Source organism: Methylobacterium aquaticum (assembly GCF_001043915.1).
In the GTDB taxonomy this organism is placed as follows: Bacteria; Pseudomonadota; Alphaproteobacteria; order Rhizobiales; family Beijerinckiaceae; genus Methylobacterium; species Methylobacterium aquaticum.
Window position 1 is genome coordinate 1 of record NZ_LABX01000079.1, and the last position, 41,776, is coordinate 41,776.

The 41,776-nt window shown below is 71.7% G+C and carries 34 protein-coding genes and 1 pseudogene; 19 read left to right on the plus strand and 16 right to left on the minus strand.

Annotated features, from left to right (window positions below; all coding sequences use genetic code 11):
* Window positions 1-181 precede the first annotated feature (181 nt).
* On the minus strand, window positions 182-973 hold the full coding sequence (locus tag VP06_RS10890) for a DsbA family protein (RefSeq protein ID WP_048463790.1): 792 nt from the start codon (window positions 971-973) through the stop codon (window positions 182-184).
* Between the two features lie 200 nt (window positions 974-1,173).
* On the opposite strand from VP06_RS10890, the gene VP06_RS10895 reads away from it, so the two are divergent.
* Complete coding sequence (locus VP06_RS10895; RefSeq protein WP_048463791.1) at window positions 1,174-2,340, plus strand: aminotransferase class I/II-fold pyridoxal phosphate-dependent enzyme; 1,167 nt, start codon at window positions 1,174-1,176, stop codon at window positions 2,338-2,340.
* Window positions 2,341-2,381: 41 nt separating this feature from the next.
* A complete protein-coding gene (locus VP06_RS10900) occupies window positions 2,382-3,152 on the plus strand; it encodes a class I SAM-dependent methyltransferase (RefSeq protein WP_048463792.1) in 771 nt (256 codons plus the stop codon).
* 13 nt (window positions 3,153-3,165) lie between these two features.
* On the opposite strand, the gene VP06_RS10905 is transcribed toward VP06_RS10900, so the two are convergent.
* The 7 genes and pseudogenes from VP06_RS10905 to VP06_RS10930 all read right to left on the minus strand — a co-directional run bounded on the left by VP06_RS10905 (window position 3,166) and on the right by VP06_RS10930 (window position 11,243).
* Window positions 3,166-3,642, minus strand: coding sequence for a VOC family protein (locus tag VP06_RS10905; protein WP_048463793.1), 477 nt, complete (start codon window positions 3,640-3,642; stop codon window positions 3,166-3,168).
* 17 nt (window positions 3,643-3,659) lie between these two features.
* Window positions 3,660-3,833, minus strand: a pseudogene (locus VP06_RS34825) (SRPBCC domain-containing protein); the annotation flags it as partial.
* Between the two features lie 10 nt (window positions 3,834-3,843).
* Window positions 3,844-4,269, minus strand: coding sequence for a VOC family protein (locus VP06_RS10910; protein WP_425350903.1), 426 nt, complete (start codon window positions 4,267-4,269; stop codon window positions 3,844-3,846).
* A gap of 83 nt (window positions 4,270-4,352) precedes the next feature.
* Window positions 4,353-5,678, minus strand: a complete 1,326-nt coding sequence (locus VP06_RS10915) for an RNA polymerase sigma factor (protein ID WP_048463821.1) — start codon at window positions 5,676-5,678, stop codon at window positions 4,353-4,355.
* A gap of 7 nt (window positions 5,679-5,685) precedes the next feature.
* Complete coding sequence (locus VP06_RS10920; protein ID WP_048463795.1) at window positions 5,686-6,078, minus strand: YciI family protein; 393 nt, start codon at window positions 6,076-6,078, stop codon at window positions 5,686-5,688.
* A gap of 91 nt (window positions 6,079-6,169) precedes the next feature.
* Window positions 6,170-7,498 (minus strand): methyl-accepting chemotaxis protein, encoded by a 1,329-nt coding sequence (locus tag VP06_RS10925; RefSeq protein WP_048463796.1) that lies wholly within the window; start codon window positions 7,496-7,498, stop codon window positions 6,170-6,172.
* A 346-nt stretch (window positions 7,499-7,844) separates the two neighbouring features.
* Entirely contained in the window at window positions 7,845-11,243 is a 3,399-nt protein-coding gene (locus VP06_RS10930; RefSeq protein ID WP_048463797.1) for an Rne/Rng family ribonuclease, read from the minus strand.
* Between the two features lie 789 nt (window positions 11,244-12,032).
* On the opposite strand from VP06_RS10930, the gene VP06_RS10935 reads away from it, so the two are divergent.
* The 3 genes from VP06_RS10935 to prfB all read left to right on the plus strand — a co-directional run bounded on the left by VP06_RS10935 (window position 12,033) and on the right by prfB (window position 17,401).
* Entirely contained in the window at window positions 12,033-13,361 is a 1,329-nt protein-coding gene (locus tag VP06_RS10935; RefSeq protein ID WP_048463798.1) for an N-acetylmuramoyl-L-alanine amidase, read from the plus strand.
* 205 nt (window positions 13,362-13,566) lie between these two features.
* Window positions 13,567-15,990: a penicillin-binding protein 1A gene (locus VP06_RS10940; RefSeq protein ID WP_048463799.1), complete on the plus strand. Its 2,424-nt coding sequence runs from the start codon at window positions 13,567-13,569 to the stop codon at window positions 15,988-15,990.
* Between the two features lie 282 nt (window positions 15,991-16,272).
* A protein-coding gene (prfB, locus tag VP06_RS10945; protein ID WP_156295547.1) for a peptide chain release factor 2 occupies window positions 16,273-17,401 on the plus strand; the annotation gives its coding sequence in 2 pieces (ribosomal slippage) (window positions 16,273-16,341 and window positions 16,343-17,401; 1,128 coding nt in all).
* Between the two features lie 124 nt (window positions 17,402-17,525).
* On the opposite strand, the gene VP06_RS10950 is transcribed toward prfB, so the two are convergent.
* The 8 genes from VP06_RS10950 to VP06_RS10985 all read right to left on the minus strand — a co-directional run bounded on the left by VP06_RS10950 (window position 17,526) and on the right by VP06_RS10985 (window position 25,929).
* Window positions 17,526-19,091: a cytochrome c gene (locus VP06_RS10950; RefSeq protein ID WP_048463801.1), complete on the minus strand. Its 1,566-nt coding sequence runs from the start codon at window positions 19,089-19,091 to the stop codon at window positions 17,526-17,528.
* A gap of 18 nt (window positions 19,092-19,109) precedes the next feature.
* Window positions 19,110-19,379, minus strand: a complete 270-nt coding sequence (locus VP06_RS10955; RefSeq protein ID WP_048463802.1) for a hypothetical protein — start codon at window positions 19,377-19,379, stop codon at window positions 19,110-19,112.
* A gap of 247 nt (window positions 19,380-19,626) precedes the next feature.
* Window positions 19,627-20,112 (minus strand): TspO/MBR family protein, encoded by a 486-nt coding sequence (locus VP06_RS10960; protein ID WP_048463803.1) that lies wholly within the window; start codon window positions 20,110-20,112, stop codon window positions 19,627-19,629.
* Entirely contained in the window at window positions 20,112-21,290 is a 1,179-nt protein-coding gene (locus VP06_RS10965; RefSeq protein ID WP_048463804.1) for a geranylgeranyl diphosphate reductase, read from the minus strand. Before VP06_RS10965 ends, VP06_RS10960 begins: the two co-directional genes overlap by 1 nt.
* Window positions 21,291-21,338: 48 nt before the next feature.
* Window positions 21,339-22,679 (minus strand): BCD family MFS transporter, encoded by a 1,341-nt coding sequence (locus tag VP06_RS10970; protein ID WP_048463805.1) that lies wholly within the window; start codon window positions 22,677-22,679, stop codon window positions 21,339-21,341.
* On the minus strand, window positions 22,676-23,590 hold the full coding sequence (gene chlG, locus VP06_RS10975) for a chlorophyll synthase ChlG (protein ID WP_048463806.1): 915 nt from the start codon (window positions 23,588-23,590) through the stop codon (window positions 22,676-22,678). The genes VP06_RS10970 and chlG overlap by 4 nt, the downstream gene beginning before the upstream one ends.
* Before the next feature lie 80 nt (window positions 23,591-23,670).
* Window positions 23,671-25,080, minus strand: a complete 1,410-nt coding sequence (gene ppsR / locus VP06_RS10980) for a transcriptional regulator PpsR (RefSeq protein WP_048463807.1) — start codon at window positions 25,078-25,080, stop codon at window positions 23,671-23,673.
* Window positions 25,081-25,158: 78 nt separating this feature from the next.
* Entirely contained in the window at window positions 25,159-25,929 is a 771-nt protein-coding gene (locus VP06_RS10985; RefSeq protein WP_245291141.1) for a cobalamin B12-binding domain-containing protein, read from the minus strand.
* A gap of 385 nt (window positions 25,930-26,314) precedes the next feature.
* Here VP06_RS10985 and bchF point away from each other — a divergent pair, with 385 nt between their 5' ends.
* The 14 genes from bchF (at window position 26,315) to hemA (ending at window position 41,599) form a co-directional block, all read left to right on the plus strand.
* A complete protein-coding gene (gene bchF / locus VP06_RS10990) occupies window positions 26,315-26,806 on the plus strand; it encodes a 2-vinyl bacteriochlorophyllide hydratase (protein WP_048463808.1) in 492 nt (163 codons plus the stop codon).
* On the plus strand, window positions 26,803-28,077 hold the full coding sequence (locus tag VP06_RS10995) for a ferredoxin:protochlorophyllide reductase (ATP-dependent) subunit N (protein WP_048463809.1): 1,275 nt from the start codon (window positions 26,803-26,805) through the stop codon (window positions 28,075-28,077). Before bchF ends, VP06_RS10995 begins: the two co-directional genes overlap by 4 nt.
* A gap of 4 nt (window positions 28,078-28,081) precedes the next feature.
* Window positions 28,082-29,614: a ferredoxin:protochlorophyllide reductase (ATP-dependent) subunit B gene (gene bchB / locus VP06_RS11000; protein ID WP_048463810.1), complete on the plus strand. Its 1,533-nt coding sequence runs from the start codon at window positions 28,082-28,084 to the stop codon at window positions 29,612-29,614.
* A complete protein-coding gene (locus tag VP06_RS11005; protein ID WP_048463811.1) occupies window positions 29,589-33,296 on the plus strand; it encodes a magnesium chelatase subunit H in 3,708 nt (1,235 codons plus the stop codon). The genes bchB and VP06_RS11005 overlap by 26 nt, the downstream gene beginning before the upstream one ends.
* Window positions 33,293-34,186, plus strand: coding sequence for a ferredoxin:protochlorophyllide reductase (ATP-dependent) iron-sulfur ATP-binding protein (gene bchL, locus VP06_RS11010; RefSeq protein ID WP_048427102.1), 894 nt, complete (start codon window positions 33,293-33,295; stop codon window positions 34,184-34,186). The genes VP06_RS11005 and bchL overlap by 4 nt, the downstream gene beginning before the upstream one ends.
* Window positions 34,186-34,887: a magnesium protoporphyrin IX methyltransferase gene (bchM, locus tag VP06_RS11015; protein ID WP_048463812.1), complete on the plus strand. Its 702-nt coding sequence runs from the start codon at window positions 34,186-34,188 to the stop codon at window positions 34,885-34,887. The genes bchL and bchM overlap by 1 nt, the downstream gene beginning before the upstream one ends.
* Complete coding sequence (locus VP06_RS11020; RefSeq protein ID WP_048463813.1) at window positions 34,884-36,290, plus strand: BCD family MFS transporter; 1,407 nt, start codon at window positions 34,884-34,886, stop codon at window positions 36,288-36,290. Before bchM ends, VP06_RS11020 begins: the two co-directional genes overlap by 4 nt.
* A 14-nt stretch (window positions 36,291-36,304) precedes the next feature.
* A complete protein-coding gene (puhA, locus tag VP06_RS11025; protein ID WP_048463814.1) occupies window positions 36,305-37,096 on the plus strand; it encodes a photosynthetic reaction center subunit H in 792 nt (263 codons plus the stop codon).
* Window positions 37,093-37,716: a photosynthetic complex putative assembly protein PuhB gene (puhB, locus tag VP06_RS11030; RefSeq protein ID WP_048463815.1), complete on the plus strand. Its 624-nt coding sequence runs from the start codon at window positions 37,093-37,095 to the stop codon at window positions 37,714-37,716. Before puhA ends, puhB begins: the two co-directional genes overlap by 4 nt.
* Window positions 37,717-37,726: 10 nt before the next feature.
* Window positions 37,727-38,176, plus strand: a complete 450-nt coding sequence (gene puhC, locus VP06_RS11035) for a photosynthetic complex assembly protein PuhC (protein ID WP_048463816.1) — start codon at window positions 37,727-37,729, stop codon at window positions 38,174-38,176.
* A complete protein-coding gene (locus VP06_RS11040) occupies window positions 38,176-38,475 on the plus strand; it encodes a hypothetical protein (RefSeq protein WP_048463817.1) in 300 nt (99 codons plus the stop codon). The genes puhC and VP06_RS11040 overlap by 1 nt, the downstream gene beginning before the upstream one ends.
* Window positions 38,472-39,533: a magnesium-protoporphyrin IX monomethyl ester (oxidative) cyclase gene (gene acsF, locus VP06_RS11045; protein WP_048463818.1), complete on the plus strand. Its 1,062-nt coding sequence runs from the start codon at window positions 38,472-38,474 to the stop codon at window positions 39,531-39,533. The genes VP06_RS11040 and acsF overlap by 4 nt, the downstream gene beginning before the upstream one ends.
* A gap of 7 nt (window positions 39,534-39,540) precedes the next feature.
* Entirely contained in the window at window positions 39,541-40,323 is a 783-nt protein-coding gene (puhE, locus tag VP06_RS11050; protein ID WP_048463819.1) for a putative photosynthetic complex assembly protein PuhE, read from the plus strand.
* A 64-nt stretch (window positions 40,324-40,387) separates the two neighbouring features.
* Window positions 40,388-41,599 (plus strand): 5-aminolevulinate synthase, encoded by a 1,212-nt coding sequence (gene hemA / locus VP06_RS11055; RefSeq protein WP_048463820.1) that lies wholly within the window; start codon window positions 40,388-40,390, stop codon window positions 41,597-41,599.
* The last annotated feature ends 177 nt before the right edge of the window (window positions 41,600-41,776 follow it).

The following is a 41,776-nucleotide window of genomic DNA, read 5'->3' on the forward strand; positions in this document are numbered from 1 at the left end:
GTGTGGGACGGGCAAGGGCGGGTCTTCGGCAATCATGTTGGGGGGCGGGGGACCCCGCCGGGACCCGCGTCTCGGACGACGCGGGAGCGTCTTGATGTCCGGCGGGCGATCGGCGGGCCTCATAGACCATGCGGCCGGCGCGCGATAGGGGCGCCGGTTCCGGCGAGCCGGGCGGTTAGGCTCAGCAGGTGGCGTGGCCGCACTGGCGCACGCCGGCCACCGTCTTGCGGATCGGCTCGACGCCGACGGCACCCGGGATGATCTCGTCGCCGATGATGAAGGCCGGGGTGCCCGACAGGCCGAGCTTGTCGCCGAGGCCGACATTCTCCTGAAGGGCGGCCTGGATCTCGGGGGCCTGCATGTCCTTCTGAAGCTTGGCGAGGTCGAGGCCCATCTCCTTGGCCACCGCGAGCGCCCGCTCGCCGTTCACCCGGCCGCGGCTCTCCAGCAGGCGGGTGTGGTAGTCGAACAGCTTGTCGCCCTTGAGCTGCTGCTTGACGGCGAGCGCGACCTTGCTGGCCTCGAGCGAATCGGGCCCGAGCACGGGGAAGTCGCGCAGGACAACCTTCAGCTTCGGGTCGCCCTTGATCAGGGTCTGGAGGTCGGTGAGCGCCCGCTTGCAGTAGCCGCAATTGTAATCGAAGAACTCGACCAGGGTGACGTCGCCGGCCGGGTTGCCGGCCACGAAGCCGTGCGGCGAGTTGTGCAGGGTGTCGCGGGTTTCCTTGAGGGCGCTGGCCTGGGCGACCTTCTGGGCCTCTTGCTGGCGCTTCTCCAGCTCGGCCATCGCCTCCTGGAGGATTTCCGGGTTCTTCAGCAGGTAGTCGCGCACGACGCCCTCGATCGCCTGGCGCTGGGCGTCGCTCATCGGGGCCGCCGGGGTGGTGGTCGGCGACTGGGCCTGGGTCGGGACGGAGGCGGCGACGAGGCCCGCGAGGGCGAGAGCGGGCAGAAGGCGGGGCAGGGGCAGCATCGTCGTCCTCATCGGGGGTCGTCCACCGTCGGTGGCGCACAATCCTGGCGCGGTCCTTGGGCCTCCGGTTAGGCGGTTTCGCGGCGGCCTTGTCAAATCACGCCTGCGCTGGCCATGGGGCGCAATGTCGGCGAAATCCCGCTAAGGGCGGGGGCGCACCCGTTCCCAGGTTTCCCGTGCCCCATTTCCCGAGGCCCGCCATGTCCGATCCCGCCTCCCCGGTCTCCCGCCGCGCCGCCCGCGTCGCGCCCTTCCTGGCGATGGACGTGCTCGCCGCCGCGGCCCGGCGCGAGCGGCAGGGCGACAGCGTGGTGCATATGGAAGTGGGCCAGCCCTCGGCCCCGGCCCCGAAGCCCGCCATCGCGGCGGCGCAGAGCGCGCTCGCCTCCGGCCGCATCCCCTATACCGAGGCGCTCGGCATCGCCCCCTTGCGCGAGCGCATCGCGCGCCACTATGCCGACGCCTACGGGGTCTCGGTGGCGCCGGAGCGGGTCGTCGTCACCACCGGCTCCTCGGCGGGCTTCGTCCTCGCTTTCCTCAGCCTGTTCGATGCCGGCGGGCGCGTCGCCATCGCGGCGCCCGGCTATCCGGCCTATCGCTCGGTGCTCCAGGCGGTCGACCTCGAGCCGGTGGGCCTGACCCTGCGCGCCGAGGACGGCTTCGTGCCGACCGCCGCCAGCCTTCGCGCCGCCCATGCCGCCGCGCCGCTCGCCGGCCTGCTGGCGATGAGCCCGGCCAACCCGTCCGGCACCATGATCGACGAGGCGGGCCTGCGCGCGCTGGCGACGGCCTGCCGGGCGATGAACCTGCGCTTCATCTCCGACGAGATCTATCACGGCCTGACCTACGGCGTACCGGCGGCGACGGCGTTGGCGGTCGATCCCGATGCGGTCGTCATCAACTCGTTCTCGAAATATTATTGCATGACCGGCTGGCGCATCGGCTGGATGGTGGTGCCGGATGCCCTGGTGCGGCCGATCGAGCGGCTGGCCCAGAACCTCTACATTTCGGCGCCCTACCTGTCGCAGGTCGCCGCGCTCGCCGCCTTCGACGCCACCGAGGAACTGGAACTGGTGAAGGCCGACTATGCCCGGGCCCGCGCGCTTCTGCTGGCCGAACTGCCGGGCCTCGGCCTCGGCGACGTGCATCCGGCCGACGGCGCCTTCTACCTCTACGCCGACATCGCCCGGCTCACCAACGATTCGATCGGCTTCTGCCGCCGCATGCTCGACGAGGCCGGCGTCGCGGCGACTCCGGGCCTGGATTTCGACCCGGAGGCCGGCGCCCACCACCTGCGCCTCTCCTTCGCCGGCGGCGAGGCCGAGGCGCGGGAGGCGGTGCGGCGGCTCAAGGGCTGGCTTCGCTGATCGGGGGCTGATCGGGGCTTTGGCTGATCGGAGGACCACGCATGAGTGACCTGCACCCTGCCGCCGCGACCGGCTTCGCCTCGGGCGCCGAGACCTATGCCCGCGGCCGGCCCGACTACCCGGCGGCGCTCGGCGCCTGGCTGCGCGATGCCCTCCGGCTCGGGCCCGGTCGCCGGGTCGCCGATCTCGGCGCCGGCACCGGCAAGTTCACCCGCCTTCTCGCCGCCACCGGGGCCGCCGTGACCGCGATCGAGCCGGTCGACGCCATGCGGGCGCAGCTTGCCGCGTCGCTCCCCGACGTGGCGGCGCTGGCCGGCTCGGCCGAGGCGATGCCGTTGCCCGAGGGGCACCTCGACGCTCTGGTCTGCGCCCAGGCGTTCCACTGGTTCTCGACACGAGCGGCGCTCGCCGAGATCCGCCGGGTTCTGACGGTCGGCGGACGGCTCGGCCTCGTCTGGAACGTGCGCGACGATGCGACGCCGTGGGTGGCGGAACTGACCGCGATCATGAACGCCCACGAGGGCGACGCACCGCGCTACCACACGGGCGCGTGGCGGGCGCTGTTTCCCGCCGCAGGTTTCGGGCCGCTGCACGAGGCGTCCTTCCCCCACGGCCATACCGGCGCCCCGGAGCGGGTGATCCTCGACCGTACCCTGTCGGTCAGCTTCATCGCGGCGTTGCCGGAGGCGGAGCGGGCGCGGGTGGCCGAGCAGGTTCGTGCCCTGATCGCCCGGACCCCGGACCTGGCCGGCCGGGCCGAGGTGACGTTTCCGTACCGGACGCATGTGTCTTGGTGCGAGCGGGTCGCCTGAGAAGGATGGTCTCTCAGGCCCGTGCCGCCCGCTCCAGCGCCGCCACGTCGAGCCTGACCATGCCCTGCATCGCGGAAAACACCCGGGCGGCGACGGCCGGGTCCGGGTCGGCCAGCAGGCGCGGCAGGATCTCGGGGACGATCTGCCACGGCACGCCCCAGCGGTCGCGCAGCCAGCCGCACTGGATCTCGCTGCCGCCTCCGGCGAGCAGCCCGTCCCACACACGATCGACCTCGTTCTGGTCCAGGCAGTTCACGGCGATCGAGGCGGCGGTGCCGTACTCGGCGGGACTGCCAGCGTTCAGCGCCTGGAAGCTCTGCCCGCCGAGCGTGAAGTTCACCAGGAGCGCGTCGCCGGGTTCGCCCCCGGGCCAGGGACCCGGGGCGCGCAAGATTGGCCCGAGCTGCGAGCCCGGCACGAGGGAAACATAGGTGCGTGCCGCGTCCTCGGCCTCGCGCGCGAACCACAGGCAGGTGCTGACGGTCGTCATGATGTGTCTCCGGTCGGTCAGAGCCGGGCGACGAGGTCGGCGAGCTGGTCGGCGCAGCGGCCCCAGCCGTCATGGAAGCCCATCGCCTCGTGGGTGGCCCGGTCGTCTTCGGTCCAGTGCCGCGCCAGGGCGGTGTCGCGCGTGGCGCCACCCTCGGGCGTGAAGGTGATGATGCCGGTGAAGAACGGCTTGGCGGCCGGCTCAGCGCTTCTGCTGGTTCATCGCCCAGACCACACCGAAGGGGTCACGCAGCTGGCCGTAGCGGTCGCCCCAGAACATCTCGGCCGGCGGCATCACGGCGGTGGCGCCGGCCGCGACGGCCCGGGCATAGCGGGCGTCGATGTCCTCGACCATCAGCGTCAGGGTGAAAGCCTGCGGAGCTTGCAGCGCACAGCCATGCTCCGGAAAGGCGTCGCTCAGCATCAGCGACGAGCCATTGACGTGAAGATGCACGTGCGGTGTCCGTCCCTGCTCGTCCACCGGCAAGGCGCCGACGATCGCGGCGCCGAAGGCGCGGGTGTAGAAGTCGGCCGCCTTCAGGGCGCCGTCCACCGTCAGGTAGGCAACGAGGCCGCCCTTCACCGGCGCGACCGCGTCGGACAGGTGCATGGGAGTTTCATCGCTCATCGGGTCCTCTCCTCGGTCGAGCCGGTTTCGGCCGCGGCCTCGCTGCAAGGACGGGCGGCCCGGCCGCGCCCCGACAGCCCCCCTCAAATTTTTTCGCTTTCTGCGGCGCCGGTCCCGGCCAGCCGGTCGAGCTGGGAGCGGAGATGCGCAGCCTCGGCCGGGGTGCCGGCCAGCGCGATCGCCCGCCTCATCGCCTCCCGCGCCTCCCCGTTCCGGCCGAGCTGCATCAGCAGCGCGCCGCGCAGGCCGTGGAAGTGGACATAGCTTTGAAGCGGCCCGGCCAGGGGCTCGACGAGGGCGAGCCCGGCCTCCGGTCCGGCGACCTTGGCGGTCGCGACGGCCCGGTTGAGGGTGACGACCGGCGAGGGCTGCATCCGCTCCAGCGCCGCGTAGAGCGCGTCGATCCCGGCCCAGTCGGTCTCCTGGGGCCGGCGCGCGCGGGCATGCAGGGCGGCGATCGCGGCCTGGACCTGGTAGGGGCCGGGCCTGCGGTGGCGCATCGCCTTGTCGACGAGGGCCAGCCCCTCGGCGATCATCGGGCGCCGCCAGAGCCCGCGATCCTGATCCTCCAGCAGGACGATCTCGCCATCGGCGTCGACGCGCGCCGGCGACCGGGCGTGCTGGAGCAGCATCAGGGCGAGGAGCCCCATCACCTCCGGGTCGGTGGAAAACAACCGCAGGAGCAGGCGGCCGAGGCGGATCGCCTCGTCGCAGAGGACGGACCGCTCCGAGCCGGTCGCGGCCGAGTAGCCGGCATTGAAGACGAGGTAGAGCATCGCCGAGACGGCGGCGAGCCGCTCCACCCGCTCCACGGCCCCGGGCGCCCCATACGGCACCGCGCTGCGGGCGATGCGGGCCTTGGCGCGGGTGATCCGCTGCTCCATCGCCGCCTCCGAGACCAGGAAGGCGCGGGCGATGCGCGCGACGGACAGCCCGGCGACGATGCGCAGCGCCAGCGCGATCTGCTGCGTGACGGGCAGGTCCGGATGGCAGCAGATGAACAAGAGCCGCAGGATCTCGTCGCGGTAGACCTGCGCGTCGATCGCCTCGGCGAGCGGCGTCTCCGCATCCTCCAGATCCGACAGCCCCAGGTTTGACAGTCCTGGGTCCGACAGCCCCTGATCGGACACGGCCCGTTCCGGCAGCCCGTCGTCGGCCGGCAACGGCACCTGGCGGGCAAGGCGCCGTCGTCCGTCGAGGGCAGCGTTTCGCCCGACGAGGATCAGCCAGGCCGCCACGTCCCGCGGCGGCCCGGTCCGGGGCCAGGTGCGCAAGGCCCGCAGGCTCGCCTCCTGGAACGCCTCCTCGGCGGTATCGAGATCGCGAAACACCCGCAGCAGGGCGGAGATCACCCGTGGCCGGGCCGCGGCGAGGGATGACGCCAGCCAGACGGCCTCGGGCGAGGTCACGCTCACCTCAGCCCGCCGCCGGTCGGGCGAGGGGCGGGCGCGGGTCGGGATTGTAGAGGAGGACCGGTCGCAGCTCATAGGCCCCGCCCGGATTGGCGGCGGCGAGGTCGCGGGCGATGCCCAGAGCCTCGTCGAGGTCGGCGACGTCGACGACGTAGAACCCGAGCAACTGCTCCTTGGTCTCGGCGAAAGGGCCATCGATGACCAGGGGCGGCTCGCTCGCCTTGCGCAGGGTCGTGGCGGCGGTGGTCGGCAGCAGCCGCAGCGACGGGCCGAGCTTGCCATCCCGCTCCAGCCGCGCATGCACCCGGCCGAGCCGCTCCATCACCGCATCGTCCTCCGCCGCGCTCCAGGCTGCGACGACATCCTCGTCCTTGTAGCACAGGATGGCGTAGAGCATGGTCGATCCCTCCCTCGTCCCAGGACGCGCGACGCGGCCCGGATCCGACCAGGATCGCCGAAAAATCACCCCGCCGCGAGCTGGTCCCGGTTCAGGGCCGGGCCAGGGCGTCGGCCGCGGCCACCATCGTCTTGGCGGCGGCTTCGAAGGACTGGAACGCCGGGATCGCCGTGTCCCAGGCGTTGCGTCCCAGGGCCTCGGCCATGGCGGCGGCATGGCGGTGGGCCTCGGCGCCGGCCGCGACGAGCCGGGCGGCGGCCGGATCGGTGGGGTCGACCCCCATCTCGGTTGCGGCGTCGCGGAAGGGCGGCACCGCCGCACCGACCGGCCCGAGCCCGACCAGCGCCGCCGCCAGGCGACGCTTCCACATCGCCATATCGGCCGGCAGGCGCACCAGCGCATAGGCCGGCAGGCCGCGGGCGGCGCCGTCTTCCAGCGCCTCCTGCGCCGCCGTCTCGGCCCGCAGCAGGATCGCCATCAGCCCGTCGATCTCGGCGCTGGTCTTCTGCGCCTTGCCGGCCACCTGCTGCACGCCCGCGGAGATCTCGGCGGTCGCGGCCTCCTGCTGGCCCAGCACGTCGGCGAGCGCCCGGACGCCTTCCGCCGAGCGCGCCACCGCCTCGCCCTCCTGCACCACCCGGGCCTCGACCCGGGCGACCGCGGCGGTGCCGCCGGCCACGGCGTGTCGGCTCTCGGCCACGGCAGCCTGGATCGCCGCGAGTTCCTGGAGGAGCACCGCCAGCCGGCCGCGGATCTGCTCCGTCGCCCGGGCGGTCTGGCCGGACAGCTGCTTGACCTCCGCCGCGACCACCGCGAAGCCGCGCCCCGCTTCGCCGGCCCGGGCCGCCTCGATGGTGGCGTTGAGGGCGAGCAGGTTGGTCTGGCTCGAGATCGCCTCGATCGTGCCGGCCATCTCCTGGATCTGGAGGGCAGCGCCCTCGAAGCCGGTCAGGCGCTGTTCGATCTGCCCGGCATGGGTCTCGATCGCCGCCATGGTGCGGCTCGCCTCGCGCATGTCCGCCGCGCAGGCGGCGATCCCGCTGGTCGCCTGCTCGGCAACACTGGCGCTGGCCTGCGAGCGGCCGGCCAGCTCCCGGGTCGAGGCCGCCACCTGCTCGACCGCTGCCGCCATGGCGCGGGTCTGCCCGGCAATCTCGTTCGCGTCGTGCGTCATCCAGCCGAGGACGGTGGCGGCCTCCGAGGCTTCAGCCGCGATGCGCGCCGCGCTGCCGAGAGTTGATGCGGCACTTTGTCGCATCTGGCCGAGCAGGCGCCCGAGTGCGCTCGCGAGCCGGCCACTCCCCGGTTCGACTCCCGTCGCTCCGGCCCGGTCGACCAGACCGGCGAGCCGATCCTCCACCATCTCGGGGGTCTCGACGGGAGCCAGCGCGGGGGCGGAGCGGGAGCGGGAGCGGAACATGGCGGCAACTCACAGGAGGTGGCGTTGATTTCCGGCAAGTCCCGTATCCGTTCCGTTAACACGCCGCCTCCACATGACGTGTAGCACGTTACGTTACGGCGTTTTCCGCGTCCGGTTCGATGCCGGGTCCCATAACGCCGTCGTCTAAACCGTTTTCACAGCCTCGGCCGATCGGGGTGTTGCAATGCGGTTGCATCCCGACTTCGCCTCGTCAAGCGGCCAGCCGCGGCGTGCTGGAGCGCGGCTGGCCGCAACGCCTCAAAGACGCGGGACGGGCTGAAGCCCGTCCCGCGAGCGGACATACGACGTCTGCCTGGTCGCGCCCTGATGCCGCACTCGTCGTCGCTCACTCGCCGCCGATTGCCGCCTTGGTGCGCGACCACCAGCCGGCCCGCTTCGGGCGGTCCGGATCCGGCGGGGTGAGCACGATCGCCACCGGCTCGGGCTCCGGGACCAGCACGGGGGCCGGGGCTTCGGCCGCGGGCTCTGACGGCGGCGCGGACTCCGCTGCCTGGGCGGGCTGCGCCTCCCCGATGCGGGCAGGGGCCTCGATCACCTCGGCGGCCAGGGCCTCGCGTTCGACGGGCGGCAGGTCCGGCGCCGCGACCGGGCTGCCGAACGCCTCCGGCGCCGGCCCGGCGATCTCGTCGAGGGCGACGATCTCCTCGGCGAGGGAATCCTGCACCAGGCTGGCGCCGGTCTCGCCTGGCTCGGCCCCGGCCACGACCTCGTCGCCGATCGTGCCGACGCTCTCCTCGAAGCGGTCGCGTCCACGGCCGCCGCGGCGCCCGCGCCGGCGTCGCCGGCTCAGGGCCTCCTCCCGGCTCTCGCGCTCAGGCGCCGCGCCGTCCTCGGTGATCGGGATCGACACCGCCTCCGTGACCGGCTCCGCCGACGCCTCGGCGGCTTCGCCGGGTTCGTCCGCCTCGTGCCTCTCGGTCTCCTGACCCTCGCCCTCGTCGGCGCCGCCGCGCTCGCCCCGGCCCCGCCGACGACGGCGGCGGCGGCGGCGCTTGCCCCCGCCCTCGTCCTCTCCGGCCGCGCCCTCTCCGGCCGCACCCTCGGCGGTCTCCGCCTCGGCGTCGCCCTCGGCCTCAGCCTCGGCCTCCCCCTCGGCCTCCTCGACGATATCCTCGTCCTCGTCCTCGTCCTCCTCCAGCGGCGGCGGCAGCACCGCCTCGGCCCGGATGCTGCTGACGGCGCGCGGCTCGACCCGCTGGGCGAGGTCGCCGCGCTCGAGGTGGAAGGCCGAGGTGGCGGCCAGACGCTCGTCGGCCGCGATGATGATCGCGACGCCGAACCGGGCCTCGAGCTCGTGCAGGTGGGCGCGCTTCTGGTTGAGGATGTAGAGCGCCACCTCGGTCCGGGTGCGCAGGATCAGGTTGTGGCTGTTCGACTTGATCAGCGCCTCCTCGATCGCCCGCAGGATCAGCAGGGCCACGGAGGCGGTCGCCCGCACGAAGCCCGAGCCGCCGCAATGCGGGCAGGGCACCGAGGAGGATTCGAGCACGCCGGTGCGGATGCGCTGGCGCGACATTTCGAGCAGGCCGAAGGGCGAGATCCGGCCGACCTGGATGCGGGCGCGGTCGTTCTTCAGGCACTCGTTCAGCTTCTTCTCGACGGCGCGGTTGTTCCGCTTCTCCTCCATGTCGATGAAGTCGATGACGATGAGGCCGGCGAGATCGCGCAGGCGCAACTGGCGCGCCACCTCCTCGGCGGCTTCCAGGTTCGTCTTGAACGCGGTGTCCTCGATGTCGTGCTCGCGGGTGGCCCGCCCCGAATTCACGTCGATCGAGACCAGGGCTTCGGTCGGGTTGATGACGAGGTAGCCGCCCGAGCGCAGCGAGACGTGGTTGGAGAACATCGCGTCGAGCTGCTGCTCGACCCCGAAGCGGGCAAAGATCGGCGACGGGTCGCGGTAGGGCTTCACCACCTTCGACTGCGTCGGCATCAGCATCCGCATGAAGTCCTTGGCCTCGCGGTAGGCGTCCTCGCCCGAGACCAGAACCTCGTCGATGTCCTTGTTGTAGAGGTCGCGGATGGCGCGCTTGATGAGCGAGCCCTCCTCGTAGACGAGCGCCGGCGCGGCGGACGACAAGGTCAGCTCGCGCACGCTCTCCCACAGGCGCATCAGGTACTCGAAGTCGCGCTTGATCTCCGGCTTGGTGCGCGAAGCGCCGGCCGTGCGCAGGATGACGCCCATCCCCTCGGGCACTTCGAGATCGGTGGCGATCTCCTTCAGGCGCTTGCGGTCGGCCGCGCTGGTGATCTTGCGCGAGATGCCGCCGCCCCGGCCGGTATTGGGCATCAGCACCGAGTAGCGGCCGGCCAGCGACAGGTAGGTGGTGAGCGCCGCGCCCTTGGTGCCGCGCTCCTCCTTGACGACCTGGACCAGGATGACCTGCCGGCGCTTGATCACCTCCTGGATCTTGTAGTGCCGGCGCGGGGTGCGAGGCCGCTCGGGGATCTCGGCCAAAGCGTCACCGCGGCCGCCGACCTGCTCGACCACCGGCTCCTCGTGATCCTCGTCGTCGTCCTCGTCCTCCCCGTCGTCGTCCTCGTGCTCCTCGTCCTCGTCGTCGTGATCCTCGTCGTCGTCCTCGGATTCCTCGTCCGAGCCGTCCTCGTCGTCGTGGTCCTCGTCCTCGTCGGACTCGTCCGCATCCTCGTCGTCCTCGACCTCGGCGGCATCGGCCGGCTGCGAGGCGGCGACGGGCTGGGGCAGGGCGACCTCCTCGGCCGCGGTCTCGACGGACGCGCGCGCGTCCGGGGTCTCGGCCCCGGCCGGCGCCTCGTCGGCGATCGCCGCGACGCGGGCGGGCTCCGCCGACACGGCGGCGGCGATCACCGCCGGGGTCTCGGCGGCCTCGCCCGCAACCGGGTCGGCGGGAGTCTCGGCCGCATGAGTCTCGGTCGCATGAGCCTCGGTCGCATGAGCCTCGGGGGCGGGCGCCTGCGGGGGCGCGCCGTCTCCAGCTGGGCTCCCGGACGTCGCGGCGTCCTGCGCGACGGCGTCGCTGGCCTCCACGGCGACCGGGGCAGGCGCGGCGACGGACGCACCGTGCGGCTCGGCCTCGCCGGCGGCTGTCCCGACGGCCGACACGGTCTCCGGCGCGGGGTGCTCGCCCGCCACGGGCTCGACACCCTCCGGCCGCAGGGACTCCTGCGTGGCGGCCTCGTGCGTGGCCGCCTCCGGCGTGAACGTCTCCTGCGCGAGCGTCTCCTCGGGATGGACGTCCTGGGGATGAGCGTCCTGCCAGCCGGTGGCCGCGGCGCCGGTCTCCGGCGTGTCCTCGGCGGGGGCGCTCACCACGGCGTCGACCGGGCGCGACGACGCCTCGGCCCGGCGGCCGCGGCGGCGGCGGCGGCGGGGCTGGTCGCTGCGCGGCTCGCCACGCTCCGGCCGCTCGCCGCGCTCCTGGCGCTCCGGATGCTCCTCGTGCTCGTGCTCGCGCTCGGCCCGCGCCTCCTCCTCGAGGAGCGCCATCCGGTCGGCGATCGGGATCTGGTAATAATCGGGATGGATCTCGCTGAAGGCGAGGAACCCGTGCCGGTTGCCCCCGTACTCGACGAAGGCGGCCTGCAACGACGGCTCGACCCGCGTGACCTTGGCGAGATAGATGTTGCCCCGCAGCTGGCGGCGGCTAGCCGATTCGAAGTCGAATTCCTCGACCTTCGAACCTTTGACCGTCACCACCCGGGTCTCTTCCGGGTGGGAGGCATCGATGAGCATCTTGTTGGCCATGACGAACTTTCGGCATGGCGATGGACGGCAGAGCCGCCGGACGGGGCCATCCGGGAACGGATCGTGAGGAAGGGAACCTCGGGGATCCTGGCCGGATGCGGGAGGACGGGCCTCCGTAATCCGGGGCCGCCCCGGGCGCGGAAACCTGCGCCGGGAGGGCTCTCCCGTGCCGTGCCCGATCGGGCGCGGCGGATGATGTCGTCGTTCGGATCGTGCCGTCAATCGCCGCTGCGCGCATCCACGCGCGCGAGGGGTTGACGATGGCCGGGGGCAGGGGGCGCGGACGGGCGCGACGCCGGATGCGTGCGCCGGGGACGGCAGCGTCGAGACCCGAGGCTGTGCGTCCGCGCATTCTCCCACCGACCTTTCGAAACGAGGCGCCGGGACGCAAGGGTCCGGCCGCCGGTAAAAACGGGCGACGACGTTCGCGAACGCCGACGCGGATCAGTGACACCTGCCCGGCTCGCGAGATCGTCGGACGATCCGCCGGCGGCCGGCCAGCGCCGAAGCCGCTGCGGGAGCGCCCGGGCGAGCCCGTGGTCCGCGGCGAAAAGCCGGCGGCAACGGGCAGGGGTCATCATCATTACAGAGTGTCCGGCGGAATTTGCAAGCATCATCACGGTTCCCGAACCAACCGGGCCGAAGCACCGGTCGAGCGCGGTGGCCCCGTGCCCTCCCTGTACCCCGGGTGCAACAGCCTCGCGCGAGCGATCCGGAGGGCTTCGCAATGCGTTAACCATGGTCCGGTTATCGCGTAATCGGGATGCCGCCTGAGGTCGCCGCGAGACCATGCCGACACGCGCACGTCCGATCCGCCTTCTCGTCCGCGCTGCCCTCCTGGCCGCGGGCCTTCTCGCGCCGGCCGCCGTCGGGGCCAATCCGGCGGTGCCGGACCGTGCCGCCGTCGAGCGGCCTGCCGCGGATCGCCCGGCGGCGGAGCGGCCGGCCGTCGCGATCGCGGCCGAAATCTCGGCCGCGCCCGAGGGCGGCACCCGCCTGACCGTGGTGCTGTCGCGGCCGGTCGAGGCCCGGGCCTTCGTGATGGAGCGGCCGGACCGGGCGATCGTCGACCTGCCCGAGGTCAACTTCCAATTGCCGCCCGAGGCGGGCCGCAAGCGCGACGGCCTCGTCGCCTCCTACCGCTACGGCCTGTTCGCGCCCGGGCGCTCGCGCATCGTCATCGACCTCGCGCAAACCGCCACGGTGGCGCGGGTCGCGACCTCAACCCGCCCGCGGGACGGGGCGACCCTGCTCACCATCGATCTCGCCCGCAGCGACCGCGAGGTTTTCCGCCGCGCCGCGCAAGCCCCCGAGCCCGCCCGGCCGGCCGGCCCGCCGGCTCGCGAGGGGGTCGATTCGCGCCCCCTCGTCATCGTCGATGCCGGCCATGGCGGCATCGATCCGGGCGCCATCGCGGGCACCGGCGTCTACGAGAAGGACATCGTGTTCGGCGTCGCCCAGCGGCTGGTGCAGCGCCTCGAGGCCGGTGGCCGGATCCGGGTGCAGATGACCCGCGACCGCGACGTGTTCGTGCCGCTCGCCGAGCGGGTCCGCATCGCCCGCGACGCCCGCGCCGATCTGTTCGTGTCGATCCACGCCGATTCCATCTCGGCCGCCCCGCAGGTGCGCGGCGCCACGATCTACACGGGGTCCGAGAAGGCGACCGATGCCGAATCGGCCCGGCTCGCCGACCGCGAGAACAAGGCCGACGCGGCGGCCGGCGCCGACCAGGGCGACGGCCCGGGCGACGTCGCCGACATCCTCCAGGAACTCACCCTGCGGGAGACCCGCGGCTTCTCGGCCCGCTTCGCCAAGGGCCTGCTGACGCGGCTCTCGGGCGTGATGGAGATGAGCGTGAAGCCCCACCGCGAGGCGGGATTCCGGGTGCTGCGCTCGCCCGACGTGCCCTCGGTGCTGGTCGAGCTGGGCTACCTGTCGAGCAAGCGCGACCTCGACCTGCTGCTTTCCGACGAGTGGCGGGCCACCGTCACCGGCCAGATGGCCGAGGCGATCGAGGCGTTCTTTGCCGCCCGCCTGCCGCCGGCGATCGCCCGCGGCACCGAGGCGCCGCGGATCGGCAAGGCCGCCCAGATCGGACCCGCCCCAGTTTCACCATAGATCCCGTGTCGATAGGGCCTCGTCGGCCCCTCGCTGTCCTGGCTTTCGCGAGCCGCTTCCGTTAAGCGCGGGGGCGGCGTCCCGCGCCGCCATGGCTGTCGCGTTTCCGTGAGGAGCCGTGCCCGGGCGTGGCCTCCGCCGCCGGTTCCGGGATACAGGTCAGGGCCCTGCGGGCCGCGCGGCATCATCGACGGGTCGGGTATCGATGCGCTTCATCCTCCGCTTCTTCGGCTTCCTGTTCAGCATTGCGGCGATGCTCTTCGTCGTCGGTGCGGCGGCGGGCGGCTACTTCTACTGGAAGTACTCGCGCGACCTGCCCGACCACGCGGCGCTGGCCAATTACGATCCGCCGGTGATGACCCGCGTCCATGCCGCCGACGGCAGCCTGCTCGCCGAGTATGCCCGCGAGCGCCGGCTCTACCTGCCGATCCAGGCGATGCCGAAGATCGTGATCGCGGCGTTCCTGTCGGCCGAGGACAAGAACTTCTACAAGCATGGCGGCGTCGATCCCGAGGGCATCGTCCGGGCGATCGTCACCAATGCGTCGAGCGGCAAGAAGCAGGGCGCCTCGACCATCACCCAGCAGGTCGCCAAGAACTTCCTGCTCTCCTCCGAGCAGACCTTCGACCGTAAGATCCGCGAGGCGCTGATCGCTTTGCGCATCGAGTCGACCTACTCGAAGGACAAGATCCTCGAACTCTACCTCAACGAGATCTTCCTCGGCACGATCGTGCCGGGCCGCAACCTGCACGGCATCGCGGCCGCCGCGCTCGACTATTTCGGCAAGTCGGTGCACGAGCTGACGATCCACGAGGCGGCCTACCTGGCGGCGTTGCCGAAGGGCCCGAACAATTACCATCCCTATCGCCGCACCCAGCAGGCGCTGGCGCGCCGCAACGAGATCATCGGCCTGATGGCCCAGAACGGGTACATCACCAAGGAGGAGGCCGAATCGGAGCGCAAGCTGCCGCTCGGGGTCAATCCGCGCAGCGTCTCGCCCAACACCGCCAACGCGAACTACTTCGCCGAGGAGGTCCGCCGCGAGATCTCCGAGCGCTACGGCGAGAAGAAGCTCTACGAGGGCGGCCTGTCGGTCCGCACCACCCTCGACCCGAAGATGCAGGCGATGGCCCGCAAGGCCCTGGTCGACGGCCTGGTGCGCTACGACCAGGCCCGCGGCTGGCGCGGTCCCAAGAGCCGGGTGGACCTCGCCGGCCGCGACTGGGGCATGGCGGTGGCCGAGGTGCCGGCGCTCGGCGACGTGCAGCCCTGGCGGCTGGCCGTGGTGCTCGACACCTCGGGCGGGCGCGCCACGATCGGCCTCCAGCCGAAGCGCGAGAGTTCGGGCCAGGTCTCGAAGGACCGCGAGACCGGGATCATCAACGCCGAGGGCGTGCGCTGGACCGGCCGCAGCGTCGCGGCAGCGCTCAACACCGGCGACGTGGTCTATGTCGAGCGCATGGAAGGCGCCGGCAACGCCTACCGCCTGCGCCAGATCCCGGAAGTCTCCGGGGCCATCGTGGCGATGGATCCCTATACGGGCCGCGTCCACGCGATGGTCGGCGGCTTCTCCTACGACGAGAGCGAGTTCAACCGCGCCACCCAGGCGATGCGTCAGCCCGGCTCGTCGTTCAAGCCGATCGTCTACTCGGCGGCCCTCGACAACGGCTACACCCCGTCCTCGATCGTCCTCGACACGCCGATCACCATCGAGGCCGGGCCGGGCCAGGAGGCGTGGTCGCCCTCGAACTATGACGGCAAGTCCGGCGGTCCGCACACCCTGCGCTACGGCATCGAGCACTCGAAGAACCTGATGACGGTGCGGCTCGCCAAGGATGTCGGCATGCCGCTGATCGCCGAATATGCCCGCCGCTTCGGCGTCTACGACGACATGCTGCCCGTCCTGCCGATGTCGCTCGGCGCCGGCGAGACCACCGTGATGCGGATGGTCACCGCCTATTCGATGCTCGACAATGGCGGCCGGCGCATCCGTCCGACCCTGATCGACCGGATCCAGGACCGCAACGGCGAGACGATCTACCGCCACGACACCCGCAAGTGCATCGGCTGCGACGCCGAGAAGTGGTCGGGCCAGGACGAGCCGAAGCTGGTGGACGAGTCCGAGCAGGTGCTCGACCCGCTCACCGCCTACCAGATGGTCTCGATCATGGAGGGCGTGGTCCAGCGCGGCACCGCCACCATCCTGAAGGAGATCGGCAAGCCGCTCGCCGGCAAGACCGGCACCACCAACGACGCCAAGGATGCCTGGTTCGTCGGCTTCTCGCCCGACCTCGCGGTCGGCATCTATATGGGCTACGACAAGCCCCGCTCCCTCGGCGACCGTGCCACCGGCGGCGGCCTGGCCGCCCCGGTCGCCCGCGACTTCCTGAAGGCCGCCCTCAAGGACAAGCCGCCGACGCCGTTCCGCGTGCCTCCGGGCATCAAGCTGATCTCCGTCAACCTCGCCACCGGCACCCGCGCCGGTGGCGCGGGCGGCGTCCTCGAAGCGTTCAAGCCCGGCACCGCCCCGCCCGACAGCTACTCGGCCCCGCCGAGCGCCCAGCCGGCGGCCCCCGCGGCGGTGCCGCCGGACGCGGACCGGGCGGCCCAGGCGGGCGGGCTGTACTGATTCCAACGGCCCAGGACGCCGACGCATCGGGCCGTTGATCCAACTCGAATTTTTGATGTCAAGCCAGAGGCTTGGCAAAAATTCGAGAACGGAACCAACGGTCGTTTTCTGCCGACCGTTGGGATGACGAGGGGTTGAAGGGCGAGGGGCCGGACAGGTGCCTCGCCTTTTGCGCCTCGGACGCTTGTTCCCGAGGCCGGGAGCGCCGGCCCCACCGTTTACACCCGCGCGCGCCGGCGCTATCACCCTGCCTCCCCCCTCACGCGAGTGAATCCACACCAGATGCGCGCCGAGATCGAGCAACTCTCGGATGCCGCCAAGCAGTCGATCGGACTGCTGAGGAGGCATCTTTGACTGGGATACCGTTGACAAGCGCCTCGCGGAGCTGAACGCCCGCTCGGAGGACCCCTCGCTCTGGAACGATCCGGAGGAGGCCCAGAAGGTCATGCGCGAGCGCACGCAGCTCGACGACGCCGTCACGGCGATCCGGCGCCTGGAGCAGGGGCTTGAGGACGGCGCGACGCTGATCGAGCTGGGCGAAATGGAGGGGGATGCCGGCAGCATCCGCGAGGGCGAGGAGCAGATCCGCGCCGTGCAGGTCGAAGCCGCGCGCCGCCAGATCGAGACCCTGCTCTCCGGCGAGGCCGACGGCAACGACACCTATGTCGAAGTGCATGCCGGCGCCGGCGGCACCGAGAGCCAGGACTGGGCCAACATGCTCCAGCGCATGTATGCCCGCTGGGCCGAGCGCCGGAAGTACAAGGTCGACATCGTCGAGTGGTCCGAGGGCGAGGAGGCCGGAATCAAGGGCGCCACGCTGCTGATCAAGGGCCACAACGCCTATGGCTGGCTGAAGACCGAATCGGGCGTGCATCGCCTGGTGCGGATCTCGCCCTACGATTCCAACGCCCGGCGGCATACCAGCTTCGCCAGCGTCTGGGTCTATCCGGTCATCGACGACCGGATCACGATCGAGATCAAGGAATCCGACTGCCGGATCGACACCTACCGCTCGTCGGGGGCCGGCGGCCAGCACGTCAACACCACCGATTCGGCGGTTCGCATCACCCACAACCCGACCGGGATCGTGGTGGCGTGCCAGCAGGAGCGCTCGCAGCACAAGAACCGCGCCACCGCCTGGAACATGCTGCGCGCCCGCCTCTACGAACTCGAGCTGAAGAAGCGCGAGGAGAAGGCCAATGCCGAGGCGGCCTCGAAGACCGATATCGGCTGGGGCCACCAGATCCGCTCCTACGTGCTCCAGCCGTACCAGCTGGTGAAGGACCTGCGCACCGGCGCCCAGTCGACCAGCCCGGACGACGTCCTCGACGGCGACATCGACGACCTGATCGAGGCGTCGCTGGCCCACCGGGTCTATGGCGGGGCCGAGGCGGTCGAGGATATCGACTGACGCTTCGACGGCGTCGCACCACCACAACAGGCGCGGTGCCGTCCCCGGATCGGGGGGCGGCACTGCGCCTGTCTCGTTCTGGCTCCCGGGCGTGACGAGCGACCGGGATAGCCGGGGCTGGTCGCTACTTCTCCGCCCGGTTCGGCGTCTTGATCTGCCCGTAGACCACGCCCGCGAAGGCGCCCAGGGTCGTCGGCCAGTCGAGGCCGGTCGCGCTCCGGTCGGCCGCCTGGCAATAGGTGGCGGTCAGCCCGTTGACCAGATCGGCCGTGCTCACCTGCGGGGCGGCCTGGCGCACGGCCGGCAGCAGGGTGGCGATGCGGGGCAGCATCTGCTCGGCCTTGACGGACTTGAGCTGGCCGGCGGCATCCGCCGCCGTCAGCGCCGCGGCCAGCGTCGGGTTCGAGACGGTCTCGCACGGAGCGTTGCCGGCGAGCATCGTCCGGGTCTCGGCCCGCAACGTCGCCACCTGGCCGGGCTCGGCGGTCGGCGGGGCCTGGTTGCCGAAGGTCTGGCGGACGTAGTTCGTCACCGCCGCCACCTCGGCATCCGTCATTCCGACGCCGACCGCCGGCATCGCCGCGTACTCGCCCTTGGCGTCGAGGCCGCCGAGGATCACCCGGATCACCGTCTCCGGACCCTTGGCCAGCACGGCGCCGTTGCCGGCGAGCGCCGGGATCGCGCCCGGCATGCCCTGGCCGTCCGGCCGGTGGCAGGCGACGCAGCGGTTGAGGTAGGTGTCGGCGCCGGGCGCCGTTGCCGCCTGCTTGAAGTCCGACGTCACGTCAGGCGTGTAGGTGGGCTTGGGCGCCAGGGTCTTGAGATAGGCCGCGATGGCGCGCACGTCGCCGTCGCTCATCTTGCTCAGGCTCTCCTCGATCACCTGGCGCATCGGCCCGGCGACCACGCCGGCGCGGCCCGGCGCGGCGCCGGTCTTCAGATAGGTGAAGAGCTGGTCCTCGCTCCACAGGCCGAGCCCCTCCTTGTCGTCGCCCGACAGGTTGGGGGCGTACCAGCCGTCGATCGTGCCACCCTCGAGGTAGCCGCTCCATTGCGAGGCGCCCACGAGCTTGCTGCCGTTATGGCAGGCGCCGCAATGGCCCGGGCCCTCAACCAGATAGGCGCCGCGGTTCACCTGGTCGCTCGCCTTCGGGTCGGGCTTGAAGCGCCCCTCGGTGAAGAAGGCGAGGCGCCAGGCGAGGAGCCCGTCGCGGATGCTGAAGGGGAAGGCGATGTCGGCGGGTTTGCGCGGCGCGTTCACCGGCTCGAGGGAGAACAGGTAGGCTTTGAGTGCCGTCACGTCCTCGTCGGTGAGGCGGGTGTACCAGGGGAACGGGAAGGCGGGGTAGAGGTAGCTGCCGTTCTTGGTGATGCCCTGGTGCATGGCGCGCTTGAAGTCGTCGTCGCTCCAGCTTCCGATGCCGGTCTCCTTGTCGGGGGTGATGTTCGGCGTCGCGAGCTTGCCGATGCCGCCCGGGAAGTTGATGTACAACCCGCCCGCATAGGGCTTGCCGCCCGGCGCGGTGTGGCAGGCGACGCAATCCCCGGCCGTCGCGAGGTAGCGCCCCTTCTCCACGAGATCGGAGGAGGCCGGCTGCGCCTGTGCCGCACCGGCCGTGAGGGCCAGTGCGCCGGCGCCGAGAGCGAGGGCGTGGACGGGGCGGCGACGGGTGACACGCTGGCGAGGCATGGGGCTTCCTCCGGAGGGTTATGGGGCGGCTGAGCGCAGCCGCAGCCAGAGATCGGCGACATGGGCGGTGCCCGCCCCGGCCAGCGCCGCGGCGAGCCAGTATCCGGGCGCGCCGGCGAGCACGGCCCGCAGGGCCAGCATCAGGCACGCCCCCGAGGCGAGGTTGACGAGGAGCGCACCCCGTCCTGGACCGCGCCGGCGGCGCCACAGCACGAGCAGGACGGCCTCCGCCGCCACGATCAGCAGCGCGACATCGACGATATGGCTGCCAGTGAGGAGATCAGGCATGCGTCAATCCTCCTGACCGCATCGACGATGCGCAGTCGGTCGAGGGACCTCACCTAGGAGACGGGACGGTCCAGGTCTGCAAACTCGGGAGAGCGGCTGGCGTTCGCCGAAATCGCCCGACGGTTCACGATGTCGCATCTGCGTCGATCCGGTCCCGGACAATCCGATCTTTCGCGGCGCAAGATGTCGGGCGCGGGCAGTGGTGGCCAGATCGTCATGCCGGCCGGCCGATGCGTCGCAAGGCCGATCAGAACGGTCCGTTAAGCCGGACGATCGACCAGTTGAGCAGGGCGGCGACGCCGACCCAGGCGAGATAGGGCAGGAGGAACAGGGCCCCGAGGCCGGAATGCCGCGCGACGACCAGGATCAGCAACGCCACCGAGAGCCAGAGCGCCGCCACCTCGACCAGCGCCCAGTCCGGCCGTTGCAGGCGGAAGAACACGCCGCTCCAGGCGATGTTGAGGATCCCGTTCACCACGAAGGCGGTCAGCAGCCAGAACCGCTCGGCCCCCTCCGGCGCTCCGTTCCAGGCCAGCACGCCGGCGATGGCGGTGAGCGTGAAGATGGTGGTCCAGACCGGGCCGAAGGCCCAATCGGGCGGTTTCCAGGAGGGGACGTGCAGGCTCCGGTACCAGGGGCCGAGCGTGGTGAGCCACGCGCCCGCCGCCGCCACGACGATGGCCGAGACGGCCGCCACCAGGATCGGGCCCCAGCGTCCCCCGAGAGACTCCATCACGGCGAGACCCAGCGGAAGAGGTGGGCGAGATCCTTGAAGAAGATCCGCGCATGCGCCGCCGGTTTCGCCCGCACCAGTTCCTTGTTCATGTAGGCGTCCCAGGTGAGCGACTGCACGTCGGGATCGCGGCAGATGCTGACGAAGCGCTCGCGAAGCGAGTCGTTGCGGTACCAGACAGTTTGCATCAGCCGCAGGATCCAGAACACCCGGCCATGCGCCTTGAGGAAGCGGCGTCGCGCCGAGCCTAGGGCCCGGGGATTGCCGGTGGCCAGGAAGTCGTGCGCCGCCTCGGCCGCGAGGCGCCCGCCGAACATCGCGTAGTAGATGCCCTCGCCCGAGGCCGGGGCGACGAGGCCGGCGGCGTCCCCGGTGAGCAGGACGTCGCGGCCGTTGTCAAAGCGCGAGAGGGGTTTCAGCGGCAGCGGCGCGCCTTCGCGCCGGACCGTGTCGCCGAGGTCGAGCCCCGTGGCGGCCCGCAGCCGGCCGACCGCGCCGCGCAGCGAGAACCCCTTGCGGGCGCTGCCGGTCCCGATGCTCAGCGTGTCGCCGTGCGGGAAGATCCAGGCGTAGAAGTCCGGCGAGAGGACGCCCTGGTAATAGACGTCGCAGCGCGTCGCCTCGACGGTGCCGGAATGCGGCGTGCGAACGATCTCGTGATAGGCGAAGACCTGCCGCATCCGGGCATGCGCCGGGATCTCCTGGCGGCCCACCGCCGAGTTGGCGCCGTCGGCCCCGATGACGAGGCGGGTGCGGATCCGCGCCTCGTCGCCCTGCGCGTCCCGGTAATGCACCGTGACCGGGCCGTCCCCGGCGCGGGCGAGGCGCAAGTAGGTGCCGGTCACCCGCGCGGCGCCGGCGAGCGCCGCGCGCACGCGCAGCCATTCGTCGAAGGGCCCGCGATCGACCATGCCGACGAAGCCCTCGCCGACCGGCATGTCGACCGCGCGGTCCCGCGGCGAGACCATGCGGGCGGAGCGGATCTTCGCGACCAGAAGCTCGTCGGGAATCGCGAAGTCGCGGATCAGGCGCGGCGGGATGGCGCCGCCGCAGGGCTTGATGCGTCCGGCCCGGTCGAGCAGCACGACCCGGCGCCCGAGCCGCGCCAGATCGGTCGCCGCCGTCGCGCCGGCCGGTCCCCCTCCCACCACCACCGCGTCGACGATGTCCTCGTCCATGGCCGTGCCTCCGGGTCGTCCGGGCCGGGTTCGGCCGGATCGCTTTTTTCAGATCGCGTGCCGCACCGACAGGCTCTCGATCGCCCGCGCGCTCACGGATGGCCGTCCGATCCGGTACGCCAGCCCGGCCGCGACGAGGAACAAGGCCGCCTCGGTCACGAAGACGGCCGCATAGGCCGGCACCACGGTGCCGACGGCGAGCCGCGCGAGATCGACCCCCGCCGCGCCGAGGAACCCCCCGAGCCCGAAGGCGACGCCCTGCGCCGCGCCCCACACGCCCATCCGGGTGCCGTGGCGGCTCTCGCCGTCGGGGGTACCGCCATGGCCGGCGAGCGCCATCATCTGGCCGATCGCCGCGACCGCGAAGATGCCGTTGAACAGGCCGAGCCCGACGACGCAGGCCCGCAGGGGCGATCCGGGCCCGGCAAAGCCGCAGGCGGCGATCGCCGCGAGCGCGGCGGCCGAGCCGAGGCAGCCGGTGACGGTCCAGAGGCGCAAGGAGGCGAAGGCCCCGCGCCCGTTGGCGGTGACGAGGGCGACGAACACCATGCCGGCGAGCACACCGCTATTCTGGAGGCCGGAGAGCTTGGTGGTGGCGCCCGGCGACAGGGCGAAGACGAGGCCGGCGAAGGGTTCGAGGATCAGTTCCTGCGCGCTGTAGGCGAGCATCGCCAGGAACACGAAGACCGTGAAGCGCCGCGCCTCCGGCTCGGCCCAGACCTCGGCCAGCACCTTGGCGAAGGGCCGCGCCGGTGCCCCCCGGACGGGAGCGGGTGCGGCGGCCCGCGCCGGCTCGACGCCCCACACGGCCGCGAGCGCGACCAGGAAGGCGATCAGCGACACGCCGCCCGACACCGCGACGAGGCGCGCGGGAGAGAACGGATCGAGCAGGTGCCCGGCGGTCGGCGCGGTGACGACGAAGCCGGCGATCATCATGATCCAGACGATCGTCGCGGCCGCACCCCGGCGATGGGGGGCGACGCCGGTAGAGAGCAGCACGAGGAGCGAGGTGCCGGCCGCCCCGACGCCGATGCCGACCGCGAGGAAGGACAGGACGAGGAGCGCGTAAGCCGCCGCCGGATGGGTGGCGACGAGCGCCGTGCCGAGGGCGGCGCCGGCCCCGCCCAGCGCCAGGAGCGCCATGCCGCCGACGATCCAGGGCGTGCGGCGGCGGCCGAGATCCGAGCCGTAGCCCCAGCGCGGGCGCAGCACCTGCACGGCGTAGTGCAGCCCCACCAGCCCGCCGGGGAGCGCCGCCGGCAGGGCCAGCTCCACCACCATCACGCGGTTGAGGGTCGAGGTGATCAGCACCACGATGGCGCCGAGCGCGGTCTGGACGAGGCCGAGGCGGACGATCGTGCCCCAGCCGAAGGAGGCCGGCCCGTTCATGCGAGTCCCCCGTGCAGGGCGAGCGCCGCGGTCAGCATGCCGAGCACGGAGAGGAGCGTCCCGGTGCCGTTGTACCAGGCGGCGCGACCGCGCGGATCGGCGAGGAAGCGGTGCATCAGCACGCCCTGGCCGGCGAGGAGCGCGGCGACGAGGGCGGCGTGCCAGGGCGCGCCCCAGGCGGCGAGCAGAACCACGACCACCGCTTGCGGCACCGCCATGACCCAGCAGGCGAGGCGGGCGGCGCGGGGCGCGCCGAGCTGAACCGGGAGCGAGCGGATGCCGGTGCGCCGGTCGCCCTCGATCGACTTGAAGTCGTTGAGGGTCATGATGCCGTGGGCGCCGAGGCTGTAGAGCGCGGCGAGCCCGATGATCCGCCCGTCCGGCAGGGCGCTCCCCATCACGGCGGCGCCGGTGAACCAGGGCAGGCCCTCGTAGCACAAGCCGCAGGCGGCGTTGCCCCACCAGCCGTCGCGCTTCAGCCGCACCGGCGGCGCGCTGTAGAGCCAGGCCAGCGCCAGCCCGAAGACCGCTGCGCCGAGCACGAAAGGCCCGAGAAGCGCGGCGACCGCGAGCGACAGGAGCGTCCAGGCGATCGCCACGTAGAGGCCCCAGCGGCCCGGGATGCGCCCCGACGGGATCGGCCGGTCCGGCTCGTTGATGGCGTCGACATGCCGGTCGAACCAGTCGTTCGCCGCCTGGCTGGTGGCGCAGACGAGGGGGCCGGCGAGCAGGATGCCGGCGATCGCCAAGGGCCATCGCTCCTGGAGCGCGGCGCCGGAGGAGACCACGCCGCAGGCGAAGGCCCACATCGGCGCGAACCACGTGATCGGCTTGAGCAGCTCCAGGAGCGCCCGGGGCGCCGGAACCGCAGGCGGCGTGATCAGGGGCTTGATCAGAGGCTCGGTCGTCATGCCGCGAGGGTGGGACGGCGATGATCGAGTGTCAAGCGTGCTTTACACTCGCGCGTGCAGCGTCGCGAAGACGTGCACGCTCACTCGGCGCTGTCGTCCGCCTCGTCCCCGTCGAGATCGCCGAGGCCGTAGCGGCGCATCTTGGCGTAGAAACCCTGCCGGCTGAGGCCCAGCATCTCGGCCGCCGAGGCGCGGTTGTCGTTGGTGATGCGCAGGGCCGCCTCGATGCACAGGCGCTCGATCAGGTCGGTGGTCTCGCGCACCAGCGCCTTCATCGAGACGCGGCCGACCAGCTCGGTCATGTGCTCGACCGAGCGCGGCAGCTCGCGCCCGCCCGGCGCCACCGCGGCGACGCGGCGGGGCAGGGTGCGCAGGGTGAAGCCGAAGCAGGGCCGGTCGCCCCCCGGCACCGAGACCGCCGCGACCTCGACCTCGTCGACCGCCCCGAACTCCCCCCGCACGACGGTGGCGAAGTGGCGCACCGAGCCGTGATCGGACAGCGTGGTGAACAGGGCGGCGATCTCGGTCCCCTCGCGCCCGAGCCAGCGTTCGAGCGATTCGCCCTTGGCCTGGTGCTCGGTGGCGAGCTGGGCGAGGTCGAGGAAGGCGGCGTTGGCGCCGATGATGCGCCGGTCGCGGTCGGTGACGACGAAGCCCTCGGGCATCGCCTCGATCACCTCGATGGCGCCCGAGCGCGCCGCCGCCGGGGCCGGGGCCGGGTTGAGGGCGGAGAGGCGCACCAGGATGTTCATCCCGGCCTCCTCGCGGAACAGGGTGGCGGAGACCCGCGCCTCGCCGCGGCGCTGGGCGAGGCGGGCGGTGAGGTCCTCGGCCTGGCCGGTGAGGCGCAGGCCCACCAGCAGCGCCTGGACGGCGCGGGCCCCCTCGGGCTCGAACAGGTCGATGAGGTCGCGCCCGACGATGCGCTTGACCGCCCGGCCGAGGAGCCGGGCGGCGGCCGGGTTGATCTCGGTGACGCGGCGCGTGGCGGCATCGACGATCAGGATCGGCTCGCCGGCGAGCTGGAACAGCACCCGGTAGCGCGTCTCGGCGCTGCGCAGGCGGGCATAGTCGCGCTCCAGCGCCTGCTGCGATTCGGCCAGGCGCTGCTGAAGGGCCGAGAGCGCCCGGAGGTCGCGGCCGATCACGATGATGCGGTCGTCGTCGGGCACCCGGAGCGCCGCGTAGCGGATCGGCACGTCGGCGCCGCCCTGCGCGGAGGGGTGGTTGACCTGGCGCCAGCGGGTGACGGTGCCGGGGGCGGCATCCTCGATCAGGCTCAGCACCTTCGGCCGGCTCTCGACCGTGACGGTGTCGACCCAGCGCCGGCCGAGCCATCGGTCGCCCGTCTCCTCGGACAGCCCGTCGGCCCCGAAGGCGGCGTCGCGGATGACCCCCTCACCGTCGACGACGAGCGACACGTCGCTGACGGCAGCCACGAGGCTGCCCGTCGTCAGGGGATCGAGGCGGGAGACGGCGTCTCGCAGCACCGCGAACGATTCCTTCGCAGCAGGGCTCAGGGGGCTGTTCAAGGGTCACCAACACGCCGACCGCATCGAACAGGTCTTTCAGCAGGCTCTAATCCGCAGATCAAGCAAGCTTTGCACGATTCCCGGTGCGTCGCGCGCGTCATCGACAGCCGCGTCGGCCCCGACGAGCCGAACTCGGTCGGGCCGACCCAGGAAAGCCGGGCCGCCGACCATCACCTGCAGGTCGCGGTTGCGCGAGGCGCGCCGCAGCACCGGGACCGCCGCGACCAGCCGGTCGAGGCAGACGTCGCAGGACAGCGACAGGCCGACGACGTCGAACCACTCGGCCCGGAGGCGCTCGAGAGCATCGGCGAGATGGTGGTCGAAGCTCGTCGTCACCTCCCAGCCGGCCTGGGTGAGGAAATGCGCCGCCAGCGTCAGCCCGAAGGTATGGGTCTCACCCGGAGCGGGCAGCAGCAGGACGCGCCGACTCGCCGGATCGACCGGTTGCGGGTCGAGGCACAGGGTTTCGAGGTCGTGAACGAGGCGGCGCAGCCGCGCCATCGCGGTCGTCACCTGGACGAAGTCGCAGACGTCATCCTCCCACAGCCGGCCGATATGCCGGGCCGTGGGCGCCAGCAGGCCGGTCAGCACCTCCTCGAGGCTCATGCCGTCCTGGATCAGGCCGCGGACCACCCCGAGCACGTCCCGGTCCTCGGGCAGCAGCAGCAGGGCGCCGAGGCGGCCGATATCGTCGCTCCCGCTCAAGCGCGGCGCAACACGGCGCGGCTGCCGGTCGCTGCGATGGGCGAGCATCAGCCGCGGAATGATCTCGGCTTCGACGACCTGCGCGAGATCGTCCCGCCACAAGACCCGCCTTTGTACTCCCCCGGAGTGTCTTTCGAGGGATGACCGATCACGATAACCCCGGTCGCGGGCTGCCGGCCTGTCGCCCGGCAAGGTAACGGATTGTGCTTGATCTCCCACCGGCACCTCCCCGATGCTCAGGAAAATCGAGTTTTCTCGACCTTGTGTCGGGTTTTCTAATTTGGGGCGCCGGTGTGGGACGGCGTCATTCGGATTCATTCCAGGATACAGCTCCCGCGTTCCGCCGCAAGGCGCATTCGCGATCGCCTCCCTGGAATGTCATCGTGACCAACTGTCAACTTAGGTTGACACTCCGGCATCGCCGGTCCTAGGCTTCGTCCATCGGCATCCGCGGCCAACGCGGGTCGGACAGGTGAGGGCAGGCGCGATGGCGACGTCCATGGACCGGCCGTTTCTCTACAGCGAGGCCGAGCGGCGCCGCCGCGACGCCTCGCCCTGGACCCTGGTCCAGGGGGTGCTGGCCCCGCTCCAGTTCGCGGTCTTCCTGGTGAGCCTCGCCCTGGTGCTGCGCACCCTGGCGACCGGGGAGGGGGTGGCGCTCGCCAACGCCTCGGTGGTCGCCAAGACCCTGGCTCTCTACGCGATCATGGTCACCGGCTCCCTGTGGGAGAAGGCGGTGTTCGGGCGCTACCTGTTCGCCCCGGCCTTCTTCTGGGAGGACGCGGTCAGCATGCTGGTGCTGGCGCTCCACACCGCCTACCTGGTGGCGCTCGCCACCGGGGCGCTGGGCACCGCCGGGCTGATGCTGCTGGCGCTGGCCGCTTACGCCGCCTACCTGGTCAATGCCGGCCAATTCCTGCTCAAGCTGCGCGCCGCCCGGTCGCAGGCGCCGGCCTACGCCGTGGGAGTCGTGCCATGACGGCGCTGGCTTCCCCTCTCTCGCCGGCGGTGCCGTGCGGCCCCGAGATCCGTCACGAGCGCGGCCAGCGGGCGGTGTTCTGCGGGCTGACCGGCATCGTCTGGCTGCACCGCAAGATCCAGGACGCCTTCTTCCTGGTGGTCGGCTCCCGCACCTGCGCGCACCTGATCCAGTCGGCCGCCGGCGTGATGATCTTCGCCGAGCCGCGCTTCGCCACCGCGATCATCGAGGAGCGCGACCTTGCCGGCCTCGCCGACGCGCATGAGGAGTTGGACCGGGTGGTCCGCCGCCTGCTGGAGCGCCGGCCGGACATCAAGCTCCTGTTCCTCGTCGGCTCCTGCCCGTCCGAGGTCATCAAGCTCGATCTCGGCCGCGCCGCGGCGCGGCTCTCGGGCAGCTTCGCCCCGGACGTGCGGGTCCTGAGCTATTCGGGCAGCGGCATCGAGACGACCTTCACGCAAGGCGAGGATGCCTGCCTCGCCGCCCTGGTGCCCGATCTGCCTCGGAGCCATGACGAATCCCTCCTCGTCGTCGGCGCGCTCGCCGACGTGGTCGAGGACCAGTTCTCGCGGCTGTTCGCCGATCTCGGCATCGCCAATGTCCGCTTCCTGCCCGGGCGCCGGGCGGCGGACCGGGCGCCGGTCGGCCCGAATACCCGCATCCTCCTCGCCCAGCCTTTCCTCACCGACACCGCCCGGGCGCTCGAAGACCGCGGCGCCACCCGCATCCCGGCGCCGTTCCCCCTCGGCGCCGAGGGCACGACCCTGTGGCTGGCGGCCGCCGCCCGCGCCTTCGGGATCTCGCCCGCCCGCGTCGCCGCGGTGACGGAGGCCGGCCGGGCCCGGGCGGACCGTGCGCTCGCGGCGCACCGCGCCGCGCTCGTGGGCCGGCGGGTGTTCTTCTTCCCCGATTCGCAGCTCGAAGTGCCGCTCGCCCGCTTCCTGTCGCGGGAGATGGGCGCGGACCTCATCGAGGTCGGCACACCCTACCTTCACCGCACCCACCTCGCCGAGGACCTGGCGCTGCTCCCCGACGGCACGGCGGTGACGGAAGGCCAGAGCCTCGACGACCAGCTCGACCGCTGCCGGGCGGCGCGGCCCGACCTGACCATCTGCGGCCTCGGCCTCGCCAACCCGCTGGAGGCGGAGGATCTCGCCACCAAGTGGTCGATCGAGCTCTTGTTCACCCCGATCCAGGGCTACGAGCAGGCCGGCGACCTCGCCGGGCTGTTCACCCGCCCCCTCGCGCGCCGCGCGCGGCTGGAGGGCTAGAGGGATGCAGCTCACGCTCTGGACCTACGAGGGGCCCCCTCACATCGGCGCCATGCGGGTCGCCACCGCGATGCATGGCCTGCACTACGTGCTGCACGCGCCGCAGGGCGACACCTATGCCGACCTGCTCTTCACCATGATCGAGCGGCACGGCGCCCGCCCGCCGGTGACCTACACCACCTTCCAGGCCCGCGACCTCGGCTCCGACACCGCCGAGATCTTCAAGCAGGCGGTGGCCGCCGCCTATGACCGCTTCCGGCCCCAGGCGATGATCGTCGGCGCCTCCTGCACCGCGGAACTCTTGCAGGACGATCCGGCCGGTCTGTCGCGGGCCCTCGGCCTGCCGATCCCGGTGATCCCGCTGGAACTGCCCGCCTACCAGAAGAAGGAGAACTGGGGCGCCTCCGAGACCTTCTACCGCTTGGTGCGCGCGCTTGCCGGCCGGCCCGCCGAAACGCGGGCGAAGGCGTGCTGCAACATCCTCGGGCCGACCTCGCTGGGCTTTCGCCACCGCGACGACCTGCGCGAGGTGCGCGGACTCCTCGGCGACCTCGGCATCGCCGTCAACGTGGTGGCGCCGCTCGGCGCCACGCCGGCCGATCTCGGGCGGCTGGGCGAGGCGGCGTTCAACGTCGTGCTCTACCCGGAAGTGGCCCGGACGGCGGCGCAATGGCTGGAGCGCAGCCACGGCCAGCCCTTCGTCGAGACGACGCCGATCGGCGTGAAGGGCACGACCGCCTTCATCGAGGCGGTGGCGGCGCTCGCCGGACTCGATCCCGCACCGGTCCTCGCACGGGAGGGCTCGCGCCTGCCCTGGTACTCGCGCTCGGTCGATTCGACCTATCTCACCGGCAAGCGCGTCTTCGTCTTCGGCGACGCCACCCATGCGGTCGCGGCGGCCCGGGTCGCGACGCGGGAGATCGGCTTTTCCCTCGTCGGCCTCGGCACCTATGCGCGCGAATTCGCCCGCGAGGTGCGGGCGGAGGCGGCCCATCACGGCATCGAGGCGCTGGTCACCGACGATTACCTCGCGGTCGAGGCGGCGATCGCCGCGGCGCAGCCGGAACTGGTGCTTGGCACCCAGATGGAGCGCCATATCGCCAAAAGGCTCGGCATCCCCTGCGCGGTGATCTCGGCGCCGATGCACGTCCAGGACGTGCCGGCCCGCCATTCGCCCCAGATGGGCTTCGAGGGCGCGAACGTCCTGTTCGATACCTTCGTCCACCCGCTGATGATGGGGCTCGAGGAGCACCTGCTGGCGATGTTCCGGGACGACCCGGAATTCCACGACGGCGTCGCCCCCTCGCATCTCGGCGGCCGGCCGCGCGAGGAGGCCGGAACCGTGGTCGCCCCTGCACCCACCACCGCCGCGACGCCGGTGGTGTGGTCGATCGAGGCCGAGCGCGAGCTGAAGAAGGTGCCGTTCTTCGTCCGCGGCAAGGCCCGCCACAACACCGAACGCTTCGCCCGCGAGCGGGCGCTCCCGCTCATCACCGTCGAGACCCTGTACGATGCCAAAGCGCATTTCAGCCGGTGACGGACCGGGCGCGCTGCCGGAGCTGCGCGTCGTCATCGTCACCCTCGACAACCACCTCGCCGGGGCGGTGGACCGGGCGCGCCGGGAATTGTCGAAGACAGCACCCAGCCTCGTCCTCGGCTTCCACGCCGCCGCCGAGTGGGAGACCGACCCGTCGGCCCTCGAAGCGTGCCGGGCCGACATCGCCCGGGCCGACATCGTGCTCTCGGCGATGCTGTTCATGGACGAGCATGTCCGGGCGGTGCTGCCGGCGCTCCTCGCCCGCCGGCCCGACTGCGACGCGATGGTGGGCTGCCTGTCCGCGGCCGACGTGGTCCGCACCACGCGGATGAACCGCTTCGCCATGGACGGGTCGCAGCGCGGCGCGCTCGACTTCCTCAAGCGGCTGCGCGGCAAGTCGGGATCTGGCGGCGGGCAGGGGAGCGGGGCGCGCCAGATGGCGATGATCCGCCAGATCCCCCGGATCCTGCGCTTCATCCCGGGCTCGGCCCAGGACGTGCGGGCCTACTTCCTGACCCTGCAATACTGGCTCGCCGGCTCGGACGAGAACGTCGTCAACCTCGTGCGCTTCCTCGCAGGCCGCTACGCTGCCGGCCCGCGCGCCGCCTGGCGCCGGCACCTCTCGGCCGCCGAGCCCCTGAGCTACCCGGAGACCGGCCTCTACCACCCTCGCCTGGCCGAGCGGGTGACCGAGCGCCTCGACCGGCTGCCGGCGTCGGGCAGGGCGGGACGGGTCGGCCTCCTGCTGATGCGCTCCTACGTGCTCGCCGGCAACACGGCGCATTACGACGGGGTGATCGCGGCGCTCGAAGCGCGCGGGCTCACCGTCGTCCCGGCCTTCGCCAGCGGGCTCGACAACCGGCCGGCGGTGGAAAAATTCTTCCTGCGCGACGGCCGGCCGGCCATCGACGCGCTCGTCTCGCTCACCGGCTTCTCCCTCGTCGGCGGCCCCGCTTACAACGACGCCGCCGCGGCGAGCGCCATGCTGGCGCGGCTCGACGTGCCGTATCTCGCCGCGCAGGCGGTCGAGTTCCAGAGCCTGGAGCAATGGGAAGCCTCGGCTCGCGGCCTGTCGCCGGTCGAGGCGACCATGATGGTGGCGATCCCCGAACTCGACGGCGCCACCGCCCCGATGGTGTTCGGCGGCCGGGCCGCCGGGGTGGGCGAGTCCCGCGACATGGCGGTGCACCCGGAACGAACGGCTCGCCTCGCCGACCGGGTCGCCCGCCTCGTGGCCTTGCGCGCCCGCGCGCGGTCCGGGCGCCGGATCGCCGTGATCCTGTTCAACTTCCCGCCCAATGCCGGCGCCACCGGCACCGCCGCCTTCCTGTCGGTGTGGGAGTCGCTCCACCGCGTGCTCCGGGGGCTGAAGGCCGACGGCTATTCCGTCGAGGTGCCCGAGACCGTCGAAGCCCTGCGCGCCCGGGTGCTGGAGGGCAATGCCGCCCGCTACGGCACGCCGGCCAACGTCGCCCATCGCATATCGGCCGACGAGCATGTCCGGCGCGAGGCCCATCTCGCCGAGATCGAGGCGCAATGGGGACCGGCTCCGGGCCGGCACCAGAGCGACGGGTCCTCGATCCTGGTGCTCGGCGCGCATCTGGGGAACGTCTTCGTCGGGGTGCAGCCCGCCTTCGGCTACGAGGGCGACCCGATGCGCCTCCTGTTCGAGCAGGGTTTTGCGCCGACCCACGCCTTCTCGGCCTTCTACCGCTACCTGCGCGACGATTTTCGTGCCGACGCCGTCCTGCATTTCGGCACCCACGGGGCGCTGGAATTCATGCCCGGCAAGCAGACCGGGCTCTCGGCCGCCTGCTGGCCCGAGCGGCTGATCGGCGCTTTGCCCAACGTCTACCTCTACGCCGCCAACAACCCCTCGGAAGGCACCCTTGCCAAGCGCCGCGCGGCGGCGACCCTGGTGAGCTACCTGACGCCGAGCCTCGCCCAGGCCGGGCTCTATCGCGGGCTCATCGACCTCAAGGCGTCGCTGGAGCGCCGCCGCGCCCTGCCGCCGGAGGAGGCCGCCGAGCGGTCGAAGCTCGCCGTGTTGATCCACGGCCAGGCTTCCAGCCTCGACCTCGCCGAGGGCGACGGCTGGGGTGAGGACGCGGAAGAGCGCATCGCCGACCTCGCGGTCCGGCTGATCGAACTCGAACACACCCTGATCCCGCACGGGCTGCACGTCGTCGGGCAAGGGACGCCGGCGGAGGAGCGGATCGACCTGCTCCTGGCGCTCGCCGAATCCGTCCACGGCCTCGTGCCGGACCGTGCGGCCATCGCCCGGCTGGTCGGCGGCGCGTGTCCCGAGGGGGTGGCCGGTCCCGGTGCCGACGCCGCCGCGCTCGCCGCCTTCCGGGCGCTCGCCGAGACCGACCGGCTGCTCGCCGAGGATCACGAGATCCCGGCTTTGCTCCGCGCCCTCGACGGCCGCTTCATCGCGCCGGTCGCCGGCGGGGACGTGCTGCGCTCGCCCGCGATCCTGCCAACGGGCCGCAACCTGCACGGCTTCGACCCCTACCGGATCCCGAGCGCCTTCGCCCTCGCGGACGGGCGGGCGCAGGTGGAGAAGCTGCTCGCCCGCCATGCGGCGGATGGCGGCGCCTATCCGGAGAGCATCGCGCTCGTCCTGTGGGGCAGCGACAACCTGAAGAGCGAGGGCGCCCCCGTCGCCCAGGCCCTGGCGCTCATGGGCGCGGCGCCCCGCTTCGACGGTTACGGCCGGCTCTGCGGCGCGGTGCTGATCCCGCTCGCCGATCTCGGGCGCCCGCGCATCGACGTCGTGGCCACGCTCTCGGGCATCTTCCGCGATCTGCTGCCGCTCCAGACCAAGCTTTTGGCCGAGGCCGCCTATCTCGCGGCCAGCGCCGACGAGCCGGAGGCGATGAACTTCGTGCGCAAGCACGCGCTGGCCCATCAGGCGGCGCAGGGCATCGACCTCGAGACGGCAGCGCTCCGGGTCTTCAGCAACGCCGAGGGCGCCTACGGCGCCAACCTCAACCACCTCGTCGAGTCCGGCCGCTGGGAGGACGAGACCGAATTGTGCGAGACCTTCTCGCGGCGCAAGAGCTTCGCGTATGGCCGCACGGGTAAGCCCGAGCCGCGCCGCGCCCTGATGCAGGCGGTGCTCGCAGGGGTCGATCTCGCCTACCAGAACCTCGATTCGGTCGAGGTCGGGGTGACCAGCGTCGATCATTACTTCGACGGGCTCGGCGGCATGGCCCGCGCCGTGGCGAAGGCCCGGGGCACCTCGGTCCCGGTCTATATCAGCGACCAGACCCGCGGCGAGGGCCGGGTCCGCTCCCTCTCCGAGCAGGTGGCGCTGGAGACCCGCACCCGCATGCTCAACCCGAAATGGGTCGAGGGGATGCTGGGCCACGGCTACGAGGGCGTGCGCCAGATCGACCAGCACCTCACCAACACGGTCGGCTGGTCGGCCACCACCGATCAGGTCGCGCCCTGGATCTACCAGCGCATCACCGAGACCTACGTCCTCGACGAGGCGATGCGCGAGCGCATGGCGGCGCTCAACCCCGCCGCCTCGGCCAAGGTCGCCCATCGCCTGATCGAGGCGCATCGGCGCGGCTTCTGGACCCCCGACCCCGAGACCCGGGCCGCCCTCGACCGGGCCGAGGAGGCCCTCGAGGACCGGCTCGAAGGCATCACCGCGGAGGCTGCCGCATGAACATCGCGATCCGAAACCCCGTGCCGGCACGCCGGGAAGAAGGCAGCCTCCAGGTCGCCCTCGATCCCGACATCCGCATCGAGACCGCCAAGGTCTTCGCCGTCTACGGCAAGGGCGGCATCGGCAAGAGCACGACCTCGTCGAACCTGTCGGTCGCCTTCTCGAAGCTCGGCAAGCGCGTCTTGCAGATCGGCTGCGACCCGAAGCACGATTCGACCTTCACGCTGACCAAGCGCCTCGCGCCCACGGTCATCGACGCCCTGGAGGCGGTGCAGTTCCACTCGGAAGAACTGCGCGTCGAGGATTTCGTGGTCGAGGGCTATAACGGCGTGCGCTGCGTCGAGGCCGGCGGCCCGCCCGCCGGCACCGGCTGCGGCGGCTACGTCGTCGGCCAGACGGTGAAGCTCCTCAAGGAGCATCACCTGCTCGAAGACACCGACGTGGTGATCTTCGACGTGCTCGGCGACGTGGTCTGCGGCGGCTTCGCCTCGCCGCTCCAGCATGCCGACCGGGCGCTGATCGTCACGGCGAACGACTTCGACTCGATCTTCGCGATGAACCGGATCGTCGCGGCGATCCACGCCAAGTCGAAGAATTATGGTGTCCGCCTCGGCGGCGTCATCGCCAACCGTTCGGCCAAGACCGACGAGATCGACCGGTTCAACGCCGCGGTCGGCCTCAAGCGCCTGGCGCATTTCCAGGATCTCGACGTGGTGCGCCGCTCGCGCCTGAAGAAGGCGACCCTGTTCGAGATGGATCCTTCGCCGGAGCTTCTGGCGGTGCAGGCCGAGTACCTGCAACTGGCCGAACAACTCTGGGCCGGCGTCGACCCGCTCCCGGCGGTGCCGATGAAGGATCGGGATCTGTTCGAGTTCCTCGGGTTCGACTGATGACCAGCCCCACCTACGCCACCCGTCGGGCCCAGCTCGAAACCTATTTCGACCGCACCGCCGTCGAAGCCTGGGCGCGCCTCACCTCGGACGCGCCGGTGAGCCGCATCCGCGCCACCGTGCGGGCCGGCCGCGACGCGATGCGGGCGGAACTCCTCTCCTGGCTTCCCGCCGACCTCGCTGGGCGGCGCCTGCTCGATGCCGGCTGCGGCACCGGGGCGCTCGCCGTCGAGGCGGCGCGGCGGGGCGCCGACGTGGTGGCGGTCGACGTCTCGCCGAATCTCGTCGCGCTGGCGCGCGAGCGCCATGCCGCTGATCGGCTGCCCGGGCGCCTGCATTTCCAGGTCGGCGACATGCTGGACGACGCGCTCGGGCGCTTCGACCACGTCGTGGCGATGGATTCGCTGATCCATTACCGCACGCCGGACATCGTCCGGGCCCTCGACCGGCTCGCCCGCCGCACCGACGCCTCGGTCCTCTTCACCGTCGCGCCGCGGACCCCGCTGCTGACCGTGATGCATGCCGCCGGGCGCCTCTTCCCCCGCGGCGACCGGGCACCCGCCATCGAGCCGGTCGGCGAGGGGGCGCTGCGCCGCCGCGTCGCCGCCGAGCCGGGGCTGGCGCCCTTCGCCCTCGCCCGCAGCCGCCGGATCACCTCCGGCTTCTACCTCTCCAACGCCCTGGAGCTGGCGCGCCGATGACCCCCGCTCGCCGCCTCGCCCGGGTCCTGGCGGATCTCGGCCCCCGCTACCTGCCCTTCGCGGATGCCGCGACCGCCGAGCTGCCGCTCGGCCGGCTGCTGCGCCTGTCGCTGTTCCAGGTCACGGTCGGGATGGCGGCGGTGCTGCTGATCGGCACCCTCAACCGGGTGATGATCGTCGAACTCGACGTGCCGGCCTGGATCGTGGCCGTGATGCTGGCCCTGCCGCTGCTCGCCGCCCCGTTCCGGGCGCTGGTGGGTTTCCGCTCCGACACCCACCGCTCGGTACTCGGCTGGAAGCGCGTCCCCTATCTGTGGTTCGGCACGCTGCTGCAATTCGGCGGCTTCGCCATCATGCCGTTCGCGCTGCTGATCCTGTCGGGCGACACGACCGGCCCGATCGTGATCGGGCAGGCGGCGGCGGCCCTCGCCTTCGTGCTCGTCGGCGCCGGGCTGCACACCACGCAGACGGTGGGGCTGGCGCTCGCCACCGACCTTGCGCCGGCCCATGCCCGCCCGAAGGTGGTGGCGCTGCTCTGCGCCATGCTGCTCGCCGGCATGATGGCGAGCGCGGTGGTGTTCGGGCTGGCGCTGGCCCATTTCTCGCCCATCCGGCTGATCCAGGTGATCCAGGGCGCGGCGCTGGCCACCCTGATCCTCAACGGCATCGCCCTGTGGAAGCAGGAACCGCGCGACACCTCGCGCAAATCCGCCCCGGCGCGCCGCTTCGGCGAGGCGTGGGGCGCCTACGCGGCCCAGCCGCAGGCGCGGCGGCGCCTCATCGCCACCGGCCTCGGCACGGCGGGGTTCAGCATGCAGGACATCCTGCTTGAACCCTATGGCGGCCAGATCCTGCACCTGCCGGTCGCCGCGACGACCGCGCTCACCGCCGTGCTCGCCGTCGGCGGCGGGCTGGGGCTCCTGACCGCGGCGCGATGGCTCAACCGCGGCGGCGATCCGTTCCGGGTCGCGGCGGCCGGCGCGGTCGTCGGCATCGCGGCCTTCTCGGCGGTGGTGTTCGCGGCGCCGCTGGGCTCCGGCAGCCTGTTTGCCTGCGGCGTCGCGCTGATCGGGCTCGGTGGCGGGCTCTTTGCCCACGGCACCCTCACGGCCTCGATGGCCGGCGCGGCCCCCGAGCAGGCGGGTCTGGCGCTCGGCGCCTGGGGGGCCGTCCAGGCCACCGCCGCCGGCGCCGCCATCGCGGCGAGCGGCATCCTGCGCGATGCCGGCTCGGCGCTGGCGGTCTCGGGCCGCCTCGGCGAGGCGCTCTCCGAGGCGTCCACCGGCTACCTCGTCGTCTACCACATCGAGATCGGGCTGCTCTTCGCCACCCTGGTGGCGATCGGGCCGCTGGTGCGCCGGCCCGCTCTTCCCCCGCTCTCCGCCCGTCCGGCCCTACCGTAGAAGAGGAGGCCACCATGCCCAAGGGTGCCATCACCGGCTACATCGACGTCGCGCAAGTGGTGCTGTACGCCTTCTGGATCTTTTTTGCCGGCCTGGTCTTTTACCTGCGCCGCGAAGACCGCCGCGAAGGCTATCCCCTCGAATCCGAGGTCCATGGCGGCCTCAAAGGCTGGGACTGGCTGTTCGTGCCGTCCCCCAAGACCTTCCTGCTCGCCGACGGCTCGGTCGTGCTGGCGCCCCGTCCGCACGAGGGCCCGGTCGGCGACCTCAAGGCGGTCAAGTTCGAACCCTGGCCCGGCGCTCCGATCGTCCCGACCTCGACCGACGATTCCCGCCTCGCCGATGGCGTCGGCCCCGGCGCCTATGCGCTGCGTGCCGAGCGGCCGGACCTGACCTGGGAGGGCAAGAACCGCATCGTGCCGATGCGCGTCGCCGAGGAATTCACCGTCGCGGCGAACGATCCCGATCCGCGCGGCATGCCGGTCTACGGCGCCGATGGCCTGCGCGCCGGCACCGTCACGGAGATCTGGGTCGATCGCGGCGAGTCGCTGCCGCGCTACTACGAGATGGAGCTGGAGGGCGCCAAAGACCGCACGGTGCTGATCCCCGTGACCTTCGCCGACGTGCAGCGCTTCAGCCGGGAGAAGACGATCGTCGTCGAGGCCCTGCTCGCCCGCCAGTTCGCCGGCGTGCCGCAGCCGCGCGACCCCGACAGCATCACCCTGCGGGAGGAGGAGCGGGTCATGGCCTATTACGGCGCCGGCACGCTCTACGCCACCGACAGCCGCCAGGAGCCGCTGCTGTGACGGACCTGCTCCCTGACGGGCTGCCCGGCCCGCTCCCCAAGGGCGAGCGCCTGCTGTGGCAGGGCCGCCCGTCCCTCGTGGGCCTGGCGCGCCGCGCCTTCCACGTCGATCTCGTCGCGCTCTATTTCGGCGGGCTCGCGGCGGTCCAGGCCGTCTCCGCGGGGCGTGTCTCCGCGGCCTGGCCGGCGCTGCTCGCCGGTGCCCTGGCGCTGGCGATCCTGTTCGCGCTCGCCTGGGGCGCTTGCCGGACCACGGTCTACAGCCTGACCGACCGGCGGCTGATGCTGCGCGTCGGCATCGCTCTCCAGATGGACATCAACCTGCCCCTGAAGGAGATCGAGGGCGCCGCCTTCCGCCGCTACGGCGACGGCAGCGGCGACCTGCCCCTGCGGCTCAAGCCCGGCGTGCGGCTGGCCTACCTGCATCTCTGGCCGCATGCCCGGCCCTGGCGCCTCACCCGGCCCGAGCCGATGCTGCGCTGCGTGCCGGACGCCGAAGGAGTCGCCAAGCGCATCGCCACGGCGCTCGCCGAGGCGAACGGCCAGCCGGTTCAGGCATTGCCGGCCGCGCCCGCCGCCAGCCCCGTCCTGCCCGGCCGCCTCGCCGCGGCGGGCCATTAGGGAGGTGGCGATGGCCCACGACATCCCGGTCCCGCGGCCGCTCCTGCGCAGTGCCGGCCTCCTCGTCGCCTTCTCGCTCGCCGCGGTGGCGGTGGGGCGCGCCAGCGGGGTCGGCATCACGCAGATGCCGCCGGCCTCGGCGGTCCAGGTGCTCGATCTCGCGGTCGAGGATCGGCCCGATGGCCGCGTCTCGCTGCGCAACGCCGGGAACGGCCGCCTCGTCGCCGAGGTGCAACCCGGCGAGGACGGGTTCCTGCGCGCCACCCTGCGGGTGATGGCCCAGGCGCGCCTGCGCGAGGGCCTGTCCCGCAACCCGCCATTCCGGCTCACCCGCTGGGACAACGGCACGCTGACGCTCGACGACGTGGCGTCGGGCCGGCGGATCAACCTCGAAGCCTTCGGGCGCGACAACGCGGTCGCCTTCGCGCGGCTGCTCGAACAGGGGAGGGGCGCATCGTGATGCAGTTTTTGGGCGGCGGACGCCGCATCGAGGTGCCGTGCACGGTCGAGATCGAGCAGACCGCCGAGAGCCTGCACGCCCATGTCACGCTGGACGGGGGCTTGCTCATCGCCCCGGGCGACGAGGTGACGGTGCACGACGCGCCGACCTCCGTTCCCTACGGCGACCGGATCGTGGTGCGCCGCACCGCGACCGTGGTGCGCGCCGGCGCCATGGAGCGCCTGTGGACCCGCATCGCAGGCCATTTCGAACTCACCGAACTCTACGAAGTCAGCTTCTCGGAAAGGACGCGGCTATGAGCGCGACGACCCTGAGGACCCCGAACGAGAGCACCCGCTCGGCCCAGCAAACGACGTTCCTGAGCCCCCGCTTCTACACCACCGACTTCGAGGAACTCGACCGCACCAACGTCGAGCCGGTGCGGGCCGAGTGGGACGTGCTGCTCGCCGAGATGCGCGCGGACCCCAACAAGCGCCACTTCGTGCGCAACGCGGATTTCGACCTCGACCTGTCGGGCCTCGACCCGGAGCTGCGCAAGGAATTCCTCGACTTTCTTGTCTCGTCGATCACCGCCGAGTTCTCGGGCTGCGTGCTCTATGCCGAGATGCGCAAGCGCGCCAAGAACAAGGACATCCGCGAGCTGTTCGCCTTCATGAGCCGCGACGAGGCGCGCCATGCCGGCTTCATCAACGACACGCTGAAGGATTTCGGCGTCGGCATCGATCTCGGCTTCCTGACCAAGGCCAAGAAGTACACGTATTTCCGGCCGAAATTCATCTTCTACGCCACCTACCTGTCGGAGAAGATCGGCTACGCCCGCTACATCACGATCTTCCGCCATCTCGAGCGCCATCCGGACAACCGCTTCCACCCGATCTTCAAGTGGTTCGAGAAGTGGTGCAACGACGAGTTCCGCCACGGCGAGGCGTTCGCGCTCCTGATGCGGGCCAATCCGAAGCTGCTCTCGGGCGTCAACTACTATTGGATCAAGTTCTTTCTGCTCGCCGTGTTCTGCACGATGTACGTGCGCGACCAATGCCGGCCGGCCTTCCACAAGGCGCTCGGGATCGACCCGAAGGAATACGACTTCCAGGTCTTCGCCGTCACCTCGGAGATCTCGCGCCAGGTCTTCCCGCTCACCCTCGACCTCGAGCATCCGGGCTTCCGGGCCGGCCTCGAACGGCTGCTGGCTTGCGCCCGCGGCATCGAGGAGGCGAAGGCGCAAGGCGGCGTGATCGGCAAGCTCAGGCATGCCGGCTACGCCGCCAAGGCGGCTCTCTCCTTCGGGCGGCTGATGGTGATGCCGGCCAAGGCCAACCCGATGCCCGCGCAGATCCGCCTCAGCCCCGCCTGGTAGCGCCCGCATGTCCGACTACGCCGCGCCGATCCTCTATGCCGTCGTGATCTGGTGGTTCCTGACCGGAGCGATCCTCTGGCTGAACCACCGGCCGCGCCGGACGCATGCCTGGAGCTTCGGCGCGACGACCCTGGCGCTCGGGGCGGCCCTCTGGATGATCGCCCGGAGCGCCAACCAGGAGAGCGAGGCCGCGGCCTACGCGGCCTTCACGGCGGCGTTGATCGTCTGGGGCTGGCAGGAGATGGCCTTCTACATGGGCTATCTCGCCGGTCCGCGGCGCACCCCCGGCTCGGCCACCGACCGGGGCCTCGCCCGCTTCGGTGCCGCGGCGGCGACCAATCTCTGGCACGAGGCGGCGATCATCCTCGGCTTCCTCGCCATCGCCTGGCTGACGGCGGGCTGCCCGAACCGGATGGCGCTCTGGACCTACCTCGTCCTGTGGGGGATGAACCTCAGCGCCCGGCTCAACCTCTTCCTCGGCGTGCGCAACCTCCACGCCGAATTCCTGCCCGAGCACCTGCGCTATCTCGGCAGCTTCTTTCGCCGGGCGCCGATGAACGCTTTGTTCCCGGTGGCGATGATTCTCGCCACCGGATTCCTCCTGGTGCTGCTGCACCCCGCCGTCACCGAGAGTGCCTCGGCGTTCAAGCGCTCCGGCCACACCATGATGGCGACCCTGATGGCGCTTGCCATCCTGGAGCACGGCTTCCTGATGCTGCCCTTGCCCTCCGCCGCGCTCTGGGGCTGGGGGCTGCCCGCCCGCCGCCCGGGAGCCGACGCCGCACCCTGACATCCGCAAAGAACACGACCAGAAAAGCACCGCACCAGAAAAGCACCGTACAAGGGGACGCCCGATGGACTACGAAGCGCACTTCTCCGCCGCTCTCCAGGGTCTGCACCGCGAGGGGCGCTACCGGGTCTTCACCGACCTGGAGCGCCAGGCCGGCCGTTTTCCCTACGCCACGCAGCACGGCGCGCACGGGACCCGCGAGGTCACGGTGTGGTGCTCGAACGATTATCTCGGCATGGGCCAGCACCCGGCGGTGACGGGGGCGATGCACGCGGCGATCGACCGCTGCGGCGCCGGTGCCGGCGGCACCCGCAACATCTCGGGCACCAACCACTACCACGTGCTGCTGGAGCAGGAACTCGCCGACCTGCACGGCAAGGAGGCGGCGCTCCTCTTCACCTCGGGCTACGTCTCGAACTGGGCCGGGCTCGGGACCCTGGCCTCGAAGCTGCCGGGCTGCGTCGTGTTCTCGGACGAGGGCAACCACGCCTCGATGATCGAGGGCATCCGCTCCAGCCGGGCCGAGCGCCACATCTTCCGCCACAACGATCCCGACGACCTCGACCGCAAGCTCCGCCTCGTCGATCCCGATCTTCCGAAGCTCGTCGCCTTCGAGTCGGTCTACTCGATGGACGGCGACATCGCGCCGATCGACGAACTCTGCGACGTCGCCGAGGCGCACGGCGCCATGACCTATCTCGACGAGGTCCACGCCGTGGGCCTCTACGGCCCGCGTGGCGGCGGCATCGCCGAGCGCGAGGGGCTGATGCACCGCCTCACGGTGATCGAGGGGACGCTCGGCAAGGCGTTCGCGGTCTCGGGGGGCTACATCGCGGCCTCCGCGGCGTTGTGCGACTTCGTCCGCAGCTTCGCCTCGGGCTTCATCTTCACCACCTCGCTGCCGCCCGCCATCGCGGCGGGGGCGGCGGCGAGCATCCGCCATCTCAAGGCGAGCGGGGCGGAGCGCGAGCGCCACCAGGACCGGGTGGCCGCGGTGCGCCGGCGGCTCGCGGCCATCGGCATCCCGCTCCTCGACAATCCGAGCCACATCGTGCCGGTGATGGTCGGCGATCCGGTCCAGTGCAAGCAGATCAGCGACACGCTGCTCGACGAGTTCGGGATCTACGTCCAGCCGATCAACTATCCGACCGTGCCGCGCGGCACCGAGCGCCTGCGGATCACGCCGTCGCCGCTGCACAGCGATGCGGATATCGACCACCTGGCGCTGGCGCTCGGGACGATCTGGGGACGGATCGGGCTGGCCCGGGCCGCCTGAGGCACACGCCTGAACCCTCCCCCTGTGCGGGGGAGGGTGCCCCAAGGTTTCATGCGCTCGACCGTCTTCGTTCTGCGATCAAGGTCAAGTCTCTCTGTCATGCCAACGGCCCAGGATGCTGACGCATCGATTCGATCTCGGGCAGGCCCGGGATCGACGGGGCGGTTGACCCATCTC

Bases quoted from the DNA above. Each gene is read 5' to 3' on its own strand.
- VP06_RS10910 (WP_425350903.1), bottom strand. From the start codon at position 4,269: ATGAGCGATGAAACTCCCATGCACCTGTCCGACGCGGTCGCGCCGGTG.
- VP06_RS10960 (WP_048463803.1), bottom strand. From the start codon at position 20,112: ATGGAGTCTCTCGGGGGACGCTGGGGCCCGATCCTGGTGGCGGCCGTC.
- VP06_RS10905 (WP_048463793.1), bottom strand. From the start codon at position 3,642: ATGACGACCGTCAGCACCTGCCTGTGGTTCGCGCGCGAGGCCGAGGAC.
- bchL (WP_048427102.1), top strand. From the start codon at position 33,293: ATGAACATCGCGATCCGAAACCCCGTGCCGGCACGCCGGGAAGAAGGC.
- VP06_RS10935 (WP_048463798.1), top strand. From the start codon at position 12,033: ATGCCGACACGCGCACGTCCGATCCGCCTTCTCGTCCGCGCTGCCCTC.
- VP06_RS10930 (WP_048463797.1), bottom strand. From the start codon at position 11,243: ATGGCCAACAAGATGCTCATCGATGCCTCCCACCCGGAAGAGACCCGG.
- acsF (WP_048463818.1), top strand. From the start codon at position 38,472: ATGAGCGCGACGACCCTGAGGACCCCGAACGAGAGCACCCGCTCGGCC.
- bchB (WP_048463810.1), top strand. From the start codon at position 28,082: ATGCAGCTCACGCTCTGGACCTACGAGGGGCCCCCTCACATCGGCGCC.
- puhC (WP_048463816.1), top strand. From the start codon at position 37,727: ATGGCCCACGACATCCCGGTCCCGCGGCCGCTCCTGCGCAGTGCCGGC.
- VP06_RS10955 (WP_048463802.1), bottom strand. From the start codon at position 19,379: ATGCCTGATCTCCTCACTGGCAGCCATATCGTCGATGTCGCGCTGCTG.
- VP06_RS11040 (WP_048463817.1), top strand. From the start codon at position 38,176: ATGCAGTTTTTGGGCGGCGGACGCCGCATCGAGGTGCCGTGCACGGTC.
- VP06_RS10965 (WP_048463804.1), bottom strand. From the start codon at position 21,290: ATGGACGAGGACATCGTCGACGCGGTGGTGGTGGGAGGGGGACCGGCC.
- VP06_RS10970 (WP_048463805.1), bottom strand. From the start codon at position 22,679: ATGAACGGGCCGGCCTCCTTCGGCTGGGGCACGATCGTCCGCCTCGGC.
- hemA (WP_048463820.1), top strand. From the start codon at position 40,388: ATGGACTACGAAGCGCACTTCTCCGCCGCTCTCCAGGGTCTGCACCGC.
- VP06_RS10920 (WP_048463795.1), bottom strand. From the start codon at position 6,078: ATGCTCTACGCCATCCTGTGCTACAAGGACGAGGATGTCGTCGCAGCC.
- VP06_RS10895 (WP_048463791.1), top strand. From the start codon at position 1,174: ATGTCCGATCCCGCCTCCCCGGTCTCCCGCCGCGCCGCCCGCGTCGCG.
- VP06_RS10925 (WP_048463796.1), bottom strand. From the start codon at position 7,498: ATGTTCCGCTCCCGCTCCCGCTCCGCCCCCGCGCTGGCTCCCGTCGAG.
- VP06_RS10995 (WP_048463809.1), top strand. From the start codon at position 26,803: ATGACGGCGCTGGCTTCCCCTCTCTCGCCGGCGGTGCCGTGCGGCCCC.
- bchM (WP_048463812.1), top strand. From the start codon at position 34,186: ATGACCAGCCCCACCTACGCCACCCGTCGGGCCCAGCTCGAAACCTAT.
- bchF (WP_048463808.1), top strand. From the start codon at position 26,315: ATGGCGACGTCCATGGACCGGCCGTTTCTCTACAGCGAGGCCGAGCGG.
- VP06_RS10950 (WP_048463801.1), bottom strand. From the start codon at position 19,091: ATGCCTCGCCAGCGTGTCACCCGTCGCCGCCCCGTCCACGCCCTCGCT.
- VP06_RS11020 (WP_048463813.1), top strand. From the start codon at position 34,884: ATGACCCCCGCTCGCCGCCTCGCCCGGGTCCTGGCGGATCTCGGCCCC.
- VP06_RS10900 (WP_048463792.1), top strand. From the start codon at position 2,382: ATGAGTGACCTGCACCCTGCCGCCGCGACCGGCTTCGCCTCGGGCGCC.
- VP06_RS11005 (WP_048463811.1), top strand. From the start codon at position 29,589: ATGCCAAAGCGCATTTCAGCCGGTGACGGACCGGGCGCGCTGCCGGAG.
- chlG (WP_048463806.1), bottom strand. From the start codon at position 23,590: ATGACGACCGAGCCTCTGATCAAGCCCCTGATCACGCCGCCTGCGGTT.
- VP06_RS10940 (WP_048463799.1), top strand. From the start codon at position 13,567: ATGCGCTTCATCCTCCGCTTCTTCGGCTTCCTGTTCAGCATTGCGGCG.
- puhA (WP_048463814.1), top strand. From the start codon at position 36,305: ATGCCCAAGGGTGCCATCACCGGCTACATCGACGTCGCGCAAGTGGTG.
- VP06_RS10890 (WP_048463790.1), bottom strand. From the start codon at position 973: ATGCTGCCCCTGCCCCGCCTTCTGCCCGCTCTCGCCCTCGCGGGCCTC.
- puhE (WP_048463819.1), top strand. From the start codon at position 39,541: ATGTCCGACTACGCCGCGCCGATCCTCTATGCCGTCGTGATCTGGTGG.